A 56821-nucleotide genomic window follows, 5' to 3' on the forward strand; every position below is an offset into this window, starting at 1 on the left:
CTTCGGCGGGTCGACCCGCCGAAGGCCCCCTCCTGTCGTCCCGGGTCGCCGGAGCCGGTGTGCGCGCCGCCCCCCTCCAGCGGCGCGCCACAGCCGACGTCCTCTCCTGCCCCCGAGATGCCCTGGGGAGGACCTGACCCACTGTGACCCGTGGTGCCCGCCGGGCGGGAGGGGTCGCCGCATCGGTTCACCCTGATGAGCGAACCCGGTCGCCGGGGTCCGTCAGATGTGGCCGACGCCCGCGCCCGCCTCCGTGTTCTCACCGTTCTCGCCGTTCTCACCGCGTTTGGTGAGGAAGGCCACCAGCACCGCCACGGCGGCGACTCCGGTGGCAACCAGGGATGCCGTGCTCATGCCGGAGAGGAAGGTCTCGTGCGCCACGTCGGTGATCTTCGCGGCGAGCTCCCCGGGCGTGCCCGGGGCCACCGGCGCCACACCGACCCGGACGGCCTCGGAGGCCTGCTCGGACTGCTCCGGGGTGAGCGGCGGAAGGCCCGCCGCCGCCCAGTTGCCGGGGAGGTCGCGGTCGACCTTGGAGGCCATCACCGCGCCCAGCACGGCCGTACCGAGGCTGCCGCCGACCTGCATGGCGGACTGCTGGAGACCGCCGGCGACGCCGGAGAGCTCCATCGGCGCGTTGCCCACGATGACCTCGGTGGCGCCGACCATGACGGGGGCCAGGCCGAGGCCCAGCACGGCGAACCAGAGCGACATCACACCGCTTCCGGTGTCCTTCTCGAGCGTGGACAGGCCGAACATGGCGAGCGCGGTGAGGGCCATGCCACCGGCCAGCGGGATCCGCGGGCCGACCTTGGTGATCACCGCACCGGCCAGGGGAGAACCGACGATCATCATGCCGGTGAGCGGCAACAGGTGCAGACCGGCGTCGACGGGGCTCATCCCGTGCACGTTCTGCAGGTAGAACGTGACGAAGAACAGGCCGCCCATGAATGCGATGGCCATGAGGACCATCAGCACGACGCCCGCGGACAGCGCGACGGAGCGGAACATCCCCAGCGGGATCAGCGGCTCCCGCACCTGCGTCTCCCAGAACGCGAAGATCAGGAAACCGACGACCGAGGCGGCGATGAAGCCCCAGGTCTTGAGGTCGCCCCAGCCCCACGCGGGGGCCTTGATGAGCGCCCAGACCAGGCAGAACATCGCACCGGAGAGCAGGACGATGCCGGGCAGGTCGAAGGAGCGCGGGCGGTTCTCCGCACGGTGGTCGAGCAGGATCCACACGCCGAGGGCGACGGCGACGACGCCGACCGGGACGTTGATGAAGAAGACCGACTGCCAGCTGACGTGCTCGACGAGCACACCGCCGAGGATCGGACCGCCGGCGGTGGAGGCACCGATGACCATGCCCCAGATGCCGATGGCCATGTTGAGCTTCTCGGCCGGGAAGGTGGCGCGCAGCAGGCCGAGTGCGGCCGGCATCAGCAGCGCGCCGAACAGGCCCTGCAGGACCCGGAAGACGATGACCGCCGCGATGCTGTCGGACAGGCCGATGGCGCCCGAGGCGGCGGCGAAGCCGACGACGCCGATGAGGAAGGTCTGCCGGTGGCCGAAGCGGTCACCGAGCTTGCCCGCGGTGATCAGCGAGACCGCGAGGGCCAGGAAGTACGAGTTGGTGATCCACTGGACCTCGGCGAAGGTGGCGCCCAGGTCCCTGGCGATGACGGGGTTGGCGATGGCGACGATGGTGCCGTCGAGGGCCACCATCATGACGCCCACGGCGACGGTGAAGAGGGTGAGCCAGGGATGGCCGCGCAGCCCTCTGCCGGGTACCGCGTCCGACGGGTTCACGGGCGCCTTGTCCCCGGGTCCCGTCGCGTCGACGGTGGTCTGACTGGTCATGACTTCAAAGCTAATGACAGCCACTGACAGTTGACAAACCAATTCACCGACCGGCAGCCGACTCGTCTCATCCCTATAGCCTGAACTGGGGGAACGGTTCCAGAACGCCCCCACAGGACACGCTGGAGGATCGATGGAGACGGTCGGGGCCGTCGCCGGCGCGGTGCCGGCGACGGGTCTGCGGGAACGCAGGAAGCGGCTCACCCGGGACGCGCTGGTCCGCTCCTCCCTGGAACTGTTCGCGACGCGCGGCTACGAGGGCACGACGGTCGACGACATCACCGCCGCCGTCGACGTCTCGCAGCGCACCTTCTTCCGCTACTTCGCCAGCAAGGAGGAGGTCGCCCTCCACGTCCCGCGCCTCGCGGAGTCCCTCGTCGTCGACGCCGTACGGGCACGGCCGCCCGGCGAGCCACCGCTGGACGTGCTGCGCCGGGCCCTGTGGGAGAGCTGGGACGGCATCAACGAGGTCGTCGAGCAGGTCGTCCCCCTGGAACTGCACCTGCAGGTGTACCGGGTGATCGAGTCCACACCCGCGCTGCTCGCCGCCCATCTGCGGCGCGCGGCGGAACTGGAGGACCGGCTGGCCCGCGTCATCGCCGACCGCGAGGGCATCGACCCGGACACCGACCCCCGGCCGCGCATCCTGGTGGCCGCCTTCAGCGGGGTCGTCCGGGTGGCGGAGCACTCCTGGTCCACCGGGGACGACGCCGGCCTCGCCGCCCTGCGTGAGCTGACGACGGCCTACCTGGACCAGCTGGGACCGGCGCTGGCGGGGAACTGGCACGGCGTCTGATCACCCGTAGGGTGACGTCTGCTCACACTTCGGCACGCTGAAACGTGATACCCGTCACTCGATTGACGCGAGACCCTCTCGTTCTCCTAGTGTGTCCTGTCAGTGACTCCCTTCGACTCCTCTCCGCACCTGAACGCATGGCGCGCGCTCCTCGCACTCGCCGTCGTCTTCGTGATGCTGGCGACCACCGGCTGGACAGCACTGCGCCAACAGCGGGACGTGGCACCGCTGTCCGCCTCGCTCGCCGCCTGGGAGCACGGCCGCATAGCGGGCCGCGAACTGCCGGACCCGCAGTCCGCGCCCGGCAGGCTGGCCCGGTTCTTCGCCTCGCTCACCGAGGCGCAGCGGATGAGCCTCGCCCGCCGCTTCCCCCTCGCGGTCGGCAACATGAACGGCGCCCCGGTCGGCCTGCGGTACCGCGCCAACCGCATCGCGATGGAGCAGGCCCGCGAGATCGAACGGGAACGGATGCACGACACACGGCTCACGCCCGCGGGACAGCACCAGGCGGGCCGCCGGATGAACCGTCTCGGGGCACTGCTGGGTCCCGGACGCCAGATCCTCGCCTTCAACCCGTCGGGACCGGGCCGCGTGGCCGAGGTCTTCGGCGATCTGGACGGGGCCGAACGCGTCTCGGTCGTCGTCCCCGGCGTCGACACGGATCTGCTCACCTTCCAGCGCACCTACCGCCGCTACTCGGCCCCCGTGGGCATGGCCGAGGCGCTGCGCGCGGCCGAGCACGAGGCGGACCCCTCGACCCGTACCGCCGTGATCGCCTGGGCCGACTACACCGCGCCCGGCGGACTCGGCATGGAGGCGGCCATGGCCAAGCGCGCCGAGGACGGCGCGGTACGGCTCGACGCGCTGCTGCGCGCGCTGCCCGGTACGGCCCCGGTCGCGCTGTTCTGCCACAGCTACGGCTCCGTGGTGTGCGGGCTCGCCGCGAGCAGACTGCCCGGCCGGGTGGCCGACATCGCGGTGGCCGGCAGCCCCGGCATGCGGGCCGAGACGGCCTCCGCACTGCGCACCCACGCGCGCGTGTGGGCCATGCGGGACGCCGACGACTGGATCCAGGACGTGCCCTATCTGGAGGTCGGCGGACTGGGCCACGGCGCCGACCCGGTCTCCCCCGCTTTCGGGGCGCGGGTCCTGTCGGCACGTGAGGCGGAGGGACACGGCGGGTACTTCGAGCCGGGCACGGACAGTCTGCGCAACTTCGCCGAGATCGGCGTTGGCGCATATCGAGCGGTGGCCTGCGCACACGATGACGGCGTATGCCGGGCGGGTTTGTCCTACACCTAGGCACCCTGACGCGCGTAGAGGACGGAGGAACCGCGGTATGCACGGGGAGGGGACGAAAAAGCTCGTGCCGCATACGATGAGCCGCATGGGTGACGTACTGGCCGGATTTCACGCTGCCTGGGAGTTCGAGTCCGACTCCGTGCTCATCCGCTACGAAAGGGGGATTCGAACACCCAAGTTGTTTCAGGCACTCGGGGAACGACGCATCCCCCTGGAGGCCATGGCAGGGGTGACGCTGACCCCCGGCAGGCGCGGCAGCGTCGTGCTGCGCGTCGAGCCCCGGCCCGGGGCCGACCCGCTGATGGAGGCGGCGGCCGGGCAGTTGAAGGAGAGCGCCGACCCCTACCGGCTGGTGCTGCCCGCCGAGCGCGAGACGCTCGCCGAGTACTACGCCGACGAACTCCTCGCCCGCCTCACCGAGTCCGGCCCCGCCGAACGCCACCTGGTACCGGCCCCCGAGGTGCCGCTGCGGTTCAAGGCGTACGACGGCAAGGCCTCCTTCGACGGGACGACGGTCTCCTTCCACTGGTTCTGGACGGGCGCCTCGTCGGCGAAGTGGAAAGCCGGTGACCAGCGCTTCCCCGTGGGTGAGCTGAGCGGCGTGGAGTGGCGGTCGCCCGAGGTGTTCGAAGGGCATCTGCGGTTGCTGCGCCGGGACGGTTCGGCGTCGCCGCCCCAGGCCGACCAGGACCCGGCGGCCGTGGTGTTCGGGCTGGGCTACGGGCCGGTGCACGAGTCACTGCCGTTCGCGGCGGCCGTGCTGGCGGCGGTACGGACGTCCGAGCCGGTGCCCGCGATGGCCGCGGCGGCCGTGCGCCGCGACCCGGCCGACATCGCCGACCGCATCCGCCACCTCGGCGAACTGCACCAGGCGGGCCTGGTGACGGACGAGGAGTTCTCCTCCAAGAAGGCGGAGTTGCTGGCGGAGCTTTAGGGCCTGTCCGGCGGATCCTGCCGCAGACGCGGCGTCCGGCACGCCCTCCTCCGCCTTGCGGCCGGACGCACCGACCCCCGCTCACCCGCGCCGGCGAGGCACCGTCGATTTCCTGCGGCCTGATCCGCCGGACAGGCCCCGGCCTGCCCACCGCTCCCGCTACGGTGGGCCGATGACATCGGTCAAGCAGTTCCAGGTCACCTTCGACTGCGCGGAACCCGAGCGCGTCGCTCGTTTCTGGTGCGGGGTGCTGGGGTACGTCGTACCGCCGCCACCGGAGGGGTTCGCCACGTGGGGCGACTTCGATCGCGCGCTGCCGCTCGAGCGTCAGGGCTCGGCGTTCGCCTGCGTCGACCCCTCGGGGGTGGGCCCGCGGCTGTTCTTCCAGCGCGTTCCGGAAGGCAAGGTCGTCAAGAACCGGGTGCATCTCGACGTGCGGGTCGGCACCGGGCTCGTGGGTGAGGAGCGCGTGGCCGCGCTGGAGGCCGAATGCGCACGCCTGGTCGCGCTCGGCGCGGTACGGGTGCGCCTGCTGCGTGCCGACGGCTTCAACGAGTCGTGCCTCGTGATGCAGGACGTCGAGGGCAACGAGTTCTGTCTCGACTGAGCATCCTCCGAGGCGGCGAGGTGGTGACGTCGCATGCGGTGACCCGGTGCCCGGGGGCCCTGTGGGTTTCGTCGACCCGCAGGGGCCCCGGGCGCCGGGAGCACCGTGTCACTCCTCGTCGCGCAGCCGGTCCGCCAAGGCCGTCAGCGGCTCGGTCTCCTCGGTGTGGCCCGCCGCGGTCAGGCGGGAGACCGCCGCGTCGAGGCGGGTGAGGGCGGGGGCGGGACGTTCCAGGTAGATGCCCTCCACGGCGGCGGCGAGGCGGACGCACTCGGCCCACTCGCCGGCGCGGTCCGGCTCCGGTCCCGGCTCGCCGAGCAGGGTGAGGGCCTGCTCCAAGGCGGTCAGGGCGTCCTCGTAGGCACCGGCGTAGGCGTTGACCCTCCCGTGCTCGTAGGCCAGGGCGGTGTCCAGGGATCGGCCGTGGGCCTCGTACGCGGCGGCGCGGGCCTCGTCGGCGACCCGGCCGGCGTCGGCGAGGAAGGCGCGGGCCTCGGCCAGGCCGTCGGACCCCTGCTGCTGGGCCTGGAGGCGGGCGAGTTCGCGCAGGGTGTTGCTGAGGTGCTCGTAGCGCGGGGCCCGGGCGTGGGCGGCGAGTGCCTGGTCGGCGGCCTTGCGGGCCTGGCCGAACTCGCCGGACTCGCCGAGGAGTACGGCCGTCTCCGCGGCGATCATGGCGTGGCTTCCCGGGTCGTCGTCCCAGCCGGCCGACTCGGCGGCGAGGGCGACGAACTCCGCCGTGGCGGCCTTGAGGTCGTCCCCCGCGTGCAGCGCGCGGGCCCGGATCAGGCGCAGCTGGGCGGCGAGCCGGTCGTCCAGCTCCCCGGTGGTGACGTCCGGTTCGGCCAGCAGGGAGTCGAGCAGGGCGATGGTGTCCTCGACGCGGCCCAGGTCGAGGCTCAGCTGGGCCGCGCCGCTGTAGGTGCAGAACGCGGCGAACCGGCTGCCGCGGCGCAGGTCCAGCTCCGCCGAGCGCGTCAGGTGCCGCAGTGCCTCGTCGGGGCGGCCCAGGTGCATGCAGATCTCGGCCAGTTCGGCGTGCAGGCGGGCGGTGTCGACCGCGTCGGCCGGCCAGTCGGCGGCCAGCCGCAGGCCCTCGGACAGGTCCGCGTGCGCGGCCTGCGCGTCCTGGAGGCCGAGGTGGAGCCTGCCCCGCAGGGCGAGCACGCGGGGCAGGTGCCAGGCCGGGCCGTGCTCCTTCAGCCGGTCGAGGAGGCCGTTGGTCTCGGTGAGCGCGGCGGGCAGGTCGCCGGACAGGGCGTACGTGGTGGCCCGCAGCAGCAGGGCCCTGGCGACCTGCCCGCCGATGCCGTGCCGGGTGGCGAAGGCGTGCAGCAGGTCCACCTCGGCGAGCAGCGGTGCGACGTGCTCCTCGTTCCCCGAGTTCCCCGACACCTGCAGGCGCAGGCCGAGCGCGGTTGCCCGCAGACGCAGCAGGCGGGCCTCCTGGTGCGGGGCGAGACCGGAGGTCTCCTCGTGCAGACGGACCAGGGCCGTGTGGGCGGTGGTCAGCGCTGCGGCCTTCGCCTCGGGGCCGTCGGCGTCCTCCGTGGGGATCTCGGCGGCGGCGAGCAGGGCGCAGGCGCGGGCGAGCGCCGCGTGACCCGGCAGTCCGGCGTCGTCGTACAGACCCGCGGCCTCCTCGTGGAGGGCGGCGGCGTCAGCGAACTCGTCCTTGTCTCCCGCCCAGTTCGCCTCGTCGGCCAGCAGGTCCGCGCGCAGCCGCAGGAGCGGACCCACGGCCGGGTCCTCGGGGTGGGTGTAGTCGCGGGCGGCGACGAGCGTGCGCAGCCGCGCCCAGCAGGCCTGTGCGTCCGGGTGCGCCTCCTCTTCCAACGACCTTGCCTGACGAATGAGTTCGGTCAGCGATTCGGGCACGGTGGCGGTCGTACGGGCAGTGGACGCCTTCGCGGCGACCGGGGCGGCCGGTGCGGCCGGGGCCACGTCGTCGAGGCTGCGGGTGCGCAGGGTCAGTTCCAGCGCGTCGAGGAGCGGGGCCCGGTCGAGGCGGGTGCTCCGGCGGTCGGTGTGGGCGGTGGTTCCGTTGCGGTCGTCGAAGCGGGCGGCGAGGTCGGCGGCGCGGCCGCGCACCTCGGCGCGCAGGCCGGTCACGGTCCAGGTGCGGCCCGGGAACCCGGCGGCGGGCAGCTCGCCGTGGCCGAGCGTCTCGACGCGCTGGAGGAGAACCTCCACTCCGGTGAGGAAGTCGAGCTGGTCCTGCGGCGAGTCCACCTCGTCGAACAGGTTCCGGTTCTCGGCGAGCAGTTCCAGGCCGCGTGCCTCGTTGCCGGTCAGCGCGCAGAACTCCAGGTGCCGGCCGACCTCTGCGGACATCGAGGGGTTGCGGCGGCAGCCGCGGTAGCCGGCGAGGTGTAGTTCGCGTGCCTGGTCGGTGCGGCCGGTGCGCAGCAGGGGCAGCAGCGCGTAGGAGGCGGAGCGGGCCGGCTCCTCCTGGCAGGACTCCTTGCCCGCCAGGACGGGCTCCCAGGCGCGCAGTGCCCGCTCGTCGTCGCCCGCCGCCAGGTGGTACAGGGCACGGTCGCAGGTCTCGCAGGCCTCGCAGTCGCTGAGCCGGGAGCGGGAGCGGCCCGCCCACAACTCGTAGGCGAGGGCGGTCTCCTCACCGAGGTGGGCGGCCAGCCGGTAGGCCTGCCCGTAGTAGGGCTGGAGGTCCAGGCCGGCCTTCTCGTACCGGTCACGCATCTCCGTCAGCCACTGGCGCAGGCTGGCCAGCGGTATCTCGGGCAGCGCGCGCAGGGCGCCCGCGACCCACTTGAACCGCCAGAACAGCTGGTGGCGCAGGCGTTCGTCGAAGAGGTCCGGCTGCTCGTCGAAGAGGGTGAGCAGGCGGGCGAAGACGACGGGCGACTTGCGGGGTTCGGAGCCGTAGGTGTACGCCTCCTGGAGTTCGAGCAGCGCGTCGATCAGCGGGACGGGCTCCGCGAACTGCTCGGCGGCGTCGACGAGTTCCTCGGCGGTGACGGTGCGGGTGCGACCGTAGGGGCGCCGGTCGTTCTCCCGGAGCGCCTGGTACAGCTCGTCTGTGTTCTGGGGACGGGGTGCGGTCGGCATCGTCAGCTGTCCTTGCGGAGGGCGTGGGCGAGAAGGTCGAGGAAGGAGCGGTTGATGAGGCTCGATTCGGCGGGCCTGAGCGGACGCCGGGACAGCAGCGCGGCCTGCCCGTAGAGGGCTTCGGCGCTGGTGCGGGCCAGTTCGGGCTCGTCGATGGCGACGGCGGTGCGCACCAGCGGGTTGAGCTGGTTGAGGATCAGCTGGGCCCGCGGTGCCTCCTGGCGCAGGGCGCCGAGGATGTCGCCCCACAGGCCGCCCTCCTGCTCACGGGCGAGCTGGGAGCGGGTGCGCTCGTGCCGGGCCTCGCGGCTGTCGACGAGGAGGGCGGGGGCGGAGGCGGGCTGGAAGGTGCGCAGCGCGACGTCGCAGTCGAAGACGGCGAGGGCGTCGCGGGCCAGGGCGAGGTAGGCCGCGGCGGCCAGCTCCGTCTCCCGGTCGACGGGGTCGAGGTGCGCGGTGAGGGTCGCCGGGTCGAGGTCGGCGACGTTGACCTCGGCCCTGATCTCGGGCAGCCGGTGCACCAGTTCGCGGTCGTAGGTGTAGCCGCCGTTGACGACGCCGAGCCCGGCCGCCGAGGCGATCGCCGCGACCTGCCGGAACTCCTCCACGCTCGACGTCACCAGCACGGTGCGGTGGGTGCGCGCGAACTCGTCGAGGGTGGTGTGTCCGTCGGTGGTCTCGAACGGCAGCCAGGGCAGCAGCATCCGCAGGATCTCGTCGTCGTGCACCGCGAGCGACTTCACGGCCAGGTGGTGGGTCTGGAGGAAGCGGGCGAGCAGGTCCGGGTCGCTGGCGGCGGCCCGGGCGATCCACGCGCGCAGCCGCTCGGCGAGGGCGTCGCGGACCGCGGTGAGGGTGTCGTCCTCGTACAGGGACTCGCGGGACGCGGTCGGGCGCAGGCTCTCGGCGTCGACGACGCAGCGGACGAAGAACGCCCACTCGGGCAGGATCTCCTCGGCCTGCTCGGACAGCAGCATGCCCTTGACGTGCACGCGGTGGCCGTGGCGGCGCCCGGCCGGCACCGCCTCGGGCAGCACGCACGCGATGCCCTTCAGGCCCACGGCCGGCAGGTCCAGCTCGATGGTGTCCAGCGGGGTGAACCCGAAGACCTCCTCGCCGTACGCGGCCAGCGCGCGGGACCGGGCGCCCGGCGTCGGGTACGCACGCGCCCAGGGCGCCGCCTCGGGGTTGACCGGCGCGCCCGGACCGTCCGTGCCGTCGGAGAAGATCACCGGGTGACGCAGCAGGGAGCCGAAGTGCCGGGCGAGGGACTGCACTTGGGCCGGGCGGGTCCACTCGCCCGCGTCGGCGCGCGGAGTGAGGGTGACGGTGGTGCCCGGCCGGGGCCGGGCGGAGGCGGGCAGGGCACGGACGGTGTAGCTGCCGTCGCCGCGCCCCCGCCACTCCACGGCGGGCGCGTCGGGGGTGCGGGCGGACCGGCTCAGCACGTGGATCTCGTCCGCGACCAGGAAGCAGGAGAGCAGGCCGATGCCGAACTGACCGATGAAGTCGCCGCGTTGCTCGACGAGCCGCTCGGCACGCTTGCTGCTGCGGCCGATCGTGGCGAGGAAGGTGTGCACGTCGGCTTCGGTGAGGCCGACGCCGTCGTCCTCAACGCGTACCACCGAACCGTCGGCGTGCAGGCGGATACCGAAGGCGTCGACGGGGGCGGCCGGTTCGAGGACGTGCCGGGCGGTCAGCGCGTCCACCGCGTTCTGCATCAGTTCACGCAGGTAGACGCGGGGGCTGGAGTAGAGGTGGTGGGAGAGGAGATCGACGAGGCCGCGCAGATCCACCTGGAAGGTGCGGTCGGCGCCGGCCGGGTTCGGGGCGGTTTCGGGCAGAGTCATCGGGCAGTCCGGGGTGAGGAGTTCGAGAGGGGCAGGTGCGGGCTCAGGCGTGGCGCCGGCGGTGGGCGAACTGCTTCTCGGGCTCCGCGAAGTAGGTCCAGGGCCAGGTGGTGTGGGCGCCGTCCAGCTCGTGGAACACGCGTCGGCAGACGGTGCTCTCGGAGGCGAGCGACAGGGCCATGGCGAACATGTTGAAGTCGTGCTGCCAGCCCGGACGCCGCTCGTAGTCGGGGTGCAGGACGCTGCGCCGGGCGGCCTCCGCCAACTCCGCATGGATCTCGGGCGTGTCGAGGCACTCGGACTCGTCCGACTCCACCCAGTCCTCGATGTGGGCCATGGCGACCGCACAGCCGAGAGGATGGCCGTCGGGCGCGCCGGCGAACGCCTCACGGGCGAACGCCAGGGCCTGCCCCTGCTCGCCGCCCCAGCGGGGCTGCAACTGCGACACCCACTCGAGGTGGCTCGCCAGGTCCAGCGGGTCGCGGCGCAGGGCGGCGTCCAGCCGGGTCTCGTTGACGGCGCGGCCCAGAGACATGCCACGCCCGGAGGTGAGGAGATGGCGCCACGGCGTGACCCACTCCGGCCGCAGCTCGGCGGCCTCGAACAGGTGCTCCTCGGCGATACGGAGCCGCTGGCCGAAGACCTGCCACTGCTCCCGCGAGACGTGCACGGCACGTGCCGAGGTGCGCGCCTCCCAGCCCCAGACGATGTGGCGCGCCCCGGATATCAGCAGCGCCTCCGCCCGGTGCTCCTCGTCCTCCTCGACGGCGCGGCCGATCCACTCCTCCACACCGTCCAGCTCGGCCAGTTCACCGAGGACGTGGTGGTCGCGGCCGAGGTCGAAGGGGGCCAGCGCCTCCTTCACCGCCTCCCACTCACCCGCGTCGGCCGCCTCCACCAGCGCCAGCACGCGGGTGTCCCCGAGCGCGCGCAGCGTGTACATCCCGTTCTTCTTGCGCGGGACGGGAAGGGCGTACGGATCCGCCCCCGGTCTCTCCCCGCCCCTGCCGAACAGCTTGCCGAACATGCCGCGCCCTCCCTGGCCCCGCGTGATCAATCGGTGCAGCATAAGCGGCCCCACCGACATCGCTTCCACAGGGTTTTCACACCGGTGCCTCACGGTGCCGGCGGAGCGCGGCGGCGCAACAGGCTTTTTCCCTGCACCGGTTCAGCCGCGGACCGGACCGCCGGGCCGCAGGAGCACCGCGTCCGTACCGCGCGACGGTCCGCGCACGACGGACCGGGGGGCCGCCGCCCGGGAGAGTTGCTCTTGTCCGGCGGACGTCTGCGCCCTGTGCGCGCAGCGGGTGCCCGCCGCTTCGGCCGCGACCGGGTCCGGTCGGGCCGGTTCCGCGTCTGCGGGGCCGCAGGCGGAACTCATGCCCCTGCGATCCGGGCCCTGTACGCCCCCCTCGGCCCGCCGGCGCCCGGTGCCGCCGGCGCGATCCTGCTGCCGGTCGTCACGGCCCGGACCTCTCGGACGCCGGGGCGCGCCCGGCGTCCGCGTAGAAGCTGATCTTCCGGTCGAGTACGGCGAGGGTGCCCTGGAGTTCCGCGATCCGGGCGAGCACGTCCTCGCGGGTCGCCGTCAGCAGTTCGAGACGGTCGCCGTAGGTGTGGTCACCCTCCCTCACCAGTTCCGCGTACCGCACCATGTCCGCGACCGGCATACCGGTCAGGCGGAGCTTGCCGACGAGGGCCAGCCAGTCGAGGTCGCGGTTGCTGTAGCGGCGCTGACCGGTGTGCGACCGGTCGATGTGCGGCATCAGGCCGATGCGCTCGTACCAGCGCAGGGTGTGGGCCGACAGCCCGGTCAGGGCGACGACCTCGCTGATCGTGTACGTGTCCCGGCCGTCCGGCCGCCGCTCGCCCGGCGGCGGGCCGGCACAGATGTCGGCCCTGGCCCCCGTACTCTCACCCATGGTCTCCGTCACCGTCATGCACTCCACGCTAGATCCCTGGAGTGCACTCCAGGCAACCGTGACCGGTGGGAAACGGCGGGACGGCGGGCGCACCGGCTGAATAGCATGGCGGACATGACTCTCGTACGCCGCGCGGCGCCCGGGGACGCGGAGGAAGTACTGCGGCTGCGCCAGGTGATGATCGACTCGATGCCCCGCTCCTCCCCCTCCACGGACTGGCACGCCGACTCCCTGCCCGTCCTGCGCGCCAGGCTGGCCGAGACGGACGGCACCTTCGCGGCGTTCGTGGTGGACCACCCGGACCGGCGCGGGCTGGCGACGCTGGCGGCCGGCACGATCGACTACCGCATCGGCGGCGCGCACAACCCGCACGGCATCGACGGCTACGTCTTCAGCGTCGCCACCGACCCGGACGCCCGCCGCCGGGGGCACGCGCGCGCCTGCGTGGAGGCGCTGCTGGAGTGGTTCCGCGAGCGGGGCGTCCGCCGCGTCCGCCTCACCGCGTCCGCGCAGGCCGAGCCGCTGTACGCCTCGCTGGGCTTCACGCGGAGGCCGGACCCGTTGCTGGAGCTGCGGCTGTGAGCGCTTAGGCTCGACGGCATGTCGCTCAAGAGCCTCGCGTTGATCGAGAACTGGCCGGTCCCCACCGCCGCGGCGGGTGTCGTCCGGGCGGACGGCACCGTCCTGGGCACCCACGGACCGGCCGGACACCGCTTCCCGCTCGCCTCGGTCACCAAGCCGCTCGCCGCCTACGCGGTGCTCGTGGCGTACGAGGAGGGCGCGATCGAGCTGGACGAGCCGGCCGGCCCTTCGGGCTCCACGGTCCGCCACCTCCTCGCCCACACCTCGGGCCTCGCCTTCGACGAGCACCGGGTGACCTCCGCGCCCGGCGAGCGCCGCCTGTACTCGAACACCGGGTTCGAGCAGCTGGGCGACCACGTCACGAAGGCGACGGAGATCCCGTTCGCCGAGTACCTGCGGCAGGCGGTGCTGGAGCCGCTGGGGATGACGTCGACGTCGCTGGAGGGCTCCCCGGCGAAGGACGGCGTCTCCACGGTGGACGACCTCCTGCGCTTCGCCGCCGAGATCCAGACACCGCGCCTCCTCGACCCGCGCACCGTCGCCGAGGCGATGACGGTCCAGTACCCGGGCACCAAGGGCGTCCTGCCGGGCTACGGCCACCAGAACCCCAACGACTGGGGCCTCGGCTTCGAGATCCGCGACGCCAAGTCCCCCCACTGGACGGGCGCTTCGTCCTCGCCGGGCACCTTCGGCCACTTCGGCCAGTCGGGCACGTTCCTGTGGATCGACCCGACCGCGGGGGTGGCCTGCGCCGCCCTCACCGACCGCGCCTTCGGCCCCTGGGCGGTCGAGGCCTGGCCCCCGTTCACGGACGCGGTGCTGGCGGAACTGCGCGGCTGAGAACCCCGCACCGACCGCCGCGACACGAGGGCGTGGTCCCGCCGCTCCCATACGACGGGACCCGCCACCCTCTACTTCGACGACACCACGCCACGATCCGCCCGACGCAGCTCACCGGCCACCAGGACGGCGTACGCGGCGCCGACGAAGAGCACGCCTGAGACCGTGAGCATGATGCGCTGATCGGCCTCCAGGACAGCCCGGTACTGCTCATGGGAAAAAAGCTCGACCGTGCCGCGCGCGTGCGGCGTGGTGTCGAAGGCGAAGTACCGCCCGTCCTTCACCTCGACGGCCTGCAGGTTCCCTTCCTGCCCCTTGCCGAGGAACGTCATCACCACCCCCGACAGGGCCAGTACCGCAAGTCCCGTCTGCACCCGGCCGGGAAGACACCGGAAGGCCTGCCAGGCCGAGGACTTGTCCACGCGTGCCAGGAAGAGGCGCACCACAGCGGATATGACGATCGGGAAGAACAGTACGGCGATCAGTGCCGGCAGCCACCCCGCCTTGGCCGGCGGCAGGGCTCCTGGCAGCCAGGTGAGCCCGGCCAGCACCAGCAGAACGGCCCCCAGCCCGGCCGCGACCCCGCCATGCACCTTGAACGACCATCCCATGTCCGCACCCTGCCACAGCCACCGCCCCAGGCCGCCACCAGGTCCCGTCAGCGACAACCCCGGCACTCATCACAGCAGGCGCGCAAACTCCTTTTCCGCTAAGGAAAACCCTCGAATTCCCCACCCTGCACACGGGTGAACGGCGGGCGCTCCCGGAGAGGGCACCGGAAAACATCGGCACGATTCCGCGAGGCCACTGTGACAGTGATCTCGTTTACCCAACGCGCCTGGGGCGTTTGGTGGCCTTGTGTCACTTCTCGTTCGTGGCACGGAAGTCAAGGGGCGACGGAACCTCTTGTGCAATCCGCGTAGACCGTTCAATCTTTCGGCTGGCGACAGGGAAAAGCAGACACGGTCACAGCGTCCGTGTTTGGCATGCACCTGACTCCTTCCTGTCCGGAAGAAGAACCGGTACAGGTGTTCGCTTCGTGCGCCCCCCATGGCGCACCTCCCCCCACCCCACTCCCCACCTGTCGAGAAGGAACCCCCAGATGACAGTGATGCGAAACACCAAGCGGAGAACGCTCGTCGGAATCTGCGCCGTCGCCGCGGCCGCTCTCACCGGCGGCCTCTTCACCGCTCTCCCCGCGAACGCCGCCGAGCCCGTCGGGACGATCGCCTACGCGGACGCGCCGAACGCGGTCGAGGACAGCTACATCGTCACCCTCAAGCCGGCCACCGAGGCCGGTTCCGCCAAGGGCAAGGGCGTCGCGAAGAAGTACGGCGCCGAGGTCGAGCACACCTTCCGCGAGGCCGTCAACGGCTACACCGTCGAGGCCACCGAGGCCGAGGCCGCCAAGCTGGCCGCCGACCCGGCGGTCGCACTGGTCGAGCAGAACCGCACCGTCACCACTCAGGCGACGCAGACCAACCCGCCGTCCTGGGGCCTGGACCGCATCGACCAGACCGCGCTACCGCTGAACAGCTCGTACACGTACGACGACACGGCCGGTCAGGGCGTCACCGCCTACATCATCGACACCGGTGTGCGCATCTCCCACAGCGACTTCGGCGGTCGCGCCCGCAACGGCTACGACGCCGTCGACAACGACAACGTCGCCCAGGACGGCAACGGCCACGGCACCCACGTCGCGGGCACCGTCGCGGGCAGCGCCCACGGCGTCGCCAAGAAGGCCTCCATCGTCGGCGTCCGGGTCCTCGACAACAACGGCTCCGGCACCACCGCCGGTGTGATCAAGGGCGTCGACTGGGTCGCCGCCAACGCGGTCCTCCCGGCCGTCGCCAACATGTCGCTCGGCGGCGGCGCCAGCACCACGCTGGACAACGCGGTGCGCAACGCCATCTCCGCCGGCGTCACCTTCGCCGTCGCCGCGGGCAACGAGTCCACCACCGCGACCGGCTCGCCGGCCCGGGTGGCCGAGGCGATCACCGTCGGCGCCACCACCAGCACGGACGCCCGCGCCAGCTACTCGAACTACGGCTCGAACCTGGACATCTTCGCCCCGGGCTCGTCCATCACCTCCGCCTGGCACACCGGCGACAGCGCCACCAACTCCATCTCCGGCACCTCGATGGCCACCCCGCACGTCGCGGGCGCCGCGGCGCTGTACCTCGCGGACAACCGGTCCGCCACCCCCGCGCAGGTCGCCTCCGCGCTGGTCGCGGGCTCCGTCTCCGGCGCCGTCACGAACCCGGGCACCGGTTCCCCGAACCGCCTGCTGTACGTCGGCAGCGGCGGCATCACCCCTCCGCCGTCCGGCACGACCTTCACCAACTCCTCGAACTACACGATCCGCGACAGGACGACCGTCGAGTCCCCGATCACCGTCTCCGGTGTCTCCGGCAACGCCCCGTCGGCCCTGCAGGTACCGGTGAACATCGTCCACACCTACATAGGTGACCTGACGGTCCAGCTGGTCGCGCCCGACGGCTCGGTCTACACCCTCAAGTCGCTGGGCACCGGCGGCTCCGCGGACAACATCAACACCACCTACACCGTGAACGCCTCCTCGGAGACGGCCAACGGCACGTGGAAGCTGCGGGTCACGGACAGCTACTACGGCGACACCGGCTACATCGACAGCTGGGGCCTGACGTTCTGACCTCCCAGCCCTCCCGCCCCGCCCCCGGCACGGTCCACTGCGCCGGGGGGCGGGGCCTCTGTTCCCCCGAGATGACGCCGTACACCTCAGCCACCGAGCGGCCGGATTCACCGTCGTACGCGAGAACCGCGACCGGGTCCACGCCCGATTGGCCTGACCGGCATGCAGCCTGAGCACTGCGGAACCAGGAACCACATCGAGGTGTGGAACGAACGCGTACTGCCCCCGGGTGCGGTACGGCTCAGGTTCCGGACGGTGCTGCGTGGCTCGCTCCTGCCGATCCTGGTCTGGGTCGGCATCGCATGCTTCGTGCACTTCGTCTACGACCCTGCCATGACCGCGGCCCTCGGCGGACTCTTCGCGTGCTCGTTCGCCCTGGGGTTCGGCCTCCGCCGCAGAGCAGGACACTCTGCCCGGTGCAGCATCTACGGTGCGCTGGGTGGAGTGCTCGACAAGTCCATGGCGGGGTTCTGACGCATTACGGCGGGGCGGCCCGTCGTTTTCCGCAGCTTTCCTCTTGGCCACTGTCATATCTCAGCCCAGTCGGCCCTTCTGTTCGGACGGGAAGGAACAAGTCACTTGTCGGCGAGGGCCGCTGCCCACAACCCCCGTACCAGTCCGAGTGCGGCGTCGAGCGTCGGCGGGGCTTCGGTGGCCAGCTCCCGGGCCAGCTCGGGGTAGCTGTCCCGCCATCGGGGCGGTGGGTCCGCGAGCTCGTCCGGAACCTCGTGCGTGGCGCGTACGGCGAAGACGTGCCGTACGACCTGCACGAGAGTCGCGTCGCCCGGCAAGCCGTCCTCTGCCAGCAGTACGAGGTCCACCAGATCCTTGACCCGCGTGTTGGGACGGTCGCCGTAGTCGCGGGTGAAAGCATGCAGCTTTTCCGCGAAGTGCTGTCGGCGGTCAACGGTCTCGATCGCACGCTGCGGGGTCCCGGCGAACTGAAGCGTGTTGGGCAGCGGAAGGAATTCCGTCCGGGCGATCTCCTCGCCCCGGTCCACGATGTCCACCCTGACGCCCGCGAACACCTTGCCCGCGAGATGGGACTCAGCAGAGAACCGCCAGCCGCCCCGCCCGGCCGTGTCCGCCGTCAGTGACACGGGCGGACCGACCCGGAAGCGGAACCCATCCCGGTCCAGATCAGCCGCCAGAGCGTCGATCAGCAGCTCGCGCACCTCGCTCCCGTCCGCATCGGAGCCGTCCTCAGGCCTCAGCGCCAGATCCAGGTCCTTCGTCGTACGAGCGCGTCCGGTGAGCCGGAACTCCATGGCCGCGCCGCCTTTGAGAATCCAGCCACTTGCCCGGTCCTCCGCGAGGCGCGCTGCCATGCGGTCGAAGACGACGAGGCGCCGTCTGCGGGCCAGATCGGTTCCGGACCTGTCGGCTTCCTGTCTCAGCCGGGTTTCCAGGGCGCGACGCAAGTCGGCGGCGTCCCGGTAGCGGCCGGTCACGACATCGCCTCCAGCGCCCGCTCCACTCCCAGTTCCGCTCGCGGGCCCAGCAGTTGGGCGGCATGGAGCAGCCTTCGGCGGGACACCATCCCTCGTTCCAGCACCTCACTCACCGCCCCGTCCAGGACATCCTGGTCCTCACCCGCTGCCGCGCACTCGGCGATGGCGCGCAGCGGTGTCGTCATCCGGTACCCCATCCGGTCCTCCACGTCCGACTGCGTGAGTTCGGCGCGGTGCAGAATCACCGCGTCCGACTTCTGCCGGAAGCCACGCGGCACGGTGAGGTGGACACGGGACGGGTTCGCCGTGCCGAGGTCGTGGGCCGCGAGGGCGGTGGCATGGGAAACCACAGCCCTCCCCTTGCTCCACAGCGACCAGCGCACCAGTTGTTCGTCACCCTCACTCGGCAGGTCGGAGAATTCCCGCAAACGGTAGAGAGCCCGGTCGACCACCAGCCAGTTGCCGTGCTGAGCGTGGTAGTGCTGAGCCTGGTGGGAATACCCGGCGTCCACTGCCTGCGCGGTGGTGAAATAGCCGCGCTGACCAGCCGCGGTCCGCCAGAGGGCAGCGCGCCTGCCCACACGGTCTTCGGACACATCGCCATCCTTGGTTGCGCATGAAACTCAAAATATACTTGAGTTTCATGCACGGCTGCGCACAGAACTAAAGTTTTCTTTGAGTTATGCGCCCACCAAGCGCCCGACCGCCGACGCCGGAACCCACGCCGTGCACCTCTCACCGAAGCAGGATTACCGCTCCCGGGCCGGCACCCCCGACTGGAAGATCTCGCTGCGGGGTCTTCTGCATCACCGCCACATCCCTTCACGGGCGCGGCGCCGACCGGGGTGCGGGGCTGCGACCGCACTCGAACCACACGGTCTTGCCGCCGCCGGTGGGATGCGGCGTCACGCCCCCCCCGGTCGGTCACCGCCTCGACGAGCAGCAGCCCGCGCCCACCCTCGGCAAGCGCCTCCCCCGCTTCCGGAACGGGCAGTCGCGGACACCTGTCGGAGACCTCCACCCGCACGCCGCCGGGCTGCAGCAGGAAGCAGATGCCGCAACGGCGGCCGGGTACGTGCCGGATGACGTTGGTGAGGAGTTCCGACACCGCGAGTTCGGCCGCGTCGGCCACCTCCAGCAGTCCCGAACCCTTGAGGTAGAGCCGCAGGATGCGGCGCAGATGCCGGACCGAGTGCTCACCCAACGCGAGCTCGGCCCGGTAGTGCGTCTCGACGTCCGCCGCACGCGGACCAGTTGTCTGATCCACCCCACCAGATCGCGACGTAATGCATACGCGCGACTACGTACCGAAATCAACACCGAGAGGCGTTTCAGGCCGGAGGCACCACCGTGGCCAACATCCAGACGCTCGACCCCACCGCGTCCCCGCTCGACTACTACGGCTGGGAACTACGCCGCCAGCGCGAGGCCCACGGCCTCAAACAGGGCCAACTCGGCGAGATCATCTTCTGCACGGGCTCGTTGATCTGCCAGATCGAGACCACGAAGAAGATCCCCACCCGCGACTTCTCCGAACGCGTCGACGCCGCCCTCGGCACCGACGGCTTGTTCTCCCGCCTGATCGGCCTGGTGCTCCGCAGCCAACTTCCCACATGGTTCCAGCCGTACGCGGAGATGGAGGCGAAGGCGGCGTACATCTCCACGTACCAGGCGCAAGTGGTGTACGGGCTGCTGCAGACGGAGGAGTACGCACGGGCGGTGCTCGCCACAGGTGCGCCGGAGGACTTGGAGGGTCTGGTGTCCGCTCGGGTCGAACGCCAGCGCATCCTGGAGCGGGAACAGCCTCCGGTGTCATGGCGGTCGTGGACACAAGGCGTGCCGCGTCCCACGGCCTGGCGGACGTCCGCAGGCTCGTCCGGGCGGCCAGGGCCCCCGTTCCCGTGCTGAGACCGTACGTCCTGGTCCACGATCCCTGGGACGGGCGGCCGGTGCTGGTGCTGTTCCCCGCTCACGCCGGGCCGGACGCCCGACCCGAGGCCGTGCTGGCGGTGCACTCCCCGGGCCCGGAGAAGAAGCCGCGCCAAGGGCTGCCCGATCCTGCCGGCACGGCCGACCTGAGGGGCTGGCTCGACGAGGAGCCCACCGTGGTGCCGTGGATCGGGAACCGGGCGTTCTGGCCCCTGCACGGCTTGCGGAAGGTCAGTCCCATGGTGGCGGAGGACCGGAACTACCTCCGCCACCTCATGGGCGAGGCAGACGAGGCGTTCACCTGCGGGCCCGACGGAGCGCGCCTCGGCTGAACGAGCACTGGGCACCCCGCCATGCGCGAGGTGCCGAGGACGATCCCGCGGCCGGAACGCCACCGCGGCAAGAATCACGCGACGCGCTGCGTTGCCAGCACCGAACTTTCCAAAGGGCAAAAGGGCCTCCTGGTGCTGCTCGGTTTGATTCGCATCTCCGAGCCACCGAGAAGCCTTGCCTTCATGCCCGCACCACCGGAAGATCACCCGCCCAGGAACCCTTTTCGACCCGCACGTTCCAAAAGCGGTTGAGGAACTCCTTCTTATCGATGGGCCGTCCTGTGCCCCGCGTCAGGTGAGACCCATACGAATCTCGACCACCAAACCGATCAGAGACAGGAGTGTTACGCTGCCGGCGGCGAACCGGAGCGACCCCGGAGTAGCCCTCTCCACAGGGCCGGGGAGCACGCCCGCCAGGAACAGGAACACCCGATCCGCCATCTGCGCGATGTTGCAGGCGATAACGAGTCCCACAGAGAACATGATCCCGGAGAAAAAAAGACTCCCCACGTGCATCTCGGAAGAGACACGCCCCGCGAGTTCAATCATGTCGACCTGATTCATCCCATACCAACTATCAACTTGGCTATATCGTCAATTCGGCCAACACGTTTACGGGGGTGGGGAAAATTATCCGTCCAACCGCAGCACCAGCTCGTCGATCTCCGCTTTCCGCGCGTTCGCGAAGCCCCGGTCCTCGCCGACGACCTTGAAGCCGCACTTCTCCAGGACCCGCACCGATCCGGTGTTGTCCGCCGCCGCCCGGGCGAGCAGTGGGCGTTCGGAGACCTCGGCGAGCAGCCCCCGCAGTGCCGCGGTCGCGATGCCCCGCCCCCAGTAGTAGCGATCGATGAAATATGTGACCTCCCGCTCGCCCGGCTCGCCGTACAGGGCCACGTGCCCGACCACATCGCCGTCCGCGAGCACGGTGCGGGTGACGACGTCGGGCGAGGCGAGGATGAGCTTCCAATGCGCGTCGAAGTGGGCCCGGTCCGTCGGGTCCTCGGCGGTGAAGGCGGCCATCCGGTTCGACTCGGGGTCGCTCATGTGCCGGAAGAACACAGGCAGATCGCTGGGGTGCACGGGACGCAGGGAGACATCCATGGAAGCCATGGGCCCGACCCTAACGACCTTGGAGGGAAGGACGGGAGTGAGTCGGCCGTGACATGCAAAGGGCTTTACAGGCTGGGCGAGTTGCGAAACTGACCTGGGACCGTACGGCTTGTACCCATCCTGCGCTGTCCGGGGTCTCCCGCGCACATTTCGGGGAGTTGCTCGAAGAACTCGCCCCGCCCTGGACGGCGGCCCGCGCGGCGGCCCTGCACGTGCCGAGTACAAGCAGCGGCGTCCGCTTCAGCGCTGCACCGGACGCCGCGAGGACTACGAGCAGACCCACCTCGCCATCGCCGGCCTGGCCTCCGACCGCGCGGCCCGACACACGACCCGTCGCCTCACGAGTACCGAACTCGTGCCCGTTCGCGCGACGGCCTGCCGAATCACCCACCAGCCGAACCGCCAGTCCAACACGACCCGACCTCAATTTTCCCCAAGGTCGTTACCGTGCGAGGCGGTTCCACTCTCGTCGCCGCCCAAGCCGCCGACCAGGTCGGCATCCGCTCCGACCAGGACACCGGCCGCACCTGGAGCGCCAAGTGGTGCACCCCCATCGTGAGCCACACGGGCAACCTGCTCGCAGGCCGCCTCGGCGGCCCGCACGTTCGCTGCAGCCTCGGATGGAACTCTTCAAGTTTCGGATCACCAGATGGCAGGAGAGTTCGAACTGACGCGCAGCATTCGTCACTCCCCATCAGCGGGCCCCCGCCGACTGCATGGAGCAACTCGAAAAGCGTGAGCACTTCGACCTCAACTGTCTGCACCCCGCTCATTTGAGCGCTCAAGTGACGGTTGTCCGCCGACTGCTCACGCTTTTCAGCCACACCACACCGGCAGGCCCAGCACCTCGGAGGCCGAGGTGCCCTCTGGAGGCCAGATCGGTTCCAAGCCGGTCGACATCCTGCCCGAGCCGGGACTCCAGGGCACGAGGCTCTGCGTCTGAGAGCACGGCAAGCTGTTCGGTCGGATCCGTACGGAGATGATCACGCGGTTCTGCAGAGTTGGTTACGCCTGGGTGTAACCAACTCTGCTCATCCCCGAAGGGTGTGTGACTTTCTCTGCGCTTCGGTGGGCGTCGGGGTGGTCACGTCGGGCGCATCTCCCACAGCAGGAGCTCCGATGTGGTCTCCGCGACAGCCGCGAGCCCCTTGGCATCCGTGATGCGGGCCGCGTCGCCCGGGGTGAGGTGTTCGCCGTTCAGGGTCACCTCGCCGCGTACGACGTGGGCGTACACGTATGCGGCGTCCGGGATCGCGGTTCGCCCGCCTGCCGCGAGGCGGCGCACATGGAGCGTGGCGCCCGCCTCCGGGAGGGCGTACGGGGTGGAGTCGGCGAGGCCGTGGACGATCTCGTAGAAGGGGTCGCCGCCGGGCTCCAGCGGGGTCAGCCACATCTGGAGGAAGGTCAGGGGCTCGGGGCCGGCGTTGCGTTCCACGTGGCGGACGCCGGAGGCGGCGCTCAGGCGTTGCAGGTCGCCGGGGCGGACCACGCTCTCGCGGCCGGTGGAGTCGCGGTGGGTCAGCTCGCCGGACACGACCCAGGTGACGATCTCGGTGTGGCTGTGCGGATGCTCGTCGAAGCCGGCGCCGGGGGCCAGGTGCTCCTCGTTGCAGGCGATGACCTGGCCGAAGCGGAGGTGGTCGGGGTCGTAGTGGGGGCCGAAGGAGAAGGCGTGCCGGGTCTCGATCCCGGCCGCCGGATCGCCGCCCTGATAGCGCTCGTGCGCGCGCCGTACGTGCATCACCGGTCCACGGTAAACCCGCCTCCCGGACCCGGCGGCCCGTTCACCCGTCCGGATAAGGCAGTCTTGTCCACGTGCCCGAACCCGAGACCAGTACCCACGATGCCGTAGCACACCCCCTCCACGCGCATGCCGCGACGCTGAGGAGGCTGGAGCAATCGTCCGGCAGCCTGGCGGCGCAGGCGATCACGCGGATGGGCGAGACACTGCCCTGGTACCGGGCCATGCCCCCGGAGAACCGTTCCTGGATCGGGCTGGTCGCGCAGGCGGGCATCGCCGCCTTCACCGAGTGGTTCCGGCGCCCCGACGCCCCGCAGGCCATCTCCACCGACGTCTTCGGCACCGCGCCGCGCGAGCTGACCCGGGCCATCACGCTGCGGCAGACCGTGGAGATGGTGCGCACCACCATCGAGGTCATGGAGAGCGCCATCGACGAGGTGGCGGCGCCGGGCGACGAGGCGGTGCTGCGCGAGGCGCTCCTCGTGTACGCGCGGGAGATCGCCTTCGCCACCGCCCAGGTGTACGCGCAGGCCGCCGAGGCACGGGGCGCCTGGGACGCGCGGCTGGAGTCGCTGGTGGTGAACGCGGTGCTCAGCGGCGAGGCCGACGAGGGTGCCGTGTCGCGGGCCGCCGCCCTCGGGTGGAACTCGCCGGAGCATGTGTGCGTGGTACTGGGCACCGCGCCCGACGGTGACTCCGAGCTGACCGTGGAGGCGATCCGGCGTGCCGCCCGGCACGCCAAGCTGCAGGTGCTGACGGGGGTGCTCGGGGACCGGCTGGTGGTGATCGCGGGCGGCAGCGACAACCCGCTGGGCGTGGCCAAGTCGCTGATCGGCCCGTACGCGCAGGGGCCGGTGGTCGCGGGGCCGGTGGTGCCGGACCTGCTGACGGCGACCCGGTCCGCGCAGGCCGCCGCGGCGGGCCTCAAGGCGTGTACGGCCTGGCAGGACGCGCCGCGCCCGGTGCTGGCCGACGATCTGCTGCCGGAGCGGGCGATCGCCGGTGATCCCGCGGCCCGCGAACAGTTGGTGGAGGAGATCTACAGACCGCTGGAGGAGACCGGGGCCGCGCTACTGGAGACGCTCAGCGTCTATCTGGAGCAGGCGAGCAGTCTGGAGGGGGCCGCTCGGATGCTGTTCGTTCACCCGAATACGGTTCGTTACCGGCTCCGACGTGTGACGGACGTCACCGGTTGGTCACCCTCCGATGTACGCTCTGCCTTCACGCTGAGGATCGCGCTGATCCTGGGGCGTCTGGTCGACGGTGATCCTCAGCTCTAGTCTCTTGTCGGGGTCCCACAAAACCCCCTCGCGTTCTTCGTCCTTGTCCCCACGGGCGGCTTCGGCCGTCGTCAAGAGAGAGTGTGAGAGTGCTCGTACTCGTCGCTCCCGGCCAGGGCGCTCAGACGCCCGGATTCCTGACCGAATGGCTCGACCTGCCCGGCGCCGCGGACCGCGTCGCCGCCTGGTCCGAGGCCATCGGACTCGACCTCGCCCACTACGGCACCGAGGCCGACGCGGACGCCATCCGTGACACGGCCGTCGCCCAGCCGCTGCTGGTCGCGGCCGGGCTGCTGTCCGCCTCGGCGCTCGGCGAGACGGCGGACATCGCGCCCGGCGCGGTGGCCGGCCACAGTGTCGGTGAGATCACCGCCGCCGCGTTCGCGGGCGTCCTCGACGACTCCGCCGCACTGAGCCTGGTCCGCAAGCGGGGTCTGGCCATGGCCGACGCCGCCACGATCACCGAGACCGGTATGGCGGCGCTGCTCGGCGGCGACCCGGACGTCACCGTGGCGCACCTGGAGAAGCTGGGGCTGACCCCGGCGAACATCAACGGCGCGGGCCAGATCGTGGCGGCCGGCACCAAGGAGCAGCTGGCCGCGCTGGAGGCGGACAAGCCCGAGGGCGTGCGCCGGGTCGTCCCGCTCAAGGTCGCCGGTGCCTTCCACACGCACCACATGGGCCCCGCGGTCGACACGCTGACCAAGGCCGCCGAGGGCCTCGCCCCGGGCGACCCGAAGGTCACCTACGTGTCGAACAAGGACGGCGCGCCGGTCGCGACCGGCGCCGAGGTGCTTCAGCGCCTGGTCGGCCAGATCGCGAACCCGGTCCGCTGGGACCTGTGCATGGAGACGTTCAAGGAGCTCGGGGTGACCGCGCTGATCGAGATGTGCCCCGGGGGGACCCTGACCGGTCTCGCCAAGCGTTCTCTGCCCGGCGTCAAGACGCTGGCGCTGAAGACCCCCGCAGACCTCGACGCCGCCCGCGAGCTCGTCGCAGAGCACGCCTGACGCCCTTAGGAGCAGATTACGCATGGCGAAGATCAAGCCCAGTAAGGGCGCCCCGTACGCGCGCATCCTGGGTGTGGGCGGCTACCGGCCCACCCGGGTCGTGCCGAACGAGGTGATCCTCGAGACGATCGACTCGTCCGACGAGTGGATCCGCTCGCGTTCCGGCATCGAGACGCGGCACTGGGCGTCGCCGGAGGAGACGGTCGCGGCGATGTCGGTCGAGGCGTCCGGCAAGGCGATCGCGGACGCCGGGATCGACGCCTCGCAGATCGGCGCCGTGGTCGTGGCGACCGTGTCGCACTTCAGTCAGACCCCGGCCATCGCCACCGAGATCGCCGACCGGCTGGGCACGGACAAGGCCGCCGCCTTCGACGTCTCGGCGGGCTGCGCGGGCTTCGGTTACGGCCTGACGCTGGCCAAGGGCATGGTCGTGGAGGGCTCGGCCGAGTACGTTCTGGTCATCGGCGTGGAGCGGCTGAGCGACCTGACCGATCTGGAGGACCGGGCCACCGCCTTCCTGTTCGGTGACGGCGCGGGCGCGGTCGTCGTCGGCCCGTCCCAGGAGCCCGCGATCGGCCCGACGGTCTGGGGCTCGGAGGGCGACAAGTCCGAGGTCATCAAGCAGACCGTGCCGTGGACGGACTACCGCGACGGCGAGGTCGAGAAGTTCCCCGCGATCACGCAGGAAGGCCAGGCGGTGTTCCGCTGGGCCGTGTTCGAGATGGCGAAGGTCGCCAAGGAGGCGCTGGAAGCCGCCGGGCTTTCGCCGGACGACCTGGACGTCTTCATCCCGCACCAGGCCAATGTGCGGATCATCGACTCGATGGTGAAGACCCTGAAACTGCCGGAGCACGTCACGGTCGCCCGTGACATCCGCACCACCGGCAACACCTCGGCCGCCTCGATTCCGCTCGCGATGGAGCGGCTTCTGGCGACCGGCGAGGCGAAGAGCGGCGACACCGCGCTCGTCATCGGCTTCGGGGCGGGTCTCGTCTACGCCGCCACAGTCGTTACCCTCCCCTAGGCACTCCGTGCCGGATCATCGGATCCGGCACGGGAACCGCAGTACCCGCCGTTGACGCGGCGGGCGCCACACCCTCTGGAATCACAGCGAAGGAGCGCCATCATGGCCGCCACTCAGGAAGAGATCGTCGCCGGTCTTGCGGAGATCGTGAACGAGATCGCCGGCATCCCGGTTGAGGACGTCCAGCTGGACAAGTCCTTCACCGACGACCTGGACGTCGACTCGCTGTCCATGGTCGAGGTCGTCGTCGCCGCCGAAGAGCGCTTCGACGTCAAGATCCCGGACGACGACGTCAAGAACCTCAAGACCGTCGGCGACGCGACCGAGTACATCCTCAAGCACCAGGCCTGAGCACTGCCGGGCCTTCCTGATCCCGAGGGGAGGCCCGGGGGCCGGGGGCACCGGCCCCGCCACCCGGCGGTGGCGCCGTACGAATCCTCGTATCCGTTGGAGAAAGAATTCCGATGAGCTCGACCAATCGCACCGTGGTCGTCACCGGTATCGGCGCAACCACACCGCTGGGTGGCGACGCGGCCTCTACCTGGGAGGGCCTGATCGCCGGCCGTTCCGGGGTCGAGGCCCTGGACCAGGACTGGGCCGCCGACCAGGCGGTCCGCATCGCGGCCCCCGTGGCCGTGGAACCCACCGAGACCATTCCCCGTCCGCAGGCCCGCCGTCTGGACCGCTCGGCGCAGTTCGCGCTGGTGGCGGCCAAGGAGGCGTGGGCCGACGCCGGTTTCGAAGGCAAGGCGGGTGAGGACCCGAACGTCGCCCCGGAGCGGCTCGGCACGGTCATCGCCTCCGGCATCGGCGGCGTGACGACCCTGCTGGACCAGTACGACGTGCTGAAGGAGAAGGGCGTCCGCCGCGTCTCCCCGCACACCGTCCCCATGCTGATGCCGAACGGCCCGTCGGCCAACGTGGGCCTGCTCGTGGGCGCCCAGGCGGGCGTGCACACCCCCGTCTCGGCGTGCGCCTCGGGCGCGGAGGCCATCGGCTACGCCATCGAGATGATCCGCTCCGGCCGCGCCGACGTCGTCGTCGCGGGGGGCACCGAGGCGGCGATCCACCCGCTGCCCATCGCCGCGTTCGGCAACATGATGGCGATGTCCAAGAACAACGACGACCCCGAGGGCGCCTCGCGTCCCTACGACGTCGCCCGGGACGGTTTCGTCCTCGGCGAGGGCGCGGGCGTCGTCGTCCTGGAGTCCGCCGAGCACGCCGCCGCGCGCGGCGCCCGCGTCTACGCGGAGGCGGTCGGCCAGGGCATCTCGGCCGACGGCCACGACATCGTGCAGCCGGAGCCGGAGGGCCGCGGCATCTCGCACGCCCTGCAGAACCTGCTGGACAACACCGACCTGGACCCGGCCGAGATCGTGCACGTCAACGCGCACGCCACCTCGACCCCGGCCGGTGACGTCGCCGAGCTGAAGGCGCTGCGCAAGGTCTTCGGCGACGACGTCGACCACATGGCGGTCTCCGCGACCAAGTCGATGACCGGGCACCTGCTCGGTGGCGCCGGCGGCGTGGAGTCGGTGGCGGCGGTGCTCGCGCTGTACCACCGGGTGGCTCCGCCGACCATCAACGTCGACACCATCGACCCGGAGGCCGAGGCGGCCGCGGACATCGTCCGGGGCGAGGCGCGCAAGCTGCCCGCCGAGGGTCGTATCGCCGCGCTGAACGATTCGTTCGGGTTCGGCGGGCACAACGTGGTGCTGGCGTTCCGGTCGGTCTGACCGGCGCCGGTACGCCGAGGCGTACGCCGAAGGGCCCCACCTTTCGAGGTGGGGCCCTTCGGCGTGTGTGAGGGGGCCGGTCTCGGCGAGCGGTCAGACCACCTGGTGAAGCCAGCGGACCGGGGCGCCCTCGCCCGCGTAGCGGAAGGGTTCCAGTTCGTCGTCCCAGGGCTTGCCGAGGAGCTTGGCGATCTCCGCCTCCAGGTCGGTCTCGCCCTGCCGGCAGCGGACCAGGGCGGCGCGCAGCCGGTCCTCGGGGATCATGATGTCGCCGTGCATCCCGGTGACGGCGTGGAAGATGCCGAGGTCGGGGGTGCAGCTGTAGCGCTCGCCCTCGGCGGTGGGGCAGGGCTCCGAGGTGACCTCGAAGCGCAGCAGCTGCCAGCCGCGCAGCGCGGAGGCGAGTTTGGAGGCGGTGCCGGCCTGGCCCTTCCAGGAGAACTCCGAGCGCCAGGTGCCCGGCGCGGCGGGCTGGCGGGTCCAGTCCAGGCTGACGCGCACGCCGAGCACCCCCGCGACGGCCCACTCGACGTGTGGGCACAGCGCACGCGGCGCGGAGTGCACGTACAGGACTCCACGTGTCGTCACCGGAACCTCCGGACAGAGCGGGACAGGACGGAACGGGCCGATCAGCGGGTGGCCGGGCGAGCCACGTTGATGGCGAGGCTACCGTGTGGCGGGGGAAGGAGTGTGACGTACCGTCCGTCCTGGTACCCGGAAACTTCCGTCATTCACCCGGCAGGACGACAGTTTCCCGGGTGCTCTGCCCCGGATGGCCGTAGGCCCCGGGTGGTGCGGCCGGTCCGTCCGAGCGGGCGGGAACTCCCGTGCGTTGTTATGCATGGGGGACGGTGACCAGGATGCGCGGGGAGGCGGCGGGATGGAGCAGGGGACACGGCGGGCACGGCGCAGGCGGGGCGGCCGCTCACGGGCCGTGCTCGCCGTGGCGGCCGCCGCGTTGGGGGGCGTGCTGGGTGTCGCCGGCTGCGACGCCGTCGGCGGTGACGCCTCCGCTCCGTCCGCCGGCCCGGCGGAGAAGGCGGCGCCGCCCCCGTCGCCGGCACCCCTGTGGGACACCAGCCCCACCTCCGTGGCCGCCGTGGGCGATTCCATCACCCGCGGCTTCGACGCGTGCGCGGTGCTGACGGACTGTCCCGAAGTGTCGTGGGCCACGGGCAGCAGTGAGCAGGTCGACAGTCTCGCGGTGCGGCTGCTGGGGCCGGCCGGGGCGGCCGAGCGGAGCTGGAACTACGCGGTCACCGGGGCGCGGATGGCGGATCTGCCCGGTCAGATGGCCCGGGCGGTGCGGCGCGAGCCGCAGCTGGTGGCGGTGATGGCCGGGGCCAACGACGCCTGCCGGGCCACGACGTCGGCGATGACGCCGGTGGCCGACTTCCGCGCGGACTTCGAGGACGCGATGCACACCCTGCGCAAGGCGCTGCCCAAGGCCCAGGTGTATGTGGCGAGTGTGCCGGACCTCAAGCGGCTGTGGTCGCAGGGCCGGACCGACGAGCTGGGCAAGCAGGTGTGGAAGCTCGGCATCTGCCCGTCGATGCTGGCCGACCCGGATGCGCTGGACGCGGCGGCGACGGAGCGGCGCGAGACGGTGCGGAGCCGGGTGGAGGACTACAACAAGGTGCTGGAGGAGGTCTGCGCCGAGGACCTCCGGTGCCGCTTCGACGGCGGCGCGGTGTACGAGTACGAGTTCGGCACCGCGCAGTTGAGCCGCTGGGACTGGTTCCACCCGAGCATCGACGGTCAGGCCAGACTGGCGGAGATCGCCTACCGCACGGTCACGGCGAAGCAGCCGTGACCTATCGTTCGCACATGAGCGCACTCTTCGGCACACTTTCCGACGGCACCCCGGTGCACCGCTGGACCCTGGAACGGGCCGGCACGCGGGTGCGGATGCTGTCGTACGGCGGGATCGTGCAGGCCGTGGAGGTACCGGACCGGGAGGGGCGGCCCGGGAACGTGGTGCTGGGCTTCTCCGACCTGGACGGCTATGTCGCCCGTCCGGAGCCCTACCTGGGCGCCCTGATCGGGCGCTACGCCAACCGGATCGCGGGTGCCCGCTTCCCGCTGGACGGGCGCGTCCACACGCTCGCCCGGAACAACGGGCCGAACTCGCTGCACGGCGGTGAGCGGGGCTTCGACAAGCGGGTGTGGGACGTGACGCCCGTACCGCACGGACTGCGCCTCAGCCGGGTCTCCCCGGACGGCGAGGAGGGCTTCCCGGGCCGCCTGGAGATGTCGGTGACGTACGCGCTGGACGAGCGGGGCGCGCTGGGGATCGTGTACGAGGCGGTGACGGACGCGCCGACGGTCCTCAACCCGACGAACCACTCGTACTGGAACCTGACCGGTGCCGGCGCCGGTGCCGGCAGCGCGGCCGGACACGAACTGCGGTGCGCCGCCTCCCGGTTCACCCCGGTCGACGCGGACCTGATCCCGACCGGCGGCCTCCGGGACGTCACCGGCACCCGCTTCGACTTCCGCGGGGGGCGCAGGACGGGCACCGGGTACGACCACAACCTCGTGCTCGACAAGGGGGCGACGCCGACGCCGGTGGAGGTCGCCGAGCTGTACGCCCCGGCGTCCGGGCGGGTACTGACGGTGGCGACCACCGAGCCCGGGATGCAGCTCTACACCGCCGACCTCATCGGGGAGCCCTTCGCCCCCGGGGCCGGCGTCGCACTGGAGACCCAGCACTTCCCCGACTCCCCGAACCGGCCCGACTTCCCGAGCACGGTCCTGCGGCCGGGCGAGGTGTTCCGCTCGGAGACGGTGTACGGCTTCTCCGTGCGGTAGGTCCGGATCCGGGGCGGCGTGCGTGAGCCCCGGTCCGGGGTCAGGGTCCCGGACCGGGGCTGCTCGTACGAGGACTACCCCCGGCCGACGGGTGATACCCCGCATCAGACGTTAATCGCCGCGATGACCCCGCGGTCCGTGATCGAGCACTCGGTCTGGAATTCGTACGAGCCCTTCACAAAGGGACACCATGTGGCCACTTCGCGCCGGATCCTGACAGCACACCGGTGCGGTTCGTCGACGGCCTCGGTGGGCGTCGGTCTCAGTGCGTCGGCGCCACGGGCTCGTCGGCGCCGTCCTCGGCGGTCTCCTCGCCGAGCAGGTCCCGTGCCATGAGGGTGGCGCCGGCGACCGCACCCGGCATCAGGAACACCGCGACGAACGGGACGAGGAAGGCCAGCCCGAGCGGCGTTCCGAAGCCCCAGACCAGGGTCTTGCGGGCCCTCAGCAGGGCGAGCCGCTCCCGCAGTTCGACCTCGCGTCGCTGGAGGGCCACCGCGGTCAGCTCCTCGGTGAGGAAGAACCCGGTGACCATGAAGCCGATCACCGGTACGACGGTCTGCCCGAGGAAGGGGATGAACCCGAGGGCGAAGAGCAGCACCGCCCAGACAAGGGCGCGTACGACGATACGGAGGCTGTCCCGGCCGGATATCCACAGCTCCCGCCCCAGCGTCAGCCCGGACTCGGGGGCGGTGCCGTCGGGCGAGACGTCCCGGTCGACCTTCTCGGAGAGGCTCTCGTAGAAGGGCTGGCCGATGAGCAGCGTCACCGCGGTGAAGGTGATGACGGACAGCAGCAGTCCGAGCGCGAACAGGACGGCGGTGAGGAACCCGCGGAACAGGCCGAGCCAGGGGCTGGACCAGTCGTCGGCGAACGGTGTCGCCCAGCCGACGGCATCGGCTCCCCACAGGGCCAGCGCGACCAGCGCCGCCGCGTACAGCACCAGTGTGATCAGTCCCGGCACCAGGCCGAAGCCGTACTGCTTGCCGTGCCGGGCCACCCAGCGCTGGCCCTTCAGGAGATATCGGAATCCCGCCCCAAGATCACGCATGAGGGCACTATAGGGGCCCCGCGGCGGCGCGTCGTGGGCCGGTCGCCGTCAGAGCTTGACGATCATCTTCCCGGTGTTGTCGCCGCGCAGCACCCCGAGGAACGCCTCGAGGTTGTTCTCGATGCCCTCGACGACGGTCTCCCGGTACTTGAGCTCGCCGGAGCGCACCCAGGCCCCGACCTCCTGGACGAACTGCGGCTGGAGGTCGTGGTGGTCGTTGACCAGGAAGCCCTCGATGCGGCCGCGGGTCTGGATGAGGCGGGCGAGGTTCCTCGGGCCGGGCGCGGGCTCGGTGTTGTTGTAGACGGAGATCGCTCCGCAGATCGCGATCCGGCCGCCCCGGTTGAGCGACCCGATCGCCGCCTCCAGGTGGTCGCCGCCCACGTTGTCGAAGTAGACGTCGATCCCGTCCGGGGCGGCGGCGCACAGCTGCTCGCTCACGGGGCCGTTCTTGTAGTTGAAGGCGGCGTCGAAGCCGTACTCCTCGACGAGGAGCTTGACCTTCTCGTCGGATCCGGCGGAGCCGACGACCCGGGAGGCGCCCTTGAGCTTCGCGATCTGCCCGACCTGGCTGCCGACGGCGCCCGCGGCTCCGGACACGAAGACGCAGTCGCCCTCCTTGAAGGCCGCGGTGCGCAGCAGGCCCGCGTAGGCGGTGAGCCCGGTCATCCCCAGCACGCCCAGGTACGCCGACAGCGGCGCGGCGTCGGGGTCCACCTTGACGGCGTTCTCCGCGGCCACGACGGCGTACTCGCGCCAGCCGAAGAAGTGCAGGACGTGGTCGCCGACGGCGATCCCCTCGGCCTCCGAGGCGACGACCTCGCCGACGGCACCGCCCTGCATGACCTTGCCCAGCTCGTACGGCGCCACATAGGACTTGGCGGCCGACATCCTTCCCCTCATGTACGGGTCGACGGAGAGGTACTTGTTCCGCACCAGCACCCGGCCCGCACCGGGTGCCGGGACCTCGGCCTCGACCAGGGCGAAGTCCTCGGGCTTCGGCCATCCGACGGGCCGACTGAGCAGCTGCCACTCGCGGCCGGTTGCGGGGAGTGCGGGGGTGTCGGACATGGGGTGGGCCTTCCTCGAGGTATTTCAGGACCTGAAACAACCATGCCGTTGAATATTTCAGGCTGTCAAGCATATGAGTACCCTGGTGGCATGGCCACCGCATCCAGTTCCCCCAGCCGCCCCGACGCCCTGACCCTGGAGGTCGTCGAACTCATCGGCTCGATCGTGGCCCGCTACCACGAGGAGTACGAGGAGGCGGCGGCCGGCCACGCGCTCACCGGCGCGCAGGCCCGGTTGCTGAGCCTGCTCTCCCTGGAGCCCCTGCCGATGCGGAAGCTCGCCCACCGCCTGAAGTGCGAGCCGTCGAACGTCACCGGCATCGTCGACCGTCTGGAGTCGCGCGGACTGGCGGAGCGCCGCCCGGACCCGGCCGACCGCCGTGTGAAGCTGGCGGCGGCGACGGCGGAGGGGCGCAGGGTGGCCCGCAGCATGCGGGAGTCACTGCGCTTCGCCCGCGAGCCCCTGGCCGCCCTCACGGAACAGGAACGCCTGGCCCTGCGGGACACGCTGCGGACGATGCTCGAAGCCGACCGGGACACCGGCACACACGAGGCGTAGGGCCTGTCCGGTGGATCAGAAAGCGACGGCGCCTCATCGGCGCGGGTGAGCGGGGGCGATAGGGCCCCTGCCGTTCATGGGGCCCCTGCCGCACATGGGGCCCCTCCCGCTCGTGGGGGTCCCTCCTTCTCAGGCGAAGTCGAGGGTGGGGGGGCGTGCAGCCGCACGGCAGAGGAGGGCGGCGACGCGATGGGGGCCTCCCCTGCTCGAGCTCGTCGAGAGCTCGGGAAGTCGGCGAGTGACGACAACGCCGCTGGGGCCCCTGCTCGAAGAGCTTGGGGGAGGGCGTGTCGGCCCGCGCGCCTGCGGCACGGTCCGCCGACCAGGCCCCGGGGCCTGGTCGACGGCTCCCCCGGCCCCCGGTCCGGGTCCGGGCCGGGGCCGTCAGGTGCACCACCACAGGAAGCGGTCGCACGTCTTCGAGGGTTCGGGCTCCGGTTCCGGTTCGGGCTCCGTGGTGGTCGGGGCTGGCTCCGGGACGTCCGGCTGCGGCGGGGACTGCTGCGGCGGCGCCGTGGTCGGGTCGGCCGGTGACGTGCCCTCGGGCGCCGGCGGCCGGGCGGCCTCCTCGGGTTCCTCCTCCCCCTCTGCCCCCGCCTCCGTCTCCTCTTCTTCCTCCGCCTCCGCCGACTCCCCGTCCGTCGGCGACTCCGACGCCGCCGGTGAGCCGGAGGCGCTGGGGGACGGGGAGTTCACGGACGCGCCCGCGCCCGGGGCGCCGCTGGGCGGTGGCGCCGACTCGGCCTCCGCCGATCCGCCGGCCGGCGTCTCGTCCCCGGCCGCCGCCGGCTCGGGCTTCGCTCCCGGTGCGTCCATCCCCAGCTCCGCGAGGCTCAACGCGCCCGCGGCCAGGAGGAATCCCACCGCGATCAGCAGCGACCTGCGCCGTCGCCTGCGGTGTGCCGCGGCCTTGCGGTCCCGGCGACTCGCCCCTGCCACGGGCCCTTCGTCGTCCGCTTCCGGACTCGCGGGGTCGTCGGCGTCGGCGGCCGACCGCCGCGCGCCTTCGGCGGGTTCCGGCTCCGCGTGCGACGCCGGTTCCGGTTCCGGCTCCGGTACGTCCTCCTCGTGCGCCGCCTGCGGGGTGACGGAGGCCTCCGGGCGGGCACGGAGGGTCTCGACAGGGGTGCCGCACCCCGGGCAGGCGAGGGCGCCGTTGAGGTGCCGTCGGCACGGGTGGCAATAGTCCATGACGCGGGAAGACTAGGTTCCGCTCGCGTCCGGTCGATAGAGCAGGGTGTGAAGGTTTGGTAGGGACTCCCGCCCAATGGTTTCGAAACTGCCGAAACCGTTGTGCGCGCGACCCATTGACACCCCCGCCGCCCCGTCCTTACTGTCACGCCAGCATTTCGAACGGGTGCCGAAATATCGAACAACCACTGACGATACTGACGACACTGGCGAGAACAGGGTCCACAACGCAGCGAGGGGCAACCACCGTGCGTATCACCGGAATCAGCACACACGTGGTCGGGACGCCGTGGCGCAACCTGACGTACGTCCAGGTGCACACCGACGAGGGGCTCACGGGGGTCGGCGAGACCCGGATGCTGGGGCACACCGACGCCCTGCTGGGCTACTTGAAGGAGGCGGAGGCCAACCACGTCCTCGGCAGCGACCCCTTCGCCGTGGAGGACCTGGTCCGCCGCATGAAGTACGGCGACTTCGGCCGCGCCGGCGAGATCGTGATGTCCGGCATCGCCGTCGTCGAGATGGCCTGCTGGGACATCAAGGGCAAGGCCCTCGGCGTGCCCGTGTGGCAGCTGCTCGGCGGGAAGGTGACCGACAGGGTCAAGGCGTACGCCAACGGGTGGTACACCACCGAGCGCACCCCGGAGGCCTACCACAAGGCCGCGCAGTCGGTGGTGGAGCGCGGCTACCGAGCCCTGAAGATCGACCCGTTCGGCACCGGTCACTTCGAACTCGACCACCGGCAGAGCCTGTACGCGGTCTCCCTCATCGAGGCGGTCCGCGACGCCATCGGCCCCGAGACCGAGCTGATGCTGGAGATGCACGGCCGCTTCTCCCCCGCCACCACCGTCCGCCTGGCCAGGGAACTCGCACCGTTCGACCCGGCCTGGCTGGAGGAGCCGGTCCCGCCGGAGAACCTCAAGGCGCTGGAGAAGGTCGCCGCCAAGGTCGACATCCCGCTCGCCACGGGTGAACGCATCCACGACCGCATCGAGTTCCGCGAGCTGTTCGAGAGCCAAGCCGTCGACATCCTGCAGCCGGACGTCGGCCACATCGGCGGCATCTGGGAGACGCGCAAGCTCGCGGCGACCGCCGAGACGCACTACATGCTGGTCGCGCCGCACAACGTCGGCGGTCCCGTCCTGACCGCCGCGTCCCTCCAGGTCGGTTTCACCTCACCGAACTTCAAGATCCTGGAACACTTCAACGACTTCGCGGACGCGGAGATCAAGAAGGTCGTCAAGGGCGCCCCGCAGGTGGACCCGGAGGACGGCTGCTTCCACCTCTCCGACGCCCCCGGGCTCGGTGTGGAGCTGGACGTCGACGCGGCGGCCGAATTCCCGCAGCAGCAGGCTCGGTTCGACCTGTGGGCCGAGGGCTGGGAGCAGCGCAGGCCCAAGGGCACGAAGTGACCGCGCGCATGGGTGGGCCCGCCACGGCCGCCGGCTCGCTCGCCGTCGTCGTCGAAGGTCCCGGCGCGCACCGTCTCGTCGCGCACGAGCCGCGCGACCCCGGCCCCGGCGAGGCGCTGGTCGGCGTGCACGCGACCGGCATCTGCGGCAGTGACCGCGAGGTGTACCAGGGCAACCGGCCCGAAGGGTACGTGCGTTACCCGCTCACCCCGGGCCACGAGTGGTCCGGGACCGTGCTGAGGGTGGGCGCGGGAGTGCCGGTCTCGCTCACCGGTCGCAAGGTCGTCGGTGAGGGCTTCCGCAACTGCCAGGTGTGCGACCGCTGTCACGCCGGTGAGACGACGCTGTGCTCGGCGGGGTACGAGGAGACCGGGTTCACCCGGCCGGGGGCGATGGCCGCCACGCTGACCCTCCCGGCCCGCCTGCTGCACGTCCTGCCGGACGACGCCGACCTCACCGCGGCGGCACTGCTGGAGCCGGCGGCCTGTATCGCCGCCGCCGCGCTCAAGGCGAACGCCGTGCCCGGTGAGCGGGTCGCCGTGGTCGGTACGGGCACCCTCGGCATGTTCGCGGTGCAGTTCCTGCGCGCGAACTCCCCGGCCGAACTGCTCGTCGTCGGCAGCCGGGGCGACCGCGAGGCGCTGTCCCGGCGGTACGGCGCCACCGACTTCCGTACGAAGGACCGGGAACTCCCGGACGACTTCGACGTCGTGATCGAGACCGCCGGGTCCGCCGACGCGGCCCGCACGGCGGCCGCGCTGCTCCGGCGCGGCGGCCGGCTCGTCCTGACGGGCATCCCGGCACCGGGTGCGGACGGTCTGGACCCGACGGATCTGGTGGTACGGCAGTTGGAGGTGCACACCGTCTTCGGGGCGGCGCCGGACGCCTGGGCGCACACGGTGCGGGTGTTCGCCGCCGGGCTGCTCGATCCGCTGCCGCTGGTCACGCACGAACTGCCGCTGGCCGACTTCTCCCGGGCCATCGAGCTGGTGGGGTCGGGCGATCCCCGGGTGGGCAAGGTCCTGCTGCGTCCGTAGGTCCGACCGCCCCCGGGGATGGGCCGGGCGAGGGGTGCTCCGAGGGCCGCGCACCCGGCCTGCCCCTCCGCTCCTCCCCCCCTCCTTCACTCCTCCGCCTCTCTCCCCTCCTCATCCACCCCTCCCTCGTAGCCGCGGACGCCCGCCCCCGCCCCGGGCCGCGAACCTCGTCCGACCCACCGAACCAAAGGACACCCTGTGACCGACGCTTCCGCCAAGGCGCCCCGCAGGCCCGGTGAGCAGGCGCTCGCCGCGCTCGGCCTCGGCGCTCCCGCCCCCGACCCCGCCGACGCCTCGCCGCACTCCTTCCCCGGCGGGGGCCGCTGGCGCACCGAGGTCCCCTCCTGCGAGGGGCCCGAGGCACTGGCGGTGGTCCTGAAGGAGGCCTCCCGGCTGGACGTGCCGATCCACCGGATCAGCCAGGGCAGCGGCGTGTGGATGCTGACCGACGCCGAACTCACCGAGATGGTCGACGCCACGGCCGAACGGGACATCGAGCTCTGCCTGTTCACCGGCCCGCGCGGCACCTGGGACATCGGCGGCTCCACCCGTACCGACTCGCACGGCGCCGGACTGCGCGCCCGGGGCCACGACGCGCTCGCCGGGTGCGTCGAGGACGCCGTGCGGGCGACGGAGTCGGGCGTGAAGTGCCTGCTCGTCGCCGACGAGGGCGTGCTGTGGACGCTGCACCGGGCGCGGACGGCCGGCCTCATCCCGGCCGACACCACACTGAAGGTCTCGGCACTCGTCGGACCGGTGAACCCGGCCTCGTACGCGGTGTACGAGCGGCTCGGCGCCGACTCGATCAACGTGCCGAGCGACCTGACGCTCGATCACCTCACCGAGATACGACGGGTTTCGGCCACTCCGATGGACATGTACATCGAGGCCCCCGACGACCTCGGCGGCTACGTGCGGATGTACGAGGTCGCGGAGCTGATCCGGCGCGGCGCGCCGCTGTACCTGAAGTTCGGCCTGGCCAGGGCGCCCGGGATCTATCCGTACGGGCACCACATGCGGGAACTCACCCTGGCCACCGCGAAGGAGCGGGTGCGACGCGGCCGGCTCGCCCTGGATCTGCTCGCCCGCCACGGTGCGGACGGCGCCATGGCACCCCTCGGTTCGCGGCTTCCGGGCGATCTGCACCGGTTCGACGCCTCGTCATAACGTTCCGGAAACTCGACTTCACAGAAGTGGACACAGTCGCGCACAATCCCACACACCTCTTTCTCGGTTCTCGTCAGACACCCCGCCCCGGAAGCGACGTCGCACCTCTGTACCGGCCCGCACGTCACCGCCCCGGCACACACCTCAAGGATGATGATCATGCGTAACCGCAGAGCCGCCCTCGCCGCCGTGGCCACCGCCGCCTCGCTCGCCCTCACCCTGTCCGCCTGCGGCCGGAACAGCGAGGGCGGCAGCGACGAGGACAAGGGAGGTTCCGAGGGGGCGACCATCGGCATCGCGATGCCGACCAAGTCCTCCGAGCGCTGGATCGCCGACGGGAACAACGTCGAGAAGGACCTGAAGTCCAAGGGCTACAAGACCAAGCTGGTCTACGGCGAGGACGACCCGGACCAGCAGGTCGCGCAGATCGAGAACCTGATCACGCAGGGCGTGCAGGCGCTGATCGTCGCGGCCATCGACAACAAGTCGATGAACAACGTGCTGCAGCAGGCCAAGGACGCCGACATCCCGGTGATCTCCTACGACCGCCTGATCCTCGGCACCGAGAACGTCGACTACTACGCCTCGTTCGACAACGAGAAGGTGGGCGAACTCCAGGGCAGCTACATCCTGGACAAGCTCGGCCTGAAGGACGGCAGCGAGAAGGGGCCGTTCAACATCGAGCTGTTCGCCGGATCCAACGACGACAACAACACCCGCTACTTCTTCCAGGGCGCGATGAACGTCCTGAAGCCGTACATCGACAAGAAGCAGCTCGTCGTCCGGTCCGGCCAGACCGAACTCAACCAGGTCACCACCCTGCGCTGGGACGGCGGCACCGCCCAGAAGCGCATGGACGACATCCTCACCTCGTCCTACAAGAGCGGGCGGGTCGACGCGGTCCTCTCCCCGTACGACGGCATCTCCATCGGCATCCTGTCCGCCCTGAAGTCGGACGACTACGGCTCCAAGAGCAAGCCGCTGCCGATCGTCACCGGCCAGGACGCCGAGGTCGCCTCGGTGAAGTCGATCATCGCCGACCAGCAGGCGATGACCGTCTACAAGGACACCCGTGAGCTGGCCAAGGTCGCCACGAACATGGTCGACGCGCTGCTCGACGACAAGGAGCCCGAGGTCAACGACACCAAGACCTACGACAACGGGGCGAAGGTCGTGCCGGCCTACCTGCTGGAGCCGGTCGCCGTGGACAAGGAGAACTACCGGGAGGTCGTCGTCGACTCCGGATACATCAAGGAGAGCGACCTCAAGTAACCGCCGCCACCGACCGATCCACCACTGACTGGAAGGCACGACCATGGCGGGACCCGTCCTGGAAATGCGCTCGATCGTCAAGACCTTTCCCGGCGTCAAGGCGCTGTCGGACGTCACCCTGACCGTCCGGCGGGGCGAGGTCCACGCCATCTGCGGCGAGAACGGCGCCGGCAAGTCGACCCTGATGAAGGTCCTCTCCGGCGTCCACCCGCACGGCAGCTACGAAGGGGAGATCCTCTTCGAGGAGGGGGTCTGCCGGTTCAAGGACATCAGGGCCAGCGAGCAGCACGGCATCGTCATCATCCACCAGGAACTGGCCCTGGTGCCGTACCTCTCCCTCGCGGAGAACATCTTCCTCGGCAACGAGCACGCCAGGCGCGGCCGCATCGACTGGCACGAGACGCTGCGGCACGCCGCCGAACTGCTGCGCCGGGTCGGGCTCGACGACCACCCCGAGACCCGGGTCGCCGACATCGGGGTGGGCAAGCAGCAGTTGGTAGAGATCGCCAAGGCGCTGTCGAAGAAGGTGAAGCTGCTCATCCTCGACGAGCCGACCGCGGCGCTCAACGACGAGGACAGCGGCAAACTGCTCGACCTGATCCTCCAGTTGAAGGAACAGGGCGTCACCTCGATCATCATCTCCCACAAGCTGAACGAGATCCGCCGGGTCGCCGACTCGGTGACGATCCTGCGGGACGGGCGGACCATCGAGACGCTCGACGTGAAGGCGGCGGGGACCACCGAGGACCGGATCATCAGCGGCATGGTCGGCCGCGACCTGGAGCACCGCTTCCCCGAGCGGACCCCGCACCACCCGGAGGAGGGCACGGCCCCGGCGCTCGAGATCCGCAACTGGACCGTGCACCACCCCATCGACCAGCAGCGCAAGGTCGTCGACGACGTGTCCCTGGAGGTCCGGCGCGGCGAGATCGTCGGCATCGCCGGTCTGATGGGCGCCGGCCGCACCGAGCTGGCGATGAGCGTCTTCGGCCGCACCTACGGCCGGCACGCGACCGGCACGGTCCTCCGGGACGGCCGGGAGGTCCGTACGAAGACCGTCCCCGAGGCGGTACGGCACGGCATCGCGTACGTCACCGAGGACCGCAAGCACTACGGCCTGAACCTCATCGACACCGTCAACCGCAACATCTCGCTCAGCGCCCTCGGCAAGGTCGCCAGGCGGGGCGTCGTGGACGAGCACGAGGAACGCCGGGTCGCCGAGGGTTTCCGCACGTCCATGAGCATCAAGACGCCGACCGTCTTCGAGCCGGTGGGCAAGCTGTCCGGCGGCAACCAGCAGAAGGTCGTCCTCAGCAAATGGATCTTCGCGGGTCCCGAGGTGCTGATCCTGGACGAGCCGACCCGCGGCATCGACGTCGGCGCCAAGTACGAGATCTACAAGGTCATCGACCAACTGGCCGCACAGGGCAAGGCGGTCGTCTTCATCTCCTCCGAACTGCCCGAACTGCTCGGCATGTGCGACCGCATCTACACGATGGCCGCGGGGCGGCTGACCGGGGAGTTCTCGCGGGCCGAGGCCTCCCAGGAATCGCTGATGCGTCGCATGACGAAGGACAGGCAGAACAAGAAGGACAAAGAGGTAACCCGATGAGCACGGATGTCACCGACAAGACCCCGGCCGCCGCGCCGCCGGGCAGGAACGGGGCGGGCACCGGTGACGGCCTGCTCCGGATGGTGCTGGACGGCATGCGCCGCAACATGCGCCAGTACGGCATGCTGTTCGCCCTGGGCCTGATCGTGGCGCTGTTCGCGGTGTGGACCGACGGCGACCTGATCCTGCCGCGCAACGTGTCCAACCTGGTGGTGCAGAACAGCTACATCCTGATCCTCGCGATCGGCATGATGCTGGTCATCATCGCGGGCCACATCGACCTGTCGGTCGGCTCGTTGACGGCGTTCATCGGGTCGATGGCCGCGGTGTTCATGGTGCGCAACGACATACCCTGGCCGATGGCGGTGGTGCTGTGCCTGGCCGTGGGCGCCGTCGCGGGCGCCGTGCAGGGGTGGTTCATCGCGTACGGCGGCATACCGTCGTTCATCGTGACCCTGGCGGGCATGCTCACCTTCCGCGGCCTGACCGAGATCTTCCTGGAGGGCCAGACCCTGGGCCCGTTCCCGCGCGGGCTGCAGAAGGTCGCCAACGGCTTCCTGCCCGAGGTCGGTCCGGAGACGAACTACCACAACCTCACCCTGTTGCTCGGCCTCGGACTGATCGCGCTCGTGGTGCTCCAGGAGGTCCGTGACCGGCGTCGCCAGCAGGAGTTCGCCCTCGACGTCCTGCCCGCCAAGCTGTTCCTGCTGAAGCTGGTGGCGCTCACCGCCGCCATCCTCACCCTCACGCTGCTGCTCGCCAGCTACAAGGGCGCCCCGATCGTGCTGCTGATCCTCGGCGCACTCCTCGTCGGTTTCGGCTATGTGATGCGCAACGCCGTCATCGGCCGCCACATCTACGCCATCGGCGGCAACCTGCCGGCGGCCAAGCTGTCCGGCGTGCGGGACAAGAGGGTCACGTTCCTGGTCTTCCTGAACATGGGCATGCTCGCGGCCCTGGCGGGTCTGGTCTTCGCCGCCCGCTTCAGCGTGGCCTCTCCCAAGGCCGGCCTCAACTTCGAACTCGAGGCGATCGCGGCCGCGTTCATCGGCGGCGCGTCGATGAGCGGCGGTGTCGGCACCGTGCTCGGCGCGGTCATCGGCGGTCTGGTCCTGGGCGTGCTGAACAACGGTATGAACCTCGTCGGCATCGGCACCGACTGGCAGCAGGTCATCAAGGGCCTGGTGCTCCTGGCGGCGGTCGGCTTCGACGTGTGGAACAAGCGCAAGGTCGGTTCGTAGGTCGGCTCGGGCCCCGTCGGAGGGCGGGGCCCTCTCCACGAGGGAGCTGCACGATGGAACTGAACAGACGCACGGTCATGGCGGGTGCCGCGGTCGCGGCCGCCGCCACCGCGGTCGGTGGCGGCACGGCGCACGCCTCGGGGGGCAGGGGCGGTGGCCGGGGAAAGCCGGTGCGGGCGCTCTTCGGCACCCTCGCGGACGGCAGCAAGGTCCACAGCTGGTCGCTGGAGAACGGCGGGACCCGGATGACGGTCCTGTCCTACGGCGGCATCGTCCGGTCGTTGGAGATCCCCGACCGCCGGGGCCGCCGCGCGAACGTCTCCCTCGGCTTCCGCACCCTTGAGGAGTACGTCGCCTCCAGCCCGTACTTCGGCGCCCTGATCGGCCGCTACGGCAACCGGATCGGCAAGGGCCGCTTCACCCTCGACGGCAAGGAGCACCAGCTCTCCGTCAACGACGGCGTCAACAGCCTGCACGGCGGCGCGCAGGGCTTCGACAAGCGGGTCTGGGACGTCGAGCCGTTCGCCGAGGGGTCCGACGTCGGGCTGCGCCTGTACTACGTCGCCGTCGACGGCGAGATGGGGTACCCGGGCACGCTGCGGGTGAAGGTGACGTACACCCTCACCCGGCACGGCGACTGGCGCGTCGACTACGCGGCCACCACCGACAGGGCCACCGTCGTCAACCTCACCAGCCACGTCTACTGGAACCTCGCCGGCGAGGGCAGCGGCTCGATCCAGGACCACGAACTGTCCATCGCCGCCACCCGTTACACACCGGTCGACGCGGGGCTGATCCCCACGGGCGAACTGGCCCGGGTCGGCGGCACCCCGTTCGACTTCCGCCGCACCAAGGCGGTCGGCCAAGACCTCCGCGTCGCCCACCGGCAGATGCTGTACGGGCAGGGTTTCGACCACAACTGGGTGCTCGACAAGGGCGTCACCGTCCGCCCCGGGCACGCCGCCACGCTCCGCGACCCGTCGTCCGGCCGCACCCTGCGGATCACCACCACCGAGCCGGGGCTGCAGTTCTACTCCGGCAACTTCCTCGACGGCACCCTCGTCGGCACCGGCGGGCGGGTGTACCGGCAGGGGGACGGACTGTGCCTGGAGACCCAGCACTTCCCCGACTCGCCGAACCGGCCGTCGTTCCCGTCGACCGTCCTGCGGCCGGGCGAGACGTACCGGACGACGACGATCCACTCGTTCGGCGCCTGAACGCACGACGTAACGCACTTCACGCGCCCCGGGTTCATTCCGTCACAGTTTTTTCACACCGGTTGAACAGCGCCGCACCTCCTTCCGTATGTACCGGTGGCCCGTGCTCCCCCGCGCGGGCCACCCACGCATGACGGGCCCACAACGTCCCCGGCGGGCCCGCCGTCCCCGGAGGTTCCATGGCCGACGTCACCTCGCTGTTCCGCAGCAACGCGGCGCACAGCCCGTCGATGGCTGCGCTGGCGCGCGAGAGCGACGGGGCCGGGCCGGTGGACTTCTGCATCCCGTGCAACCCGTACTTCCCCACTCCCGCCATGTTCGAGGAGATGGCGGTCCGGTTGCGCGACATCATCACGTACTACCCGAGCAGCGCCGACACCATCACGGCCGAGCTGTGCAGCCTGCTCCAACTCCCGCCGCAGTGCGTGGCCATGGGCAACGGATCCACCGAACTCATCACCTGGATCGACCACCTGCTGGTCCGCGAGTCCCTCGCCGTCCCCGTCCCCACCTTCGGCCGCTGGACCGACCAGCCCATGGAGACCGGCAAGCGGGTCGACATGTTCCCGCTCCAGGAGTCCGGCGGCTTCGCCCTCGACCTCGCCCAGTACGCCGAGTTCATCCGGGCCCGGGGCACGAAGGTCGCGGTGATCTGCAACCCCAACAACCCCGACGGCGGCTTCCTGCACAAGCACGCGATCGTGCAGTTCATGGACGCGATGGCCGACCTGGACCTGGTGGTGATCGACGAGTCGTTCCTGGAGTTCGCCGACGCCGAGGTGGAACCGTCGGTGGTGCAGGAGGCGATGCTGCGCCCCAACGTCATCGTCCTGCGCAGCCTCGGCAAGAACTTCGGCCTGCACGGCATCCGCTTCGGCTACCTCGTCGCCAACCCCTCGCTCGCGGGCCGCATCCGCTCGATGCTGCCGAAGTGGAACCTCAACTCCTTCGCCGAGCACGTGGTGTTCATGCTGAAGGAGCACGGCGCCGAGTACCAGCAGAGCCTCCACCAGGTGCGCCGCGACCGGATGGACATGTCCGGCCAGCTCTCCTCACTGCCCGGTCTGACGGTCTACCCGTCCCAGGGCAACTTCCTCTTCGTGCGCCTCCCCGTGGGCGCCGAAGGCACCGTGGTCCGGGACCGCATGCTCACCGAGCACCGGCTCCTGGTCCGCGAGTGCGGCAACAAGATCGGCTCGTCCAGCCGCTTCCTGCGTCTCGTGGTACGTCCCCAGGTGGACGTACGTCGCCTGGTGTCCGGCCTGGAACAGGTGCTCTACGGGACCTCCAGGAGGGGAGCCGCCGTGCCCGAGCAGGCCACAGGGACCGGCTACAGCTCGGGCACGGCGGCAGTGGACCGCCTGGTCAGCGAAACCAACGGCGCCGGCACCCAGGGCCTCGCCGCCCAGGCCATCGGCGCCGGTGCGCACGCCCCGGGCCTCCCCGCCGCTCCGGCCGCCGGCATCGGCATGCCGCTCCCCGCCGCCCCGTCCCCCGCCGCGGTGGGCACGGACGGTGGGATGCCGATGCCGGCGGCAGCCTCACCGGGAGTGCAGCAGATGCCCCCACCGGTGCCGCAGCAGCTGCCGCAACCCGTGCAGCAGCCCGCTGTGCCGCAGCAGATGCCGCAGCAGCCCGTCCCGCGGCAGATGCCGCACCCCCTGGCGGCACCGGCTCAGGTACCGGCTCCGGCTCCCCTACCCGCCGCGGCGTCCTTCCCGCCCCCGCAGGCACCTGCCCCGGCTCCGGTACCGGCCCAGCGGCCGATGCCCACCGGACCCACCCCGCCCGGCGTCCCCGCCCGCGGCGGCCTCACGGCGGCCCAGGTCAGAGGCACCGACGGCCTCTCCCAGGCCCCCGCGGCCGGCTGGTCCGGAGCGCAGGCGCAGAACTGGCCGGAGGCGGCGGGCATGGGCCAGGTGGGCTGAGCGGGCCCCGTCGGTCAGGCCGGGCCCAGCCGCCACTGCCGACAGACGTCGCCCAGCCGGGTCCGCTGCGGCGCATACGGATTCTCCTCGCGGTGGGGGGCAGGCCGGTTCTCGATGCGGACCGCCCCAGCGCCCTTCACGCCCGTGGTGGGCCGGTGCACCACCCGTCGTACCGAAAGAAACTCGATGTGCGGCCCACTTCGGGGGGCCGCACACCGAGCCGTTGCCGGTGTCGTGTCGGTTCGTGTCTCCCTAGCGGTAGTAGCCGCGACCGAAGTGGTCACCGAAGTGGTCGTTGAAGTAACCGCGACCGAAGTGGTCACCGAAGTGGTCGTTGAAGTAACCACGACCGAAGTGGTCACCGAAGTGGTCGTTGAAGTAACCACGACCGAAGTGGTCACCGAAGTGGTCGTTGAAGTAACCACGACCGTAGTGGTCGTAGAAGTCACCACGACCGTAGTGGTCGTTGAAGTAACCACGACCGAAGTCGCCACGACCGAAGTCGCCACGACCGAAGTCGCCACGGCCATGATCGCCGCCACGGCCGTAGTCGTACCCGCTCTGGCTGTGGCTGTAGGACGGGGCTGACGCCGAAGCAGTACCTGCTGTGCCCATCGCGACGCCACCGGCCACCACCAGCCCGGCGGCGGACACCGCGGCCAGACGCTTCGCGCGTTGTGCTCGCATGAGAATACCTTTCGCTCCATCGTCTCCCGCGTCTCCGGAAGGAAGGGCGGGAACGGACGGCCGCAGCCGCAAGTCGAGATTGCGGCAGGGTCTTCTGATGTCGCCGCATGTCGTCTCAAGCACGGGCTCGACCGCCGACGCCTCCAGATCGCCCGTCGCGGGCGGTCGCTGTGGCCTAGGTCCGCTTTGCCGGGAACCGGTCGGCCGGGCGTGCCGTGCGTGCCGTTCGTGCGGCATTCCGCCATCGAGCCTAGTACCGCAACAGCAGCCTGGCATCTCGGGCGACCCACTACGCACGCCCGTTACCGGAGGAGCCGGACCACGCCCCCTGAGATCACCTGGACGGCGAGCCGGCCTCCCCCGGTGTCCGTACGGACCTGGCAGGTCAGGAGGCCGGGCGCTCCTTCCAGGCCATGTGGTGGGTGGTGCTGACGCCCCGTCGGTGGAGTCCGTCGTCATGGACTCCGGCCATTCACCCCGTACGGACCGGTGGGGCGTTCACAGGGGGAACGGGAAGGGAACGGCCCGCCCGAGCCCCACTGGCCTCACCCGTACCAAGCGAAACGGACGTACCGGGAACCTCGCGTGAACACCGGCGGGCCGATCCGTAGACAATGTCCCACCAGGAGCACAAGCAGCACACCAGGAGGCGGCTCCCTTGGAGCTCAGCAGGCGTACCTTCACCGCGCTGGCCGGAACGGCGGCGCTCGGCCTCGCGCTGGCCGGCAGCAAGGCGGCGACCGGCACGCACCCGGCGCAGGCCGTGCCGACGGGCCCGCCGCCCGCTCCGCCGCGCGCGGACGGCAAGCGGCACGAGGTCGGCTTCGACCGGTACTCGCTGCTGGTCGACGGCCGGCGGCTGGTGCTGTGGTCGGGCGAGATGCACCCCTTCCGGCTGCCGAGCCCGTCCCTGTGGCGGGACGTGCTGCAGAAGCTGCGCGCCCACGGGCACAACGCGGTCAGTGTCCCCGTCCCCTGGAACCTCCACTCCCCCGCGCCCGGCAGGCACGACTTCACCGGTGTGCGGGACCTGGATCTGTTCCTCACCACGGCCGCCGAGGAACGGCTGTACGTCGTCCTGCGCCCGGGGCCGTACCTCGGGTCCGCCGATCTGGACGGCGGCGGCCTCCCCGGCTGGCTGACGGCCACCGAAGGGGTGGCCGCCCGGACCGCGGACCCGGCGTATCTGCGGCACGTGGACGAATGGCTGGGCGCGGTCGACGCCATCGCCGTCCGGCATCTGCTCACCGGCGGCGGTGGCACGGTGCTGCTGTACCAGTTCGAGGACCGGTACGACGGAGCGGACGGCGACGCCCGCATGTCCCGCCTCCACAGGAAGGTGCGCGCCGACGGGATCGACGTACCGCTGTTCCACGACGACGGCCGCGCGGGCGGGCCGCGGGCGCCCGGGTTCGCCGCCGGGGTGGCCGTCGGCGCGGCCGACCCCTGGGGCGGGGTCTCCTCCGGCGGCAGGGGGTACACCGGGGTGCGCGAGAAGTGGGACCCGGCGTACGAGCGGAGCAGCCTCCTCGCCGGCCTCGCCGACGGGATCACCGCGCACACCGTGCGCATGGCGGTCGGCGGGACGTCCTGGGGATGGCTGTCCTCGCCGGACGTGTACACCTCGTACGACTACGGGGCCCCGATCGACCAGGCCCGCCGTCCCACCCCCAAGCTGGCCCCACTGCAGCAGCTCGGGCACCTGCTGCGGACCGTGCCGGACCTCGCCCGGCTGGAGCCGGCCGACGAGGTGCGGGCGAAGGACGACCGGCTGGAGGTCCGCCACCTGGCCAACCCCGACACCGGCGCCCAGGTGTACGTCCTGCGCAACGACTCCGCCGAGCAGGTCACCTCCGCGCTGCCGGGCACCGGGATCGAGGTGCCCGTGGCGGTCGGGGCGCGGGACGCCAAACTGCTCGTCACCGGGCTGGAGCTGGGGCGGCGGAAGCTGGCGTTCTCCACCGCGCAGCCGATGTTCCGGCTGGCCGTCGGGCGGCAGGACATCGCCGCGTTCGTGGGCCGGGCCGGTGAGACGGCGCAGGTCTCCCTCGACTGCGACGTCCAGCCGCTCACCAACCGGCTGGACAACGAGCCCGCCTGGTCCTACGCCCAGGGCCGGCTGAACGTGGTGACGCCGCTGGGGGTGGGCGGGTTGAGCCGGGTGCTGGTCGAGAACGGCGACTCGAAGACGCCCATGCTGCTGCTGTTCGCCGACGACGCGACCGCGCTGCGGCTGTGGCCCTACGAGACCCCGTCCGGCTCGCTGCTGGTCTACGGTCCGGCGCTGCTGCGCTCGGCCACGCTGCGGGGCGCCACCGTCCACCTCACCGGCGACGTCGCCGGCGAGACCGGCCTGGAGGTGTGGGCGCCGCGCGGGGTCACCGCCGTGACCTGGAACGGGCAGCCGGTGCGCACCACGGTCAGCCGTGCCGGGAGCCTGGTGATGGAGGGGTTGATGCCGGGCACGCCCGCGCCGTCCCTGCCCGCGCTCGACGGCTGGCGGCGGCGGACGGAGAACCCGGAGGCCGAGCCGGACTTCGACGACGCGCGGTGGACGGTGGCCGACCGCACCGCCTCCCGCGGCGGCGCTCCCGTCCCCGAGGGACAGCCCGTGCTGTTCGCGGACGACTACGGCTTCCACTACGGCGACGTCTGGTACCGGGGACGCTTCGAGGACGCGCGCGGCATCAGGGCGGTGTCCCTGTCGTACCGCACGGGGACGCAGGGGCTGCTGATGGCCTGGCTGGACGGGCGGCCGCTGGGCACGCACCGCATGCCGGTGCCGGACGAGGACACGGTGGGCCGGGGCACCTGGACCGCCACGGCCGCCTTCGCCGTGCCCGAGCGGCTGCGCGAGCGGGGCGGGCGGGTGCTGTCCGTACTGGTACGGCCGATGCAGCGTGCCGGGGAAGAAAGGGACGGGGACGGAGGCGGGGAGGCGGGCGGCGCCTTCGGGGCCGTGCGCGGCCTGGCCTCCGTCGGCTTCAAGGGCGCCTCCCGGAAGGTCGATTGGCGGATCCAGGGGGCGGGGGCGCCGGACCGGGTGCGGGGGGCACTGAACAACGGCGGGCTGTACGGGGAGCGCGAGGGCTGGCACCTGCCGGGCCACGACGACCGGGACTGGGAGACCGTGGACCTTCCGCGCGAGGACCGGCGGCAGGGGGTGGCCTGGTACCGGACGGACTTCCGGCTGGACGTCGATCCGGACGTGGACGGATCGATCGGGCTCGTCCTCGAGGACGAGCCGGAGCGCGCCTACCGCGTCCAGATCTTCCTGAATGGCTGGAACATGGGCCAGTACGTCAACGATGTGGGCCCGCAGCACACCTTTGTGCTGCCGAACGGGATTCTCCGCACACGTGGTTCCAACACACTGGCCCTGGCGGTGCTGTCCGACGGGACCACACCCGCCGGTCCGGGCGGGGTGCGGCTGACGCTGCTGGGCGCGGCGCGCGGCGGGGTGCCGGTGGAGGCGGTGGAGTCCCCGGGGCGGTGACTCCACCGCCCCGGCGGCTCCCTTCGTCACGCTGCTCCGTCACGCTGTCGGGCTCAGGCCAGTCGGATCACGTTCCAGGACAGCGGCTCCAGTACGGCGGTGAGCCGCCCGTCCGCCAGGGCCGTGCCCTCGGCCGGGTGCGGGACGACCCGCTCGGGTTCGTCGAGGGTGTTGCGGGCGTCGGGGTCGGCGTCCGCGAGGACGGTGTGTTCCACGACCGCGGTGGGGCCGAGGCGGCCGAGGGCGATCTCCAGCGGCAGCGCCCCGGTGCGGCTCCGGTTGACGGCGAACACGGTGACCGTGCCGTCGTCGGCGCGTACGGCGGTGGCGTGCAGCAGGTCGGTGGTGCCGTACCGGGCCGTCTCGTACGTCGGTGAGTCCACCCGGACGTCGAGGACCTCGCCCCTGCCGTACCGGGAGGCCTGCGCGAACGGGTGGAACGTCGTCTGGCGCCAGGCGGGGCCGCCCGGTTCGGTCATGATCGGCGCGATGACGTTGACGAGCTGGGCGAGGCAGGCGATCTTGACCCGGTCGGCGTGCCGGAGCAGGGCGATGAGGAGCGAGCCGAGGACGACGGCGTCGGTGACGCTGTAGCCGTCCTCCAGCAGGCGCGGCGCCTCGGGCCAGTCGTCCTGCGCGAAGCTCGTCGCCTGTTCCTGCCAGCGGGACATGTACCAGACGTTCCACTCGTCGAAGGAGAGGTTGATCTTCTTCGTGGACTTGAGCTTCGCGCCGACGTGGTCGCAGGTGGCGACGGTGTCCTCGATGAAGGACTCCATGTCGACGGCGGAGGCGAGGAAGGAGTCGAGGTCGCCGTCGTGCGGCTCGTAGTAGGCGTGCAGGGAGACGTGGTCGACCAGGTCGTAGGTCTCGGTGAGGACCGTCGCCTCCCAGGCGGCGAAGGTGGGCATGGACCGGCTCGAGGAGCCGCAGGCGACCAGTTCGACGCCGGGGTCCTGCTGACGCATGGCGCGGGCGGTCTCGGCGGCGAGGCGGCCGTACTCCTCGGCGGTCTTGTGGCCGGTCTGCCAGGGGCCGTCCATCTCGTTGCCCAGGCACCACAGCCGGATGCCGAAGGGGTCCTTGTCGCCGTGCGCGGCGCGCAGGTCGGACAGGGCGGTGCCGGCGGGGTGGTTGGCGTACTCCTGGAGTTCGAGTGCCTCGGTGACGCCCCGGGTGCCGAGGTTGACGGCCATCACGGGCTCGGCCTGCGGGCCGATCTTCCGCAGGAAGGAGATGTACTCGGACAGGCCGAAGCGGTTGGTCTCGGTGGAGTGCCAGGCGAGGTCGAGGCGGCGCGGGCGGTCCTCGGCGGGGCCGACGGAGTCCTCCCACCTGTAGCCGGAGACGAAGTTGCCGCCGGGGTAGCGGATCGCGGTGACGCCGAGTTCGCGGACCAGGTCCAGGACGTCGGTGCGCAGGCCGTCGGCGTCGGCGGTGGGATGGCCGGGTTCGTGGATGCCGGTGTAGACGCAGCGGCCGAGGTGTTCGACGAAGGAGCCGAAGAGGCGGGGGTCGACCGGGCCGACGGTGAAGGCGGGGTCGAGGGTGAAGCGGGCGGTACGCATCTCTTCCTTTCGGGGGTTCGCCGGTGCCCGCACGGCCGGTGCGGGCACGGGTGCCGGTACGGGTGCGGGTGCGGGTGCGGCGGAGGACGTCACCGGCCGGCGAGGCCGGTGTGCGCGACACCCGCCACGATCTGGCGCTGGAGGAAGCCGAAGCTGCCCGCGACCGTCAGGCCGCCCGTCGCGGCCGGTGAGTTGCCTGCGATTCAGGCCAGGTCGTCCCATGCCCTGCCCCGTCTGTCGGGATGTCGTGGTCGGAGGAGTCACGTCCGTACGGGCCGCACCTCACACGGATCGTTCGACATGTCGAATGTCGACCGTGAATTCGAACGGACCGTATGGGTCGAGCGGGGACACGTCAATGGTGCGGACGAGAACTCGAGCCGGAAGAGCAGCAGCTTCCTGCATCACCCGGCCAAAGAGCGCTGTACGCCCCTAAGGTGAGGGGGGCTCGTACAATTCAGCGATTCACGCGGCACAGGGGTTGACGCGTGTGGAGCACCGGTGCCGGCGGCGGCGAGAGGGTGAAGTACGCCGCCGGCTGCGTCGCAGCGCGCATCGTCCCGCTGCCGACCAGTCCGACGTCACCAGCCACCCGGGGAGAGAAGTGAGCACCAAGGGCGCCATGCGGAAGCTCCGCGACGATCTGGTGGAGGCTCTCGAGGATCTGGCCAGGCCGTCGACCCCCGTGGAGTTGTTCGACACCCTGTGCGCTCGGCTCACGAGGCGTCGCGGCAGACCGGTGGAGTACCGCTTGGTGACGTTCCCGCCGGGCACGGCCAGCGGACTGTACCTGGACATGACGGACCGGGACTTGATCTGCGTGCAGGAGAACACCAGTCCCTGGCACCAGGTGGTCATCTTCGGGCACGAGGCCTGGCACATGGCCGCCGGTCACGTCGGTCGGCACGAGCCCGGTCCCGCGGTCGCCGCGCGCCTGCTGGCGGATGACGCCGACCTGACAGCCGCTCTCCAGGTGGCGGCCCGGACCGACTTCGACCGGAACGAGGAATCCGACGCCGAGTTGTTCGGCCTGGCCCTCGCGGGTCGCCTGCGCGGTTGGCTGGAGGGCGCGGAAACGGCGACACCGCGCAGCGAGCTGGCGCGGCGCATCCAGGCATCGCTCGGACACCGCCGGGACTGATGCGTGCGGAACTCCGACTACTACCTTCCCGCCATCGCCCTCGGTGTCGCTTTCGTCGTCAAACTCCCCGCCCTGCGGCGGGGATGGCGTGATCCGCTGGTACGTTCCGTCCACTTCCTGATCTTCACCGCGGGCAGTTGCTTCTTCTTCGCCGCCCCGCCCACCATCAGCACGGTCAACGACCTCACGGGCATCCCGAACTTCTCGGGCCCACTGGTCTACTCCGTCATGTGCGCCTTCAGCTGCGCCTGCCTGGTCCTGATCGTCAACTGGCGCGGCGGGCCGCCGGAGACGATCCGGCGCCACTCACGGAGGTGGATCGCCGGCTACACGGCGGTCATCATCGCCCTGCCCGTGTTCTTCGCGCTGGGGGACGCTCCCGTCGAGCGGCTCCGCGACCTGGACACCTACTACGCGACCACGCCCTTCGTCCGCGAGATGATCGTCACCTACCTCGTCGCCCACATCACCTCCGCCGCCGTCACGACGGCGCTGTGCCTGAGCTGGGCGCGGCAGGTGCAGCGGTGGCTGCGCGTGGGCCTGGTCGTCCTCGTCATCGGGTTCGTGCTCAACCTGGTTTTCGGCATCGCCAAGCTCTCCGCGGTCGTCGGCCGGTGGAGCGGCCGTGACTGGGACGCCCTCAGCACGACGGTGGCACCGCCGATCGTCGCGGCGGGCGGTCTGATCGTGACCTTCGGGTTCCTGCTGCCACTGCTGGGCCCGCAGATCAGTGGCCTTGTCCGGTGCTGGATCAACTACGCGCGCCTGGGTGCGCTGTGGAGGCTCCTGCGTACGCCGGGGAAACGGCGCGTGCTTCCGCGCGTCCCGTGGTGGTCCGATCCCGACATGCGCCTGGCCGTGCGGGAGACCGCCATCCACGACGAACTGCTCGATCTCCAGCCGTACTTCGACGACCTCGTCCGGCAACGCGCCTACGACAGAGCGATCGAGAGCCACCTGCCGAAGAAGGACGCGGATGTCGTGGGCGCGGCCGCCATGGTGGTCGCCGCGGTGGACGCGCGATCCAGAGGTCCACTGCGGGGGCCCGAAGGCACCAGCGCTGCCGGAGCTTTCGCGCTGACCTCGGTCCTCAGCTCAGAACGTGAGCGGCTCGTGCACTTGTCGCGTGCCGTGGAGTCCCCCGTAGTCGCCGCTGTGCGCCACCTCGCAGCCCCTCCAGAGAGCAGTTCGCCATGACACCCCCTGTCCAGACCGCCCGCAGTGTCGCACCCCGCCGTGCCGTGGTCATCGGCGGCGGAATGGCCGGCATGCTCGCGGCCGCCGCCCTGGCCGACGCCGCGGACGAGGTCACCATCGTCGAGCGCGACGTCCTGCCCGCGGGGCCCGAGCCGCGCAAGTCGCTTCCCCAGGCACGCCACGTGCACGTGCTGTGGTCCGGCGGCGCCCGGGCGTTCGAGCGGATCATGCCCGGCATCACGGACCGCTGGCTGGCAGCCGGGGCCCGGCGCATCCCGCTGCCGACCGGCCTGGTGTCGATGACCGCCCAGGGTTGGCTCAGACGCTGGCCCGAGATGCAGTACATGATCGCGTGCACCCGCGACCTGCTGGACTGGGTGGTGCGTGAGCAGGTCCTGAGGATGCCGACGGTGAAGCTGCTGCAGGGGCACGAAATGCGGGCCCTGGAGGGCACGGCCACCCGCGTGACCGGCGCGCGGGTACGGACGCCGGAAGGGCGGGACCTGACCGTCGACGCCGATCTCGTCGTGGACGCCAGCGGCCGCGGGTCACGCGCCACGGAGTGGCTGCGGACCCTGGGCATAGGCGGCATCAGGGAAGCCGAAGTCGATTCCGGGCTGGTGTACGCCAGTCGCTTCTACCGGGCGCCCGCGGGCAGCGACGACTTCCCCATCGTCAACGTCCAGTCCGATCCCGGCGAGCCGGTGCCGGGCCGGACGGCGACGATCGTCCCCGTCGAGCGGGGGCGCTGGCTGGTGACCCTCTCGGGCACGAGGGGAGGTGAGCCGTCCCGCGAGCCCGACCTGTTCGAGTCCTTCGCCCGCTCGGTCCGGCACCCCGTCGTGGGCGAGCTGATCTCGTTGACCACACCGCTCACGGAAGAGGTCACCGTCTCCCGCAGCACGGTCAACCGGCGCCGCTATTTCGAGCAGGCGCCCGCATGGCCGGAGGGGTTCGTCGTGGTCGGCGACTCGGTGGCCACGTACAACCCGCTCTACGGCCAGGGGATGACGGTGGCTGCGCAGGGTCTCGTCGAGCTCGGCGCCGCGGTGGGCCGAAGCGGGCTCCGTACCCGCGGACTCGCACGCGACGTCCAGCGCGCCATCGCCCGCCCCGCGAACCTCGCCTGGGAACTGGCCACTTCCCAGGACATCCTCTATCCCGGTGCGGTGGGCCGACAGTCGCGGTCCGGGACCGCGCTCATGAACCGCTACGTCAACCGGCTGGTCCACGCCGCGACGGGCCGCGCGCAGGTCACCCAGGCCTTCCTCGACGTCATCACGTTGTCCGGATCCCCCACCTCATGGGTGCACCCGGACATCGTGGTGGGAGCTCTGCGCGGCCCGGGCAGGAGGCCCCTGACCTCGCCGCCGCTGACCGCGGAGGAACTGAGGACGGCGGCCGGCGGCCGGCGTGGCGCGTCCGGGCGACCCGCTTCCACCCGGTGACGGGCCGACGGGGCACGACAGCACGGCCGGCGCGACGGCACCCGCAGGACGCAACCGCGGTCGGGGTGCGTCGTCAGCCCGCGAACGCGGGTGGGGCGAGCCCCTCGCCCGCGTCCGGGATCACCAGGAGGGAGCCGGAGAGCGGGGGCGGGGAGGTCAGGCCCACGCGGGCCGTGGTGACGTACAGGTCGCTCAGGCCGGGGCCGCCGAAGGCACAGGCCGTGATGCGGGGGACCGGGAGTTCCACCACCCGGTCCAGGGCGCCGGACGGGGTGTAGCGGCGGACCGCGGCGCCGTCCCACAGCGCCACCCACACACAGCCCTCGGCGTCCACGGTGAGGCCGTCGGGGAAGCCCGCGCCGTCCTCGATCGCGGCCAGCGGGCGGCGGCCGGTGACCGAGCCGGAGGCGGGGTCGACGTCGAGGACGTCGATACGGCGGGTGGGGCTGTCGACGTAGTACATCAGGCGGCCGTCGGGGCTCCAGCCGGTGCCGTTGCTCACCGTCACGTCGTCGAGGACGACCTCGGCCGTGCCGTCGCCGGTGACCCGGGAGAGGGTGCCGCCGCCGGTGGCCTCGTCGTAGCGCATGGTGCCGGCCCACAGCGTGCCGTCGGGGGCGACGGCGGCGTCGTTGCCGCGGCGGCCGGGGACGGGCTCGCGGTGCAGCCAGCGGAAGGTGTCGTCGGGGTCGAGCAGGCCAACCCCGTCGCGCAGGTTGAGGACCAGGCCGCCGCCCGCGCGGGGCTTGACGGCGCCCACGTGCTGTTCGGTCCGGCGCAGGGTGCGCCGACCGGTGGCCGGATCGTAGGTGTGGATCCGGGAGTTCAGGATGTCGATCCACAGCAGCCGGCCGGTCGCCGGGTCCCAGGTGGGGCCCTCGCCGAGGACGGACTCCGCGCGGACCGCGACCTCGTAGGAGGTGCCGTCGGTCATGGCGTCCCCCGGTGGCCGAGCCGCTCGGACAGGTCGTCGGCGCCCTTGACGGCGAGTTGCTCCAGTTCGGTGAGGCGTTCCTCGCTCCAGCGGATCATCGGCACGGAGATGGACAGCGCGGCGACCACCTGCCCGGTGCGGTCGCGGACCGGTGCGGCCACGCAGCTGACGTCCGGGTTGGACTCGCGGCTCTCCACGGCGACGCCCCGGGCGCGGATCTGCGCGAGGGCCTCGCGCAGGGCGGCCGGGTCGGTGATGCTGTTGGGGGTCATCGCGGCCAGCTCGGCGTCGGCGGGCAGGCGCGCGGCGAGCTCCCGCTCGGGGAGGGAGGCCAGCAGCATCTTGCCGACGGAGGTGCAATGGGCGGGCAGTCGGCGGCCGGCCGCCGACACCATCCGCACCGCGTGGGTGGAGTCCACCTTGGCGATGTAGATGACGTCGGTGTCCTCCAGGATCGCCACGTGCACCGTCTCGTCGCAGGTCTCGGCGACGGACCGGGCCACCTGCTGGCCCTCGGCGGCGAGGTCGAGGTGCTCGGCGTAGCGGGCGCCGAGCTGGTACGGCCGTACGCCGAGCCGGTAGCGGCCGGGCCGGCCGGTCACCGGGACGATGTACTTCCGCGCGGCGAGCGTGGTCACCAGTTCGTGCACGGTGGTGCGCGGCAGTTGGAGCCTGCGCACGATGTCGGGGGCGGAGAGCGTCCCGTCCCCGTCGAGGAAGAGCTCGA

Annotated in this window: 49 protein-coding genes and 2 pseudogenes (1 of these 51 cut by a window edge); 31 read left to right on the forward strand and 20 right to left on the reverse strand. The window is 71.2% G+C overall.

Features of this window, described 5'->3' with window-relative positions; all coding sequences use genetic code 11:
* Positions 1-222: 222 nt before the first annotated feature.
* The gene (locus AB0I73_RS00005) at positions 223-1860 is read right to left on the reverse strand and encodes an MFS transporter (RefSeq protein ID WP_363032112.1); all 1638 of its coding nucleotides are present in this window, start codon (positions 1858-1860) and stop codon (positions 223-225) included.
* Between the two features lie 133 nt (positions 1861-1993).
* On the opposite strand from AB0I73_RS00005, the gene AB0I73_RS00010 reads away from it, so the two are divergent.
* The 4 genes from AB0I73_RS00010 to AB0I73_RS00025 all read left to right on the forward strand — a co-directional run bounded on the left by AB0I73_RS00010 (position 1994) and on the right by AB0I73_RS00025 (position 5499).
* Positions 1994-2656, forward strand: coding sequence for a TetR family transcriptional regulator (locus AB0I73_RS00010; protein WP_363032114.1), 663 nt, complete (start codon positions 1994-1996; stop codon positions 2654-2656).
* Between the two features lie 102 nt (positions 2657-2758).
* Positions 2759-3958 (forward strand): alpha/beta hydrolase, encoded by a 1200-nt coding sequence (locus tag AB0I73_RS00015; protein WP_363032116.1) that lies wholly within the window; start codon positions 2759-2761, stop codon positions 3956-3958.
* 85 nt (positions 3959-4043) lie between these two features.
* Positions 4044-4892, forward strand: a complete 849-nt coding sequence (locus tag AB0I73_RS00020) for a DUF4429 domain-containing protein (protein ID WP_363032118.1) — start codon at positions 4044-4046, stop codon at positions 4890-4892.
* A 172-nt stretch (positions 4893-5064) separates the two neighbouring features.
* Positions 5065-5499, forward strand: coding sequence for a VOC family protein (locus AB0I73_RS00025; RefSeq protein ID WP_363032120.1), 435 nt, complete (start codon positions 5065-5067; stop codon positions 5497-5499).
* Between the two features lie 108 nt (positions 5500-5607).
* Here the strand turns inward: AB0I73_RS00025 and AB0I73_RS00030 are convergent, their stop codons facing one another.
* The 4 genes from AB0I73_RS00030 to AB0I73_RS00045 form a co-directional block, all read right to left on the reverse strand.
* Complete coding sequence (locus AB0I73_RS00030; protein ID WP_363032122.1) at positions 5608-8571, reverse strand: hypothetical protein; 2964 nt, start codon at positions 8569-8571, stop codon at positions 5608-5610.
* Between the two features lie 2 nt (positions 8572-8573).
* On the reverse strand, positions 8574-10421 hold the full coding sequence (locus tag AB0I73_RS00035; RefSeq protein WP_363032124.1) for an HSP90 family protein: 1848 nt from the start codon (positions 10419-10421) through the stop codon (positions 8574-8576).
* 43 nt (positions 10422-10464) lie between these two features.
* Positions 10465-11448, reverse strand: coding sequence for a hypothetical protein (locus tag AB0I73_RS00040; RefSeq protein WP_363032126.1), 984 nt, complete (start codon positions 11446-11448; stop codon positions 10465-10467).
* A 433-nt stretch (positions 11449-11881) separates the two neighbouring features.
* A complete protein-coding gene (locus tag AB0I73_RS00045; RefSeq protein WP_363032128.1) occupies positions 11882-12361 on the reverse strand; it encodes a MerR family transcriptional regulator in 480 nt (159 codons plus the stop codon).
* A gap of 96 nt (positions 12362-12457) precedes the next feature.
* Here AB0I73_RS00045 and AB0I73_RS00050 point away from each other — a divergent pair, with 96 nt between their 5' ends.
* Positions 12458-12925, forward strand: coding sequence for a GNAT family N-acetyltransferase (locus tag AB0I73_RS00050; RefSeq protein ID WP_363032130.1), 468 nt, complete (start codon positions 12458-12460; stop codon positions 12923-12925).
* Between the two features lie 18 nt (positions 12926-12943).
* Complete coding sequence (locus AB0I73_RS00055; protein ID WP_363032132.1) at positions 12944-13765, forward strand: serine hydrolase domain-containing protein; 822 nt, start codon at positions 12944-12946, stop codon at positions 13763-13765.
* A 71-nt stretch (positions 13766-13836) separates the two neighbouring features.
* Here AB0I73_RS00055 and AB0I73_RS00060 read toward each other — a convergent pair whose 3' ends face one another.
* A complete protein-coding gene (locus AB0I73_RS00060; RefSeq protein WP_363032134.1) occupies positions 13837-14376 on the reverse strand; it encodes a hypothetical protein in 540 nt (179 codons plus the stop codon).
* Between the two features lie 491 nt (positions 14377-14867).
* Between AB0I73_RS00060 and AB0I73_RS00065 the strand changes: the two genes are divergently transcribed.
* On the forward strand, positions 14868-16439 hold the full coding sequence (locus tag AB0I73_RS00065; protein ID WP_363032136.1) for a S8 family peptidase: 1572 nt from the start codon (positions 14868-14870) through the stop codon (positions 16437-16439).
* Positions 16440-16601: 162 nt separating this feature from the next.
* On the forward strand, positions 16602-16913 hold the full coding sequence (locus tag AB0I73_RS00070) for a hypothetical protein (RefSeq protein WP_363032138.1): 312 nt from the start codon (positions 16602-16604) through the stop codon (positions 16911-16913).
* Positions 16914-17014: 101 nt separating this feature from the next.
* Here the strand turns inward: AB0I73_RS00070 and AB0I73_RS00075 are convergent, their stop codons facing one another.
* From AB0I73_RS00075 to AB0I73_RS00085, 3 genes and pseudogenes are all read right to left on the reverse strand, one after another.
* Positions 17015-17890: a nucleotidyl transferase AbiEii/AbiGii toxin family protein gene (locus AB0I73_RS00075; RefSeq protein WP_363032140.1), complete on the reverse strand. Its 876-nt coding sequence runs from the start codon at positions 17888-17890 to the stop codon at positions 17015-17017.
* Entirely contained in the window at positions 17887-18486 is a 600-nt protein-coding gene (locus tag AB0I73_RS00080) for a hypothetical protein (protein WP_363032142.1), read from the reverse strand. Before AB0I73_RS00080 ends, AB0I73_RS00075 begins: the two co-directional genes overlap by 4 nt.
* 380 nt (positions 18487-18866) lie before the next feature.
* Positions 18867-19157, reverse strand: a pseudogene (locus AB0I73_RS00085) (ATP-binding protein); the annotation flags it as partial.
* Positions 19158-19240: 83 nt separating this feature from the next.
* Here AB0I73_RS00085 and AB0I73_RS00090 point away from each other — a divergent pair.
* Positions 19241-19708 (forward strand): annotated as a pseudogene (locus tag AB0I73_RS00090) (Scr1 family TA system antitoxin-like transcriptional regulator); the annotation flags it as partial.
* An 83-nt stretch (positions 19709-19791) separates the two neighbouring features.
* A complete protein-coding gene (locus AB0I73_RS00095; protein ID WP_363032144.1) occupies positions 19792-20151 on the forward strand; it encodes a hypothetical protein in 360 nt (119 codons plus the stop codon).
* Between the two features lie 291 nt (positions 20152-20442).
* Here AB0I73_RS00095 and AB0I73_RS00100 read toward each other — a convergent pair whose 3' ends face one another.
* The 3 genes from AB0I73_RS00100 to AB0I73_RS00110 all read right to left on the reverse strand — a co-directional run bounded on the left by AB0I73_RS00100 (position 20443) and on the right by AB0I73_RS00110 (position 23005).
* Complete coding sequence (locus AB0I73_RS00100) at positions 20443-20715, reverse strand: hypothetical protein (RefSeq protein WP_363032146.1); 273 nt, start codon at positions 20713-20715, stop codon at positions 20443-20445.
* 66 nt (positions 20716-20781) lie between these two features.
* Complete coding sequence (locus AB0I73_RS00105) at positions 20782-21255, reverse strand: GNAT family N-acetyltransferase (RefSeq protein ID WP_363032565.1); 474 nt, start codon at positions 21253-21255, stop codon at positions 20782-20784.
* A gap of 1093 nt (positions 21256-22348) precedes the next feature.
* Complete coding sequence (locus AB0I73_RS00110) at positions 22349-23005, reverse strand: pirin family protein (protein WP_363032567.1); 657 nt, start codon at positions 23003-23005, stop codon at positions 22349-22351.
* 74 nt (positions 23006-23079) lie between these two features.
* Between AB0I73_RS00110 and fasR the strand changes: the two genes are divergently transcribed.
* From fasR to AB0I73_RS00135, 5 genes are all read left to right on the forward strand, one after another.
* On the forward strand, positions 23080-24285 hold the full coding sequence (fasR, locus tag AB0I73_RS00115; protein ID WP_363032148.1) for a fatty acid biosynthesis transcriptional regulator FasR: 1206 nt from the start codon (positions 23080-23082) through the stop codon (positions 24283-24285).
* Between the two features lie 89 nt (positions 24286-24374).
* Positions 24375-25295, forward strand: coding sequence for an ACP S-malonyltransferase (locus AB0I73_RS00120; protein ID WP_363032150.1), 921 nt, complete (start codon positions 24375-24377; stop codon positions 25293-25295).
* 22 nt (positions 25296-25317) lie between these two features.
* Positions 25318-26319 carry a ketoacyl-ACP synthase III gene (locus tag AB0I73_RS00125; RefSeq protein ID WP_363032152.1) on the forward strand — a complete coding sequence of 334 codons (1002 nt, stop codon included), beginning with the start codon at positions 25318-25320 and terminating at the stop codon, positions 26317-26319.
* Between the two features lie 102 nt (positions 26320-26421).
* Positions 26422-26670, forward strand: a complete 249-nt coding sequence (locus tag AB0I73_RS00130; RefSeq protein ID WP_004988657.1) for an acyl carrier protein — start codon at positions 26422-26424, stop codon at positions 26668-26670.
* A gap of 113 nt (positions 26671-26783) precedes the next feature.
* A complete protein-coding gene (locus AB0I73_RS00135) occupies positions 26784-28055 on the forward strand; it encodes a beta-ketoacyl-[acyl-carrier-protein] synthase family protein (protein ID WP_363032155.1) in 1272 nt (423 codons plus the stop codon).
* 93 nt (positions 28056-28148) lie between these two features.
* Here the strand turns inward: AB0I73_RS00135 and AB0I73_RS00140 are convergent, their stop codons facing one another.
* Positions 28149-28643, reverse strand: coding sequence for a DUF3145 domain-containing protein (locus AB0I73_RS00140; protein WP_363032157.1), 495 nt, complete (start codon positions 28641-28643; stop codon positions 28149-28151).
* Positions 28644-28935: 292 nt separating this feature from the next.
* Here AB0I73_RS00140 and AB0I73_RS00145 point away from each other — a divergent pair, with 292 nt between their 5' ends.
* The gene (locus AB0I73_RS00145) at positions 28936-29868 is read left to right on the forward strand and encodes an SGNH/GDSL hydrolase family protein (RefSeq protein WP_363032159.1); all 933 of its coding nucleotides are present in this window, start codon (positions 28936-28938) and stop codon (positions 29866-29868) included.
* Positions 29869-29882: 14 nt separating this feature from the next.
* Entirely contained in the window at positions 29883-30866 is a 984-nt protein-coding gene (locus AB0I73_RS00150) for an aldose epimerase family protein (protein WP_363032161.1), read from the forward strand.
* Positions 30867-31128: 262 nt separating this feature from the next.
* Here AB0I73_RS00150 and AB0I73_RS00155 read toward each other — a convergent pair whose 3' ends face one another.
* Positions 31129-31917, reverse strand: a complete 789-nt coding sequence (locus AB0I73_RS00155; protein ID WP_363032163.1) for an EI24 domain-containing protein — start codon at positions 31915-31917, stop codon at positions 31129-31131.
* A 48-nt stretch (positions 31918-31965) separates the two neighbouring features.
* Positions 31966-32988, reverse strand: coding sequence for an NADP-dependent oxidoreductase (locus tag AB0I73_RS00160; RefSeq protein WP_363032165.1), 1023 nt, complete (start codon positions 32986-32988; stop codon positions 31966-31968).
* Between the two features lie 90 nt (positions 32989-33078).
* Between AB0I73_RS00160 and AB0I73_RS00165 the strand changes: the two genes are divergently transcribed.
* The gene (locus tag AB0I73_RS00165; RefSeq protein ID WP_363032167.1) at positions 33079-33546 is read left to right on the forward strand and encodes a MarR family transcriptional regulator; all 468 of its coding nucleotides are present in this window, start codon (positions 33079-33081) and stop codon (positions 33544-33546) included.
* Between the two features lie 384 nt (positions 33547-33930).
* Here AB0I73_RS00165 and AB0I73_RS00170 read toward each other — a convergent pair whose 3' ends face one another.
* A complete protein-coding gene (locus AB0I73_RS00170) occupies positions 33931-34737 on the reverse strand; it encodes a hypothetical protein (protein ID WP_363032169.1) in 807 nt (268 codons plus the stop codon).
* Between the two features lie 248 nt (positions 34738-34985).
* Here AB0I73_RS00170 and AB0I73_RS00175 point away from each other — a divergent pair, with 248 nt between their 5' ends.
* The 8 genes from AB0I73_RS00175 to AB0I73_RS00210 all read left to right on the forward strand — a co-directional run bounded on the left by AB0I73_RS00175 (position 34986) and on the right by AB0I73_RS00210 (position 45623).
* Positions 34986-36149, forward strand: a complete 1164-nt coding sequence (locus tag AB0I73_RS00175; RefSeq protein WP_363032171.1) for a mandelate racemase/muconate lactonizing enzyme family protein — start codon at positions 34986-34988, stop codon at positions 36147-36149.
* 8 nt (positions 36150-36157) lie between these two features.
* Entirely contained in the window at positions 36158-37186 is a 1029-nt protein-coding gene (locus tag AB0I73_RS00180; protein ID WP_363032569.1) for an alcohol dehydrogenase catalytic domain-containing protein, read from the forward strand.
* A 198-nt stretch (positions 37187-37384) separates the two neighbouring features.
* Complete coding sequence (locus AB0I73_RS00185) at positions 37385-38353, forward strand: hypothetical protein (RefSeq protein ID WP_363032173.1); 969 nt, start codon at positions 37385-37387, stop codon at positions 38351-38353.
* A gap of 159 nt (positions 38354-38512) precedes the next feature.
* Positions 38513-39625, forward strand: a complete 1113-nt coding sequence (chvE, locus tag AB0I73_RS00190; RefSeq protein ID WP_363032175.1) for a multiple monosaccharide ABC transporter substrate-binding protein — start codon at positions 38513-38515, stop codon at positions 39623-39625.
* A 43-nt stretch (positions 39626-39668) separates the two neighbouring features.
* Positions 39669-41237, forward strand: coding sequence for a multiple monosaccharide ABC transporter ATP-binding protein (gene mmsA / locus AB0I73_RS00195; RefSeq protein ID WP_363032177.1), 1569 nt, complete (start codon positions 39669-39671; stop codon positions 41235-41237).
* The gene (gene mmsB, locus AB0I73_RS00200) at positions 41234-42478 is read left to right on the forward strand and encodes a multiple monosaccharide ABC transporter permease (RefSeq protein ID WP_363032179.1); all 1245 of its coding nucleotides are present in this window, start codon (positions 41234-41236) and stop codon (positions 42476-42478) included. Before mmsA ends, mmsB begins: the two co-directional genes overlap by 4 nt.
* A 53-nt stretch (positions 42479-42531) precedes the next feature.
* Positions 42532-43695 carry an aldose epimerase family protein gene (locus AB0I73_RS00205; RefSeq protein ID WP_363032181.1) on the forward strand — a complete coding sequence of 388 codons (1164 nt, stop codon included), beginning with the start codon at positions 42532-42534 and terminating at the stop codon, positions 43693-43695.
* A 179-nt stretch (positions 43696-43874) separates the two neighbouring features.
* Positions 43875-45623: a histidinol-phosphate transaminase gene (locus AB0I73_RS00210; protein WP_363032183.1), complete on the forward strand. Its 1749-nt coding sequence runs from the start codon at positions 43875-43877 to the stop codon at positions 45621-45623.
* A gap of 252 nt (positions 45624-45875) precedes the next feature.
* On the opposite strand, the gene AB0I73_RS00215 is transcribed toward AB0I73_RS00210, so the two are convergent.
* Positions 45876-46310 (reverse strand): hypothetical protein, encoded by a 435-nt coding sequence (locus tag AB0I73_RS00215; protein ID WP_363032185.1) that lies wholly within the window; start codon positions 46308-46310, stop codon positions 45876-45878.
* A 658-nt stretch (positions 46311-46968) separates the two neighbouring features.
* Between AB0I73_RS00215 and AB0I73_RS00220 the strand changes: the two genes are divergently transcribed.
* Complete coding sequence (locus AB0I73_RS00220) at positions 46969-49806, forward strand: beta-galactosidase (protein WP_363032187.1); 2838 nt, start codon at positions 46969-46971, stop codon at positions 49804-49806.
* A 53-nt stretch (positions 49807-49859) separates the two neighbouring features.
* Here the strand turns inward: AB0I73_RS00220 and AB0I73_RS00225 are convergent, their stop codons facing one another.
* A complete protein-coding gene (locus AB0I73_RS00225) occupies positions 49860-51374 on the reverse strand; it encodes an alpha-N-arabinofuranosidase (protein ID WP_363032189.1) in 1515 nt (504 codons plus the stop codon).
* 23 nt (positions 51375-51397) lie between these two features.
* Between AB0I73_RS00225 and AB0I73_RS00230 the strand changes: the two genes are divergently transcribed.
* From AB0I73_RS00230 to AB0I73_RS00245, 4 genes are all read left to right on the forward strand, one after another.
* Positions 51398-51565: a hypothetical protein gene (locus AB0I73_RS00230; protein ID WP_363032191.1), complete on the forward strand. Its 168-nt coding sequence runs from the start codon at positions 51398-51400 to the stop codon at positions 51563-51565.
* Positions 51566-51996: 431 nt separating this feature from the next.
* Complete coding sequence (locus AB0I73_RS00235) at positions 51997-52515, forward strand: toxin-antitoxin system, toxin component (RefSeq protein ID WP_363032571.1); 519 nt, start codon at positions 51997-51999, stop codon at positions 52513-52515.
* 3 nt (positions 52516-52518) lie between these two features.
* The gene (locus AB0I73_RS00240; protein WP_363032193.1) at positions 52519-53712 is read left to right on the forward strand and encodes an MAB_1171c family putative transporter; all 1194 of its coding nucleotides are present in this window, start codon (positions 52519-52521) and stop codon (positions 53710-53712) included.
* Complete coding sequence (locus AB0I73_RS00245) at positions 53709-55160, forward strand: FAD-dependent monooxygenase (RefSeq protein WP_363032195.1); 1452 nt, start codon at positions 53709-53711, stop codon at positions 55158-55160. Before AB0I73_RS00240 ends, AB0I73_RS00245 begins: the two co-directional genes overlap by 4 nt.
* A 73-nt stretch (positions 55161-55233) precedes the next feature.
* On the opposite strand, the gene AB0I73_RS00250 is transcribed toward AB0I73_RS00245, so the two are convergent.
* Both AB0I73_RS00250 and AB0I73_RS00255 read right to left on the reverse strand, forming a co-directional pair.
* A complete protein-coding gene (locus tag AB0I73_RS00250) occupies positions 55234-56094 on the reverse strand; it encodes an SMP-30/gluconolactonase/LRE family protein (RefSeq protein WP_363032197.1) in 861 nt (286 codons plus the stop codon).
* Positions 56091-56821 carry the 3' portion of an IclR family transcriptional regulator gene (locus AB0I73_RS00255; RefSeq protein WP_109381424.1) on the reverse strand. The gene runs 43 nt beyond the window's last position, so 731 of the gene's 774 nt are visible here — the last part of the coding sequence; its start codon lies off the right edge, out of view — the gene reads right to left on this strand; it ends in the stop codon at positions 56091-56093. The genes AB0I73_RS00250 and AB0I73_RS00255 overlap by 4 nt, the downstream gene beginning before the upstream one ends.

Source organism: Streptomyces sp. NPDC050388, assembly GCF_040655635.1.
Lineage (GTDB): Bacteria > Actinomycetota > Actinomycetes > Streptomycetales > Streptomycetaceae > Streptomyces.

Coding starts and splice junctions, on each gene's coding strand:
- AB0I73_RS00005 (WP_363032112.1), bottom strand. CDS start 1,860: ATGACCAGTCAGACCACCGTCGACGCGACGGGACCCGGGGACAAGGCG.
- AB0I73_RS00010 (WP_363032114.1), top strand. CDS start 1,994: ATGGAGACGGTCGGGGCCGTCGCCGGCGCGGTGCCGGCGACGGGTCTG.
- AB0I73_RS00020 (WP_363032118.1), top strand. CDS start 4,044: ATGGGTGACGTACTGGCCGGATTTCACGCTGCCTGGGAGTTCGAGTCC.
- AB0I73_RS00025 (WP_363032120.1), top strand. CDS start 5,065: ATGACATCGGTCAAGCAGTTCCAGGTCACCTTCGACTGCGCGGAACCC.
- AB0I73_RS00030 (WP_363032122.1), bottom strand. CDS start 8,571: ATGCCGACCGCACCCCGTCCCCAGAACACAGACGAGCTGTACCAGGCG.
- AB0I73_RS00035 (WP_363032124.1), bottom strand. CDS start 10,421: ATGACTCTGCCCGAAACCGCCCCGAACCCGGCCGGCGCCGACCGCACC.
- AB0I73_RS00040 (WP_363032126.1), bottom strand. CDS start 11,448: ATGTTCGGCAAGCTGTTCGGCAGGGGCGGGGAGAGACCGGGGGCGGAT.
- AB0I73_RS00045 (WP_363032128.1), bottom strand. CDS start 12,361: ATGACGGTGACGGAGACCATGGGTGAGAGTACGGGGGCCAGGGCCGAC.
- AB0I73_RS00050 (WP_363032130.1), top strand. CDS start 12,458: ATGACTCTCGTACGCCGCGCGGCGCCCGGGGACGCGGAGGAAGTACTG.
- AB0I73_RS00055 (WP_363032132.1), top strand. CDS start 12,944: ATGTCGCTCAAGAGCCTCGCGTTGATCGAGAACTGGCCGGTCCCCACC.
- AB0I73_RS00060 (WP_363032134.1), bottom strand. CDS start 14,376: ATGGGATGGTCGTTCAAGGTGCATGGCGGGGTCGCGGCCGGGCTGGGG.
- AB0I73_RS00065 (WP_363032136.1), top strand. CDS start 14,868: ATGACAGTGATGCGAAACACCAAGCGGAGAACGCTCGTCGGAATCTGC.
- AB0I73_RS00070 (WP_363032138.1), top strand. CDS start 16,602: ATGCAGCCTGAGCACTGCGGAACCAGGAACCACATCGAGGTGTGGAAC.
- AB0I73_RS00100 (WP_363032146.1), bottom strand. CDS start 20,715: ATGAATCAGGTCGACATGATTGAACTCGCGGGGCGTGTCTCTTCCGAG.
- AB0I73_RS00105 (WP_363032565.1), bottom strand. CDS start 21,255: ATGGATGTCTCCCTGCGTCCCGTGCACCCCAGCGATCTGCCTGTGTTC.
- AB0I73_RS00110 (WP_363032567.1), bottom strand. CDS start 23,005: ATGCACGTACGGCGCGCGCACGAGCGCTATCAGGGCGGCGATCCGGCG.
- AB0I73_RS00125 (WP_363032152.1), top strand. CDS start 25,318: ATGGCGAAGATCAAGCCCAGTAAGGGCGCCCCGTACGCGCGCATCCTG.
- AB0I73_RS00130 (WP_004988657.1), top strand. CDS start 26,422: ATGGCCGCCACTCAGGAAGAGATCGTCGCCGGTCTTGCGGAGATCGTG.
- AB0I73_RS00135 (WP_363032155.1), top strand. CDS start 26,784: ATGAGCTCGACCAATCGCACCGTGGTCGTCACCGGTATCGGCGCAACC.
- AB0I73_RS00145 (WP_363032159.1), top strand. CDS start 28,936: ATGGAGCAGGGGACACGGCGGGCACGGCGCAGGCGGGGCGGCCGCTCA.
- AB0I73_RS00150 (WP_363032161.1), top strand. CDS start 29,883: ATGAGCGCACTCTTCGGCACACTTTCCGACGGCACCCCGGTGCACCGC.
- AB0I73_RS00155 (WP_363032163.1), bottom strand. CDS start 31,917: ATGCGTGATCTTGGGGCGGGATTCCGATATCTCCTGAAGGGCCAGCGC.
- AB0I73_RS00160 (WP_363032165.1), bottom strand. CDS start 32,988: ATGTCCGACACCCCCGCACTCCCCGCAACCGGCCGCGAGTGGCAGCTG.
- AB0I73_RS00165 (WP_363032167.1), top strand. CDS start 33,079: ATGGCCACCGCATCCAGTTCCCCCAGCCGCCCCGACGCCCTGACCCTG.
- AB0I73_RS00170 (WP_363032169.1), bottom strand. CDS start 34,737: ATGGACTATTGCCACCCGTGCCGACGGCACCTCAACGGCGCCCTCGCC.
- AB0I73_RS00180 (WP_363032569.1), top strand. CDS start 36,158: ATGGGTGGGCCCGCCACGGCCGCCGGCTCGCTCGCCGTCGTCGTCGAA.
- chvE (WP_363032175.1), top strand. CDS start 38,513: ATGCGTAACCGCAGAGCCGCCCTCGCCGCCGTGGCCACCGCCGCCTCG.
- mmsA (WP_363032177.1), top strand. CDS start 39,669: ATGGCGGGACCCGTCCTGGAAATGCGCTCGATCGTCAAGACCTTTCCC.
- mmsB (WP_363032179.1), top strand. CDS start 41,234: ATGAGCACGGATGTCACCGACAAGACCCCGGCCGCCGCGCCGCCGGGC.
- AB0I73_RS00205 (WP_363032181.1), top strand. CDS start 42,532: ATGGAACTGAACAGACGCACGGTCATGGCGGGTGCCGCGGTCGCGGCC.
- AB0I73_RS00210 (WP_363032183.1), top strand. CDS start 43,875: ATGGCCGACGTCACCTCGCTGTTCCGCAGCAACGCGGCGCACAGCCCG.
- AB0I73_RS00215 (WP_363032185.1), bottom strand. CDS start 46,310: ATGCGAGCACAACGCGCGAAGCGTCTGGCCGCGGTGTCCGCCGCCGGG.
- AB0I73_RS00225 (WP_363032189.1), bottom strand. CDS start 51,374: ATGCGTACCGCCCGCTTCACCCTCGACCCCGCCTTCACCGTCGGCCCG.
- AB0I73_RS00235 (WP_363032571.1), top strand. CDS start 51,997: ATGCGGAAGCTCCGCGACGATCTGGTGGAGGCTCTCGAGGATCTGGCC.
- AB0I73_RS00245 (WP_363032195.1), top strand. CDS start 53,709: ATGACACCCCCTGTCCAGACCGCCCGCAGTGTCGCACCCCGCCGTGCC.
- AB0I73_RS00250 (WP_363032197.1), bottom strand. CDS start 56,094: ATGACCGACGGCACCTCCTACGAGGTCGCGGTCCGCGCGGAGTCCGTC.